Source organism: Sphingobium boeckii (assembly GCF_014199215.1).
Taxonomy (GTDB): Bacteria; Pseudomonadota; Alphaproteobacteria; order Sphingomonadales; family Sphingomonadaceae; genus Sphingobium_A; species Sphingobium_A boeckii.
On sequence record NZ_JACIJC010000001.1, the window covers coordinates 930,075 to 987,745 of the forward strand.

General features: G+C 59.5%; 46 protein-coding genes and 2 pseudogenes (2 of these 48 cut by a window edge). 30 read left to right on the plus strand and 18 right to left on the minus strand.

The window, feature by feature from the left end; translation table 11 throughout:
- The 9 genes from FHS49_RS04495 to FHS49_RS19570 form a co-directional block, all read left to right on the plus strand.
- Positions 1 to 670 carry the 3' portion of a TonB-dependent receptor gene (locus tag FHS49_RS04495; protein WP_184015627.1) on the plus strand. It extends 1,742 nt beyond the left edge of the window, so 670 of the gene's 2,412 nt are visible here — the last part of the coding sequence; its start codon lies off the left edge, out of view; its stop codon occupies positions 668 to 670.
- Positions 671 to 680: 10 nt separating this feature from the next.
- Positions 681 to 2,243, plus strand: a complete 1,563-nt coding sequence (locus tag FHS49_RS04500; RefSeq protein ID WP_184015629.1) for a metallophosphoesterase family protein — start codon at positions 681 to 683, stop codon at positions 2,241 to 2,243.
- A gap of 68 nt (positions 2,244 to 2,311) precedes the next feature.
- A complete protein-coding gene (locus FHS49_RS04505) occupies positions 2,312 to 3,805 on the plus strand; it encodes a metallophosphoesterase family protein (protein WP_184015631.1) in 1,494 nt (497 codons plus the stop codon).
- Position 3,806: 1 nt separating this feature from the next.
- Positions 3,807 to 5,009, plus strand: a complete 1,203-nt coding sequence (locus tag FHS49_RS04510) for a mandelate racemase/muconate lactonizing enzyme family protein (protein ID WP_184015633.1) — start codon at positions 3,807 to 3,809, stop codon at positions 5,007 to 5,009.
- 6 nt (positions 5,010 to 5,015) lie between these two features.
- Entirely contained in the window at positions 5,016 to 5,231 is a 216-nt protein-coding gene (locus tag FHS49_RS04515) for a hypothetical protein (RefSeq protein ID WP_184015635.1), read from the plus strand.
- An 11-nt stretch (positions 5,232 to 5,242) separates the two neighbouring features.
- A complete protein-coding gene (locus tag FHS49_RS04520; RefSeq protein ID WP_184015637.1) occupies positions 5,243 to 5,641 on the plus strand; it encodes a PPC domain-containing protein in 399 nt (132 codons plus the stop codon).
- Positions 5,642 to 5,690: 49 nt separating this feature from the next.
- Complete coding sequence (locus FHS49_RS04525; protein WP_184015639.1) at positions 5,691 to 6,359, plus strand: hypothetical protein; 669 nt, start codon at positions 5,691 to 5,693, stop codon at positions 6,357 to 6,359.
- Positions 6,360 to 6,562: 203 nt separating this feature from the next.
- Positions 6,563 to 7,108, plus strand: coding sequence for a hypothetical protein (locus FHS49_RS04530; protein WP_184015641.1), 546 nt, complete (start codon positions 6,563 to 6,565; stop codon positions 7,106 to 7,108).
- Between the two features lie 431 nt (positions 7,109 to 7,539).
- Positions 7,540 to 8,412, plus strand: a complete 873-nt coding sequence (locus FHS49_RS19570; RefSeq protein WP_246350272.1) for a PEPxxWA-CTERM sorting domain-containing protein — start codon at positions 7,540 to 7,542, stop codon at positions 8,410 to 8,412.
- Between the two features lie 40 nt (positions 8,413 to 8,452).
- Here the strand turns inward: FHS49_RS19570 and FHS49_RS04540 are convergent, their stop codons facing one another.
- From FHS49_RS04540 to FHS49_RS04545, 3 genes and pseudogenes are all read right to left on the minus strand, one after another.
- Positions 8,453 to 10,069: a serine/threonine-protein kinase gene (locus tag FHS49_RS04540; protein ID WP_246350273.1), complete on the minus strand. Its 1,617-nt coding sequence runs from the start codon at positions 10,067 to 10,069 to the stop codon at positions 8,453 to 8,455.
- Positions 10,070 to 10,834, minus strand: a pseudogene (locus FHS49_RS19990) (serine/threonine-protein kinase); the annotation flags it as partial. It lies immediately after the preceding gene.
- A complete protein-coding gene (locus FHS49_RS04545) occupies positions 10,831 to 11,331 on the minus strand; it encodes an ECF-type sigma factor (RefSeq protein WP_184015645.1) in 501 nt (166 codons plus the stop codon). The gene FHS49_RS04545 and the pseudogene FHS49_RS19990, both read right to left, overlap by 4 nt.
- Before the next feature lie 663 nt (positions 11,332 to 11,994).
- Here FHS49_RS04545 and FHS49_RS04550 point away from each other — a divergent pair.
- From FHS49_RS04550 to FHS49_RS04560, 3 genes are all read left to right on the plus strand, one after another.
- A complete protein-coding gene (locus tag FHS49_RS04550) occupies positions 11,995 to 12,426 on the plus strand; it encodes a BLUF domain-containing protein (RefSeq protein ID WP_184015647.1) in 432 nt (143 codons plus the stop codon).
- 336 nt (positions 12,427 to 12,762) lie between these two features.
- Complete coding sequence (locus tag FHS49_RS04555; protein WP_184015649.1) at positions 12,763 to 12,957, plus strand: hypothetical protein; 195 nt, start codon at positions 12,763 to 12,765, stop codon at positions 12,955 to 12,957.
- Between the two features lie 770 nt (positions 12,958 to 13,727).
- Entirely contained in the window at positions 13,728 to 14,834 is a 1,107-nt protein-coding gene (locus FHS49_RS04560; protein WP_184015651.1) for an MBL fold metallo-hydrolase, read from the plus strand.
- A 268-nt stretch (positions 14,835 to 15,102) separates the two neighbouring features.
- Here FHS49_RS04560 and FHS49_RS04565 read toward each other — a convergent pair whose 3' ends face one another.
- The 3 genes from FHS49_RS04565 to FHS49_RS04575 all read right to left on the minus strand — a co-directional run bounded on the left by FHS49_RS04565 (position 15,103) and on the right by FHS49_RS04575 (position 17,953).
- Positions 15,103 to 15,687 (minus strand): YdeI/OmpD-associated family protein, encoded by a 585-nt coding sequence (locus tag FHS49_RS04565; RefSeq protein WP_184015653.1) that lies wholly within the window; start codon positions 15,685 to 15,687, stop codon positions 15,103 to 15,105.
- A 279-nt stretch (positions 15,688 to 15,966) separates the two neighbouring features.
- Positions 15,967 to 16,599 carry a tyrosine-type recombinase/integrase gene (locus tag FHS49_RS04570; RefSeq protein WP_184015655.1) on the minus strand — a complete coding sequence of 211 codons (633 nt, stop codon included), beginning with the start codon at positions 16,597 to 16,599 and terminating at the stop codon, positions 15,967 to 15,969.
- A gap of 481 nt (positions 16,600 to 17,080) precedes the next feature.
- Positions 17,081 to 17,953 (minus strand): LytTR family DNA-binding domain-containing protein, encoded by an 873-nt coding sequence (locus FHS49_RS04575; RefSeq protein ID WP_184015657.1) that lies wholly within the window; start codon positions 17,951 to 17,953, stop codon positions 17,081 to 17,083.
- A 279-nt stretch (positions 17,954 to 18,232) separates the two neighbouring features.
- Here FHS49_RS04575 and FHS49_RS04580 point away from each other — a divergent pair, with 279 nt between their 5' ends.
- The 9 genes from FHS49_RS04580 to FHS49_RS04620 all read left to right on the plus strand — a co-directional run bounded on the left by FHS49_RS04580 (position 18,233) and on the right by FHS49_RS04620 (position 29,023).
- Entirely contained in the window at positions 18,233 to 20,407 is a 2,175-nt protein-coding gene (locus FHS49_RS04580) for a TonB-dependent receptor (protein WP_184015659.1), read from the plus strand.
- 12 nt (positions 20,408 to 20,419) lie between these two features.
- The gene (locus tag FHS49_RS04585) at positions 20,420 to 21,877 is read left to right on the plus strand and encodes an FAD-dependent oxidoreductase (protein ID WP_184015661.1); all 1,458 of its coding nucleotides are present in this window, start codon (positions 20,420 to 20,422) and stop codon (positions 21,875 to 21,877) included.
- A 170-nt stretch (positions 21,878 to 22,047) separates the two neighbouring features.
- Positions 22,048 to 22,443 carry a c-type cytochrome gene (locus tag FHS49_RS04590; protein WP_184015663.1) on the plus strand — a complete coding sequence of 132 codons (396 nt, stop codon included), beginning with the start codon at positions 22,048 to 22,050 and terminating at the stop codon, positions 22,441 to 22,443.
- On the plus strand, positions 22,443 to 23,378 hold the full coding sequence (locus tag FHS49_RS04595; RefSeq protein WP_184015665.1) for a formylglycine-generating enzyme family protein: 936 nt from the start codon (positions 22,443 to 22,445) through the stop codon (positions 23,376 to 23,378). The genes FHS49_RS04590 and FHS49_RS04595 overlap by 1 nt, the downstream gene beginning before the upstream one ends.
- 4 nt (positions 23,379 to 23,382) lie before the next feature.
- The gene (locus FHS49_RS04600) at positions 23,383 to 24,744 is read left to right on the plus strand and encodes an MFS transporter (protein WP_184015667.1); all 1,362 of its coding nucleotides are present in this window, start codon (positions 23,383 to 23,385) and stop codon (positions 24,742 to 24,744) included.
- Positions 24,741 to 26,918 carry a molybdopterin cofactor-binding domain-containing protein gene (locus FHS49_RS04605; protein ID WP_184015669.1) on the plus strand — a complete coding sequence of 726 codons (2,178 nt, stop codon included), beginning with the start codon at positions 24,741 to 24,743 and terminating at the stop codon, positions 26,916 to 26,918. Before FHS49_RS04600 ends, FHS49_RS04605 begins: the two co-directional genes overlap by 4 nt.
- Positions 26,919 to 26,933: 15 nt before the next feature.
- A complete protein-coding gene (locus FHS49_RS04610; RefSeq protein WP_184015671.1) occupies positions 26,934 to 27,401 on the plus strand; it encodes a (2Fe-2S)-binding protein in 468 nt (155 codons plus the stop codon).
- A 147-nt stretch (positions 27,402 to 27,548) separates the two neighbouring features.
- On the plus strand, positions 27,549 to 27,869 hold the full coding sequence (locus tag FHS49_RS04615; RefSeq protein ID WP_184015673.1) for a hypothetical protein: 321 nt from the start codon (positions 27,549 to 27,551) through the stop codon (positions 27,867 to 27,869).
- Complete coding sequence (locus FHS49_RS04620) at positions 27,866 to 29,023, plus strand: class I SAM-dependent methyltransferase (protein ID WP_184015675.1); 1,158 nt, start codon at positions 27,866 to 27,868, stop codon at positions 29,021 to 29,023. The genes FHS49_RS04615 and FHS49_RS04620 overlap by 4 nt, the downstream gene beginning before the upstream one ends.
- Before the next feature lie 848 nt (positions 29,024 to 29,871).
- On the opposite strand, the gene FHS49_RS04625 is transcribed toward FHS49_RS04620, so the two are convergent.
- The 3 genes from FHS49_RS04625 to FHS49_RS04635 all read right to left on the minus strand — a co-directional run bounded on the left by FHS49_RS04625 (position 29,872) and on the right by FHS49_RS04635 (position 34,768).
- Complete coding sequence (locus FHS49_RS04625; protein WP_184015677.1) at positions 29,872 to 32,967, minus strand: efflux RND transporter permease subunit; 3,096 nt, start codon at positions 32,965 to 32,967, stop codon at positions 29,872 to 29,874.
- Positions 32,964 to 34,016, minus strand: a complete 1,053-nt coding sequence (locus FHS49_RS04630) for an efflux RND transporter periplasmic adaptor subunit (RefSeq protein WP_221240365.1) — start codon at positions 34,014 to 34,016, stop codon at positions 32,964 to 32,966. Before FHS49_RS04630 ends, FHS49_RS04625 begins: the two co-directional genes overlap by 4 nt.
- 134 nt (positions 34,017 to 34,150) lie before the next feature.
- On the minus strand, positions 34,151 to 34,768 hold the full coding sequence (locus tag FHS49_RS04635) for a TetR/AcrR family transcriptional regulator (protein WP_184015681.1): 618 nt from the start codon (positions 34,766 to 34,768) through the stop codon (positions 34,151 to 34,153).
- 98 nt (positions 34,769 to 34,866) lie between these two features.
- Between FHS49_RS04635 and FHS49_RS04640 the strand changes: the two genes are divergently transcribed.
- Complete coding sequence (locus tag FHS49_RS04640; RefSeq protein ID WP_184015683.1) at positions 34,867 to 36,306, plus strand: efflux transporter outer membrane subunit; 1,440 nt, start codon at positions 34,867 to 34,869, stop codon at positions 36,304 to 36,306.
- Positions 36,307 to 36,458: 152 nt separating this feature from the next.
- Here FHS49_RS04640 and FHS49_RS04645 read toward each other — a convergent pair whose 3' ends face one another.
- The 3 genes from FHS49_RS04645 to FHS49_RS04655 all read right to left on the minus strand — a co-directional run bounded on the left by FHS49_RS04645 (position 36,459) and on the right by FHS49_RS04655 (position 39,775).
- Positions 36,459 to 37,019: a YkgJ family cysteine cluster protein gene (locus FHS49_RS04645; RefSeq protein WP_184015685.1), complete on the minus strand. Its 561-nt coding sequence runs from the start codon at positions 37,017 to 37,019 to the stop codon at positions 36,459 to 36,461.
- 493 nt (positions 37,020 to 37,512) lie between these two features.
- Positions 37,513 to 38,409 (minus strand): hypothetical protein, encoded by an 897-nt coding sequence (locus FHS49_RS04650; RefSeq protein ID WP_184015687.1) that lies wholly within the window; start codon positions 38,407 to 38,409, stop codon positions 37,513 to 37,515.
- A 79-nt stretch (positions 38,410 to 38,488) separates the two neighbouring features.
- On the minus strand, positions 38,489 to 39,775 hold the full coding sequence (locus FHS49_RS04655) for a S8 family serine peptidase (protein ID WP_184015689.1): 1,287 nt from the start codon (positions 39,773 to 39,775) through the stop codon (positions 38,489 to 38,491).
- A gap of 110 nt (positions 39,776 to 39,885) precedes the next feature.
- On the opposite strand from FHS49_RS04655, the gene FHS49_RS04660 reads away from it, so the two are divergent.
- From FHS49_RS04660 to FHS49_RS19995, 3 genes and pseudogenes are all read left to right on the plus strand, one after another.
- Positions 39,886 to 40,374: an RNA polymerase sigma factor gene (locus FHS49_RS04660; protein ID WP_184015691.1), complete on the plus strand. Its 489-nt coding sequence runs from the start codon at positions 39,886 to 39,888 to the stop codon at positions 40,372 to 40,374.
- The gene (locus FHS49_RS04665) at positions 40,371 to 41,063 is read left to right on the plus strand and encodes an anti-sigma factor family protein (RefSeq protein ID WP_184015693.1); all 693 of its coding nucleotides are present in this window, start codon (positions 40,371 to 40,373) and stop codon (positions 41,061 to 41,063) included. Before FHS49_RS04660 ends, FHS49_RS04665 begins: the two co-directional genes overlap by 4 nt.
- 1,699 nt (positions 41,064 to 42,762) lie before the next feature.
- Positions 42,763 to 42,873, plus strand: a pseudogene (locus tag FHS49_RS19995) (PEPxxWA-CTERM sorting domain-containing protein); the annotation flags it as partial.
- 711 nt (positions 42,874 to 43,584) lie between these two features.
- Here FHS49_RS19995 and FHS49_RS04675 read toward each other — a convergent pair.
- From FHS49_RS04675 to FHS49_RS04700, 6 genes are all read right to left on the minus strand, one after another.
- Complete coding sequence (locus FHS49_RS04675; protein WP_281397028.1) at positions 43,585 to 46,794, minus strand: CusA/CzcA family heavy metal efflux RND transporter; 3,210 nt, start codon at positions 46,792 to 46,794, stop codon at positions 43,585 to 43,587.
- Positions 46,784 to 47,926 carry an efflux RND transporter periplasmic adaptor subunit gene (locus FHS49_RS04680; RefSeq protein ID WP_425502664.1) on the minus strand — a complete coding sequence of 381 codons (1,143 nt, stop codon included), beginning with the start codon at positions 47,924 to 47,926 and terminating at the stop codon, positions 46,784 to 46,786. Before FHS49_RS04680 ends, FHS49_RS04675 begins: the two co-directional genes overlap by 11 nt.
- Before the next feature lie 104 nt (positions 47,927 to 48,030).
- Entirely contained in the window at positions 48,031 to 49,311 is a 1,281-nt protein-coding gene (locus FHS49_RS04685) for a TolC family protein (protein WP_184015697.1), read from the minus strand.
- A gap of 57 nt (positions 49,312 to 49,368) precedes the next feature.
- A complete protein-coding gene (locus FHS49_RS04690; RefSeq protein WP_184015699.1) occupies positions 49,369 to 49,809 on the minus strand; it encodes a hypothetical protein in 441 nt (146 codons plus the stop codon).
- Between the two features lie 393 nt (positions 49,810 to 50,202).
- Complete coding sequence (locus FHS49_RS04695; protein WP_184015701.1) at positions 50,203 to 50,901, minus strand: HpcH/HpaI aldolase family protein; 699 nt, start codon at positions 50,899 to 50,901, stop codon at positions 50,203 to 50,205.
- Positions 50,902 to 51,129: 228 nt separating this feature from the next.
- Positions 51,130 to 51,489, minus strand: a complete 360-nt coding sequence (locus FHS49_RS04700) for a hypothetical protein (RefSeq protein ID WP_184015702.1) — start codon at positions 51,487 to 51,489, stop codon at positions 51,130 to 51,132.
- A gap of 202 nt (positions 51,490 to 51,691) precedes the next feature.
- On the opposite strand from FHS49_RS04700, the gene FHS49_RS04705 reads away from it, so the two are divergent.
- The 5 genes from FHS49_RS04705 to FHS49_RS04725 form a co-directional block, all read left to right on the plus strand.
- Complete coding sequence (locus FHS49_RS04705) at positions 51,692 to 52,924, plus strand: MFS transporter (RefSeq protein ID WP_184015704.1); 1,233 nt, start codon at positions 51,692 to 51,694, stop codon at positions 52,922 to 52,924.
- 138 nt (positions 52,925 to 53,062) lie between these two features.
- A complete protein-coding gene (locus FHS49_RS04710) occupies positions 53,063 to 53,953 on the plus strand; it encodes an AraC family transcriptional regulator (protein WP_184015706.1) in 891 nt (296 codons plus the stop codon).
- A gap of 445 nt (positions 53,954 to 54,398) precedes the next feature.
- Positions 54,399 to 55,076, plus strand: coding sequence for an RraA family protein (locus FHS49_RS04715; protein ID WP_184015708.1), 678 nt, complete (start codon positions 54,399 to 54,401; stop codon positions 55,074 to 55,076).
- 25 nt (positions 55,077 to 55,101) lie between these two features.
- On the plus strand, positions 55,102 to 57,294 hold the full coding sequence (locus FHS49_RS04720) for a TonB-dependent receptor (RefSeq protein WP_246350279.1): 2,193 nt from the start codon (positions 55,102 to 55,104) through the stop codon (positions 57,292 to 57,294).
- An 83-nt stretch (positions 57,295 to 57,377) separates the two neighbouring features.
- Positions 57,378 to 57,671 carry the 5' portion of a carbon-nitrogen hydrolase family protein gene (locus FHS49_RS04725; protein WP_281397031.1) on the plus strand. 513 nt of this gene lie beyond the right edge of the window, so only the first 294 of its 807 coding nucleotides appear in the window; the start codon lies at positions 57,378 to 57,380; its stop codon lies off the right edge, out of view.

The window sequence follows — 57,671 nt, forward strand, 5'->3', positions numbered from 1 at the left end:
CTGGGAAGTGGGCGTGAAGAGTCAGTTCCTTGACCGGAAAATCACGCTGAATGCAGCTCTCTACTGGACCGAAGTTACCGATTATCAGGCTGGGGTTACGGATTATATCGGCAATACCAATTCTACCATCCGTTATATTTCGAACATTCCCGGCGTCCGCTCGCGCGGTGTCGAGGTTGACCTGGCCGTGGCACCTACGCGCAATCTCCGCCTCACCGCGTCGGCCGCCTATAACGATGCGGTCTACAAGGATTACACCAACGCGCAGGTCGCACCGGAGAGCCGCAATCTCACCCAGGTTCAAGATCTGAGCGGGGTCCAACTCGCGAATGCGCCGAAATTCATTTACAGCCTCGCGGCAGACTTCACCCAGCCGCTCAGCCTGATTACGCCGGATGACGAGGCCTATCTCCGGTTCGACTTCAATCACCGGTCGTCCAACGATACCAGTGGCAGCAACTCCATCTACACCCGCATTTCCCCCTACGGGCTGGCCAATGCGCGCGTCGGGCTGCGTTTCCAGAATCAGCGTTACGATTTGGCGCTGTGGGTCACCAACGTGTTCGACAAGGAATATTTCGATTCCCTCAGCGCTTCGAACCAGGGCCTGATCACCGGCGGCCTTGGTAGCGAACGCCAGTTCGGTGCCACATTACGCGCGCAATTCTAAGGAAGCCGGCATGTACAACAGACGGACTATATTGCGCGGCGGCGGAGTGGCGGGATTGGGCGGAGTGTTGCTGGGGGGCGTCTCATGGTCGCGCGCCGCTGCGGCCGAGACCAAGGCGGTGCGGGCAATTCTCCCGTCTGCCACCCATGATACGCTGGCGGTAAAGGTGCTGCTCGAGAGGCCGCCGTCTGAGGCGCCTATCCTGACCATTGATGGCCGCGCGGTCGCGGCGCGGCAGATGGATCAGGACGGTTATGCCTGGGGCTTCGTGCAGGATGGGCTCAAGGGCGGCACGTCGCACGAATTGACGCTGAGCGACGAATTCGGCGGTTCGTTGCGGACCCCTTGGCGCCTGAAGACACTGCCTCCGATCGATTCCACGCCCGAGCACTTCCGCGTGCTGTTCTTCACCTGCGCAGGCGGGGATGAGGGCGGTAAGCCCTATGGCTACCTCTCCGTCGCCGATCGGCAGGCACTGTTGGACCGGGCATTGTCGTTCAAGCCGGATCTCGCTGTCGCGAATGGCGATCATATCTATTGGGATCTGTGGACCGCACTCAAATACCGCCGCGACCCGGCAACGCGGGCAGCGACCGAGGAACAGTATCGCAAGATCGCCTGGATAAACGAGGATATTGCGTTCGATTCCGACACCAATCGGAAGTCGCTCAACACCGTCATCGGCCGCCAGATCGCTTCGATCTATGAGGACCGCTTCGCCTCGGTTCCGTTGGTGTTCGTCACGGACGATCACGACTATTTCGAAAACGACAATGCGGGGCCTTGGGGCTACACCTTCCCGCCGCGGCCGTTCATCTTCGGGCTGCAACAGCGCACCGCGGCAATGGCCTATCCATTCGCTCTGGGCCGGCCGGACCTCGGCGACCCGTACAAGTCGGGTACGGTTGAGGCGGTCAAGATCGGCAAGCTGCTGGAAATCGACCTGTTCGATTGCCGGCGCGGCTGGTCGATCGGGCAGGATGCCCGCATCCTGTTCCCTGAAGCCGAGGCATGGCTCACCGGCCGGCTGCGTACATCGCAAGCAAAGCAACTGATCCATGCGCCGTCCAATCCGTTCGGCTGGAGCGCGGGCAAACTTGGTGAATGGTATGCAGACGGTCCTTCGGACACGAGCAGTTTCCAGAACGACAAGGGCTATTGGCAGCAGGGCTGGTTCGACCAGCACCAGCGACTCGCCAAGGCGCTCAGCGCCCAGAAGGAACGCGCCGCGGTGAGCATCTCTGGCGACATGCACGCCAGCTCGATCGCGAGCATCAGCCGCAGTGCCGATCTCGACCTGTCGGCCAATGCGATCCAGGCCATCCTGCCCGGCACGATCGGGACCGGAACGCCGGGTTTTCCAAGCACAGTACGCGGCGTCCCGCCGTTCCATGCGGCCGCGCTGGAGATCAAGGACATCGCCAAGATGGAGGAGCGCAACGGCTTTTCGATCGTGGACGTCTTTCCGGACCGGATCGAAGTCCGCCAGTTCCGCTGGCGTCCGCCCGAGCCGGTCGAGGCGATTGCAACCCTGCAGCCAAGCGACACTTACACCATCCGCCGCACGTCCTGAGGAGAGGGTCTATGTACAACAGAAGAACGGTTTTGCGCGGGGCAGGGACGGTCGGGCTGGGTGGTGTAATGCTGGGCGGCGTTTCCTGGTCACGCGCGAGTGCGGCCGAAACGCGGACGGTGCGGGCGCTGCTGCCATCGGCCACGCACGACACTCTGGCGGTAAAGGTCTTGCTCGACGCGCCGCCCTCGGCCGCTCCGGTGCTAACCATTAATGGCCGGCAGGTCAGGGCCAGGCAGATGGATCAGGACGGCTATGCTTGGGGCTTCGTGCAGGACGGGCTGAGAGGTGGCACTGCGCATGAGCTGACGCTGGCCGACGAGCATGGCGCAGTGTTGCGGGCACCGTGGCAACTGAAGACGCTACCTGGTCTGGACGAGCAACCGGAAAGCTTTCGGGTTCTTTTCTTTACCTGCGCGGGCGGCGACGAGGCGGCGAGTGCTCTGTCGATCGACGCGCGGCGTAAATTGTTCGACCGCGCGTTGAGCTTCTCGCCCGATCTGGCAGTTGCCAACGGCGATCACATCTACTGGGATCTCAATACCGCGCTCAAGATCCGCGGGGATCCAGCGAGCCGGGCTGAGAAGGCGGAACGCTATCGCAAGATCGCATGGATCGATCAGGACACCGCTTTCGATTCAGAAACCAACCGGCGCTCGCTTAACACCGTGATCGGCCGGCAGATCGCGAGCATCTACGAAGACCGGTTCGCCTCTGTGCCGCTGCATTTCATCAGCGACGATCACGACTATTTCGAAAACGACAATGGCGGCACCTGGGGCTACACCTTTCCGCCACGCCCGTTCACGCTCGGACTGCAACGCCGCACTGCCGCGATGGCCTATCCCTTCGCGCTCGGCCGTCCACAGCTCCCCGGCGGGGCATTGACTTCAGAAGCGGTCGAGACCGTCAGGATCGGCAAGCTGGCCGAACTGGCCTTGTTCGATTGCCGCCGGGGATGGGATACCAAAACCGGTTATGGCGTGCTGTTCCCGGAAGCGGAGCGCTTCCTGATCAATCGCCTGAAGCAATCGGATGCGAGCCACTACATTCATGTGCCGTCCAACCCTATCGGCTGGACCGCAGGCAAGCTGGGCGAATGGTATGAGGACCGGCCCCCGGTGGGCACGCCCGGCAGTGACAAGGAGTTCTGGCTGCCGGGCTGGTTCGACCAGCACCAGCGCCTGATCAAGGCCTTGAGCGCGCAACGGGGTCGCCCCGCAATCACCATCTCGGGCGATATGCATGCGGTCGGCGCCAAGCGGCTGACAGCAAGCGGCGACCTCGACCTTTCGGCCAATCCGGTCGAGGCGATCTTGGCCGGTACGGTCGGTACTGGGACGGGCTGGCCAAGCGGAGGCCGCGGCATGTTCCCGAGCACGCCGGGCAAGCTCATTGGCACCGATGTCGTCGAGACCTATGAGAAAAATGGTTTTACTCTGCTAGACGTGACGCCGGAGCGGATCGAAGTCCGCCAGTTCAGCTGGCGCGCGCCCGAACCGGTCGAGGCGATTGCCTCGCTCCAGCCCTTCGCCAGCTATACCATCGCACGCAGGGGCTGACATGCTGCGCAGGAACGCACTGAAATCGCTCGCCATCGCGCCGCTTGGCCTATGGGCCGGCAACGCAATGGCGGCGGCCCCCGCCGCGCTCGGCAAAAGAGTGATCGACCGGCTCGAACTGTTCGAGCTCAAGGTTAATCACCGCGGCAATTGGCTGATCGTACGCCTGCGCACCGCGGACGGGCTGACCGGGCTCGGCGATGCAAGCCATGCCGGGGACAGTGCGGAGACGGTGCGTTATCTGCGGCAATTCCTGGACGTGTTGAAAGGCCGCAGCGTGTTCAGCGCAGAGCCGTTCCGGCAGGCGGCTGCAGCGACGGTAGCGCAGGGCGGCGACCCTGCAGCGGTCGCGGCGAGCGCGCTGGAGCAGGCCTTGTGGGACCTTGCGGGCAAGGCGGTTGGCCTGCCGGTCTATGAGCTGTTCGGCGGCAAGCTGCGCGACAAGATCCCGCTCTATGCCAATATCAACCGCTCAGCGAAACCGCGCACGCCGGAAGGTTTCGCAGCGATGGCCAGCGCGGCGATTGCTGATGGCTTCACAGCGATCAAGATGGCGCCATTCGATGCGATTGCGATGGACGAGAAGGACCCGGCAACCATCGCGCGGCTGACCAATGAGGGGATCGCCTGCGCACAAGCCGTGCGCGATGCGATCGGCTTGCAGAACGATCTGCTGATCGACGCGCATAGCCGTTTCAATCTGACTGACGGGCTGGCGCTGGCGGAGCGATTCAAGCCGCTGAACCTCTATTGGCTGGAGGAAGTAACGCCGCCAGAGCCACTCGACATGCTGGCCGAGATCAACCGAGCCGCAACCATGCCGACGGCGGGCGGGGAGTCGATCACCAGCATCGAGGATTTTTACGCCTATATCAAAGCCGGTGCGGTCGATATCGCGATGCCGGACATCAAATTCTGCGGCGGGCTGACGGGCCTCAGGAAAGTGGCCGGTATCGCCGAGGGAGCGGGGCTGCCTGTCTCGCCGCATGGACCGGCAAGCCCGGTGGGCAACGCTGCCGCCGCGCATGTCGTGGCGACCTTGCCCAATTTCACCGTGCTTGAGTTCGCCTATGGCGAGGTGCCCTGGCGTGCAGATGTGCTGAACCCGCCAGAACAGATTGAAAATGGCGAGCTGGTGTTGACTGGCAAACCCGGCTTTGGAATCGAATTGAACGAAAAGACGGTTGCCCGGTATGCCGTTTAAGGCCTGATGCTCAACTATGGCAATTGCATCCTGGCGCAGCGTCTGCTTGCCGAACCGCGAGGCCAGATCTACGTCACCTATGGCGCCAAACATCTTCCGGGCGTCTTCGCGATTTTGAGGGCAACAGATCCGCGCTGGCGGGTCTCATCGATCAAAAGGATGCGAACCATCGACAGTTCGGAGAGTTATGACTCCCGGCTACCCGGCATCCCTAACGCATGAAAGGATCGGCCATGATCAAATCCCTGACCGTCAGTATGGCAATGCTCGCGCTCGTAGCACCCGCTCTCGCGCAGGACGGCATCCGCATTGTGGCGGTACAGTTCGCCCGCGGTGCCAGTTCGGCCGCGATGAAGGGCAGCATCAAGGGCGATGAAGCGGTCGATTACACCGTGCGTGTGCGGGCCGGCCAGACGCTTACCGTCCGCCTGACGACCGGCAACAGGTCTGGCTATTTCAATGTGACCGCGCCGGGCGCCGACGTGGCCATCTTCAACGGCTCGATCTCCGGAAAGCGTTTTTCTGTCACCATCCCCTCGACCGGAACCTATGTCGTGCGGGTCTATCTGATGCGGAATGCAGCGCGCCGGAATGACACGGCCAACTATACCCTCAACGTCGCTATCCTTTGACGGATTGCCGGGGCAAGGGGCCAAGCGCTATCATGTTTCAGGGGACATTATGAACTTCGTCCAGTGGCTTAATTCGCTCGACGAGTTGCTCTACGAGTTGATGAGCTGGCTCGTCTTCTTTCCCGTGACTTTGTGCCGAATATTGCGTCATCCTCTCGCGACGATGCGCTATGCCGAGGACCAGCTGCTGCTTGAACCGGAAAAGCAGTATAGAAGCACGGTCAGCCCGCCGATCATGCTGATCCTCACTATTGTCCTTGTTCAGGGCATCGGCCTGGCGGTGGATGGGACAAGCCCGATCGTTGCCAGTCATCGCGGCCTGGCGGGCCTCGTCAATGACAATACGACGCTGCTTCTGCTACGCCTTGTGCTGTTCGGTACCTTTGCCCTCGTGCTCGCCACGCGGAAAGTGAACAGGAGCAGCGTTGATCTCGACCGCGATACCTTGAAGCCTGCCTTCTACGCGCAATGCTATGCCATTTCGCCTTTCACGCTGCTGATAAGTGGCGGCCTCAGCGCTCTCTTGCATCATCATGATCTCGTGCAGGTCGCCGGCCTCCTCTCGATGGTGACAGCATGCCTGTTTTACGGCATCGTTCAGATCCGCTGGTTCAGCGCGGAACTGAACCAGCCGGTCATCCGCTCCTTCCTCGATGCGACGATCGGTATGGTGGTCAGTATTGCGATCACGATCACGCTAGGCTTGCTCTTCGCATGATCACCGCGCCGACACCGGTGACGGATGCTGGCGCCAGCGTGAGGCAGTTCGGACGCCTCACAGATAGACGAGTTGTGTTTGGGTCGAACAGTCCTGCCGATAGCACTTCTCGACGTTTTCATAGTAATTGAGCAATGTCTGCCCTCCGTAACGGAAGCACTTCGACCCCTCTTTTCCGTCCCGCGGCAATTTTCGACGCCCCAGTGCGGAAGATCCGCTTTTCTAGCAGCTATGGACTCTTTCGCCGTTTAGCGCGCGTCGAGTCGATCACGCTGGCGACGTCCAGCGCTCAGGAATTGGAACCAGCCTTAATCAACAAAACCCGGATCGACGCCTTTCGAAAGTTCGATCAGCATCGCTACGTCAACCCTTTCCGATACGATACCGAGCGAGACGTTTTCGAAGAAATGGAGCAATTGCGCGGCACATCGCGCCTGACGAAGGCTTATAAGGCGGCGCTGGACGCGCTGGATGAACAGCTTCGCGACGTTTTGCGGATTCGTAAGGAAAATGAAGACGGTGAAAGTGCCTCAAGAGAGCGGCGCATGTCATACATCTTCAGTTTTCTGGGCTTCACCGGTATCACCGGCCTTATCCTGTCCACGGATGACTTTTTACGACGGCATGCCCCTTGGCTGGGAAAGGCCTTGCCGCACGCAGAGGGCGTCACACTGGCGCTCATCTACTGGCTTGTGCCCGCGGCTCTCATCTTGATCATTATCCGTCTGTTTGGACCGGCTCGGCGATAGCCATTGCCATATGCTGCCATTGGTAACGGCCAGAGCGTTCCAAGGGCAACGTGAATCGCTGGCATTGCGATGAATGCTGATTGAGGCATTCCGCATGTCGCCGTCCTTGGGGGCGAGCTGCAGGTCGATCTCGATGCTCCGCACCCCGCTGCGCGGCTGCGCTTCTAGGGGCGTCTTCACATAGTCGAGGTTCTTCGCCATGCTGGTCAGACCCCCGGGATGTTCATCCTCCGATTAGGCGCATTGGGCGGGCGACATGGACCGCGCGAACAAAGCTTGTCCCGCATGGGGGACATTTTTATCTTTTTTTAACCCCGTCTGATCCGTTTTCACATCTTTTGTCGCTGTAGGGATTGGACCAGTTCATCCCGCGTCCGATTCCAACTCATACGCCGTTGGGTGGTAAGATTGGTCGGCACGGCGGGCGGTTCATGGCCATTGGCACGACAAAGGACAACGGGGCTATGACAAACAGGACACGCAATTTCACGCGAGTGATGATGCTCGTGATATCGATGACTTTCGCAAGCGCCGCGCATGCGGGGTTTTTCGTGCGGCCTTATTTGACCTATGGTGGCGAGGTCATTGATGGCCTTGAGGCCAATGGGGCGACAGAAGCCACGCAGAGCTTCACGAGCGACCTTCAGACGACCGTCGATTTGAGTAGCGGGACGGTTAAGAGCTATCTCAACCTCAGCGGCACCGGCAGCAACGGCCAGGCAACCGGCATTTTCGGCGACAGCCTGACCTTTTACGGCGGCGAGGGAACAACGGCCGATTTTTCATTCGATTTCGACGGCATCATCCGTTCTCCCGCATCGGATCCTTCCTTGAACTCGCTTCAACAGATCGGCGTATACGCCAATCTTTTCGTGTTCGATTCCGCGACCGGCGCCACCTATAACAATTTCACCAGCCTTGGGGGCGCGTTGATAGCGCAATCGCTGTTTCTCGATTTCTCGGATCCCGAAACCGCGCTGGACGAATTCGTATCGCGCACGCTTTCCGGCAGCGTGGCCATTACGGGCATCCAAACCCTGGACGTCTTCGCCAGCCTTTCGATTTTTGCATCGTTGAATGACAATCCGGTCAATATCGAGATGGATTTCATGAACACCGGCACGTTTGGTGTGGACGTGGCGCCCGGCGTAGCGGTGACGTCCGAATCCGGCGTGTTTCTGGCCGATACGCTCACGCCGCCCGTACCGGAACCCGCTACCTGGGCGATGATGATCGTTGGATTTGGGCTGGTTGGCAGCGCGATGCGCCGTCGCCAAAGCGCCATGTCTGTACGCTATATATGATATGCGGGAGCCCGGCCGGCCAGCCGCCGGGTTCCCAATTCTAACCGCGCAGCGGTTTGAAACGTGTGGTCGCGGCGCCCTGGACACACAGTCCGACATTTCCGCGCAAAGCGGGTAAATAAGCTTTATGGAATTCGAGCAACTTGCCGCTCGCTTCAATGCGCGTGAAACGCTTTTCCGCGCTGATCCAGGATTCACAGGTCAAGCTGCGGTTGCCCGCTTTACGGGCGATGTCGCCCAGGATCAGCTCGTTATAAGCAAGGTCAATCCCGATGCCCTTCCAGCGGACAAGATACGCTTTGGCATTTTCCACGACGGTCCGCTGCGCCGCAATGGCCTCGGCGAAATGACCGCGGTTGGCCAAATCCTGCGCCAATGCCTCCCCGATGTCGCGGCTCAGAACCAGTGCGGAATCATCCTGGTCGTCGATAAACAGCAAACGACGCACCAGACTATCAGCTTCAGCGATAAGGGCCGACGAGCGCGCCTGCTGCTTGGCCTCGGCTGCTGCCGCAAACCCCATATAAGCGCTCCACCCGGCGATATAGAGCATTTGTGGATCGTTTTTTTCTTTCTGTTCGATTGCCTTGAAGCCTGCCAGGGCGCTCAGGAAATAGGCAGTGCCGTGATCCCTGGTGCCAGAAACGTAGTCCGCAATGCCCCGATAATAAGCGATGTAAGCGCGGTCCGTCTGATCAGCGGTCTCGGGCCTATTGGCGGGCCATTGACCAATTTCGGCACTTGCCAAGGACGCGATGCGCCTCAGCGCATTGGGCCGCTCCTCCAGATCGAGCAGCTCAAACTGCGCCCGTCGCAGCACGCGCCGGGCGTCCATCCATTCCGCGCCACGCAGGTTTTTGGGAACATTGTTGAGCGTGCGGGACGCGCGGTTAAGAGACGCTTCTGCGCCCGGTGCATTCTTATCCGCATGAAGCTGGACAACGGCCCTGTGCGATAGGGCGCGGACATATGCGCCCGCCACCGCACTATCCGCGCCATGTGCGGTCACGATAGCATCCAGCTGGGCTTCGGCGGCCGTCAGGCTTTCTTTTGCTTGCCGCGCATAACCAAGGTTACGATAATTCCCCACACCCTGTATTTCCGCCAGTTTGATCAGCCCATTGGCGGTTTCCAGGCGTAAGGCGCGATCTGCATCATTGGTCTTGGCCAGCCTGTTCAGATGCTGTTGCGCCTCTGCTGCAAGCGCGGCGCGGGCCTGGGTATTGCCCGGTATCCTTTCCAGCCGTCCGTTCAGATCGAACAATAGATATCCCGCCAGCGAACGCAATTCCGTAAAGCGCTGCACCTCTGCGGCCCGCGCGCGTTCCGCCGAGAGATAAGAGGATAAGGATATGACGAATGCGCCGGCCAATAGTGCTGCAGCAGCGGCGGCCGCGATCAGCGCCTTGCGATGACGGGCAATGAACCGGCCTGCGATATAGGAGCGGCCGCCTTGCCGGGCCTGTACCGCAAATCCGCCGCGAAACGCGCGTATATCATCCGCCATAGCATCGACGGTCTGATATCGATCTGCCGGATCGGTGGCGCTGGCCCGCGCGATGATCGCACGGAGATCGGCGTTGTTGTCTCCGGCCGGCAGCATGACCCCGAGCAGGCGGCCCAATGAATAGACATCGGCCAGCGTGGTCGGCGCCATACTTTTCATGCGTTCTGGCGCCGCAAAGCCGGGGGTCAGGCTCAGGCCACCCAGTGAGCCTTGCGCCGTAGTCAAGCCATCGGATGGTGCGGGCTTTCGCGCAATGCCGAAATCGATCAGCTTTGCACTGCCGCCCTGTGTGACCAGAATGTTGGACGGTGTGATATCCCGGTGAACGATGAGACTGCGATGGGCAAAAGCAACGGCCGAACAAATGTCCAGAAAGAGCTGCAGGCGATCGTCGATCGAAAGCGCTTCGCGTTTGATCCATTCGAGCAAGGGAAGCCCATCGACATATTCCATGATGATGAAAGGATGACCGCCGGGTGTCTCGCCTCCATCGAACAGTCGCGCGATATGGGGATGGGACAGTTTGGCAAGTGTTTGCCGCTCGTTCTGAAACCGCTCGATCAGGGCATCGGACAGGGCACCGGGACGGATGATCTTGATTGCCACATCATGCTCGAAATCGCCGGCAGCGCGCTCGCCGTGAAAGACCGATCCCATGCCGCCTTGGCCGATCAGGCCGGTGATCCGATAGGCACCGATCCGGTCCGGCATCTCTTCCTCGACGTCGGCGGCCCCTGCGGCTCCGGTACGAAATGCCAGCCCTGCCGATGTTTGCGATGCAAGCAGCGCGATCGTTCGCCGGCGTAATACCGGGTCCATGTCGTCCTGCGCATTGATCCACGCCAAACGTGCGTCGGACGCTTGTTCCAAAGCGCGGTCGAGAAACAGGAGGAACTCCACGTCCCCCTGTTTCATGCCGAGGCTTGCTCCAGCGCATCAAACAGCCAGAGACGCGCGGCTTCCCAGCGCCGCTTCACGGTGGATTCGGAGATATCGAGCACGATCGCGATATCCTTGATCGCCATCCCGCCGAAATAGCGCATTTCTACGATATGCGCGCGTTCCGCATCGATTTGCGCCAGTCGATCCATCGCAGCGACGAGATCTTCAACATCCATCTGAACGGCGTCGGGAATGTTGGTGAGCAGTTCCACCTTGTGGTGGGATCGCTTGTTGCTCCGCTTCGCTCTTACGTGATCAATCAGTGCGTTGCGCATCATGCGAGACGCCAGAGCCAGAAAATGCGCGCGATCGGCTATGCTCAGTATATCTTGTCCGACAAGTTTCAGAATAATTTCGTGCACAAGATCGCCAGACGAAAGCGAAACGTCGTTTTCGGCGCGCAGCATTGCCGCTGCGGCGCGACAAAGATCGGGATAAAAAAACTCGATCAAAATGTCGCGCGCATCCATGGAGCCGCCGCGCCAAGCGCTCAAAAGATCAGCAATTTTGCTTATGATGTCCCCCCGAATCTCACCAGCGCTCGTTAGAATAAGGCGGGTCAACCGATTGACAAGTGCATTAAATTCATTCGCTTGTCTGTCTTAATTCGAAACAGATCGGAAAGAAGTTGCCCGTCAGCCTGCGCAAGCTGTCAAACGGAGCCGCGCGATTTTTTGCTACCTCTGGACCATTTTACGCGATTTTAACGCTTGGGCTCATGACGAGAGCTTCGGTCCCGTGAATGGGGGGCCAGGCGCGAAGCCGCCGGGGATTGCGACCCTCCGGCGGCTTCGGTAGTTTCAAAGGAAGATGCCGATCCTTAATTGCCGTTCAACGACCAAATTTGCTTCCCCAACAGCCGACCTTCAGCTTTCTTTCTACCGCACGAATAAAGCTGCCATCTCGCATGCTGCCTGACGAATGACCGATGGCATGGTGTATTCGCCAAGTTGGTGATGGTGTGTCAACGACGATCTTTACGGCAGCATGTCGGCAGCAAGTGGGTAAGTTCATTTAGCATGCCAAACTATTGCCATGAAGGCGTATGAGGCCATATCGCCCCCGATCATGCCGCGAGCAGGTGGACGACCGAGGGCCCATGGAATGCTCCCGCTTGCAGACGGGGCTGAGTCATGACCGATCACGCTAACATCCAGCACGCTTTGTCGCTGCGACGCATTCTCTATTGCAGCGTTGGGACGGTGCCCGCCGAAACGGCCGATCTCACTGGTATTCTCATTCAATCCAAACACAACAACGCCATTAACGGTGTCTCCGGCATATTATGGTCAGACGGTCTGAAGTTTATCCAGGTGTTCGAAGGTCCGATGGAGAGCGTAGGCGTTACGTGGGATCGCATTCGTACAGATCCCAGACATTGCGAAATCAATGTCATCCAGGACTCTCCCGTCGAGAAGCGAGAGTTCGGCTATTGGACGATGGTGCATAGGCAGCACGGAGAGCCAACCGACCATCACGATTGGCACGTGCAGCAGCTGCTAAGTGAAGCTCCGCCCGCAGTGGCTGCTCCGTTCCTAGCAATGCTAGGCCTGCCCGATCAATAGCCAGAGTTTGTAGAGCTTCTTTGTGATGCGTGTTATCGTTGCGGCATGTTGACTGCGATGGAGTGCGCCGCGAAGGCGGCCGAGTTGGAGGCCCGCGCCTTAGCGTGCCAAACGGCGGCAGGCCGAGAGGCTTGCGATCAAATATCCCTCGGCTGGCGTAGCGTTGAGCGCATGGCTCTTCATCAAGAAAATTGGCAAGCGCGTCATGAGCCAATTTGACTGTTTGAAAGTCACATTCTCGCGGGCATATATCGCGCCGATTTTCGACGGCGGCGAAACGAATGTAACTTTCCGAGCTCCCGAGTGGTTGACGTTCGAACCATTGAGAGAAAATCCATGTCGAACGATCGCATTGTGAGCGTTGGATTTCTAAAGGGCAAAGACCTCGAAATACTCGGCTCCAACTTCGACAGGCATTTCCCTGTCGAATATGATGACATTTTTGCCGATCTAATTGGTCAGCTCGATAACATCGAGGCCAGCCCGTTGGGAAAAGGCGTCGTACTGAAACCCGCAATCAATCGCAGTTGATTGATCGCTAGCCTCCTCTCATTCCGCCGGGCGATTGGCGCGGAACCGGTTGATGTGCCCGCATTTCATACTCTTCCGCCAATTTCCAGTGCGTGCGTGCGGCGCATGGATCGGTAGAATTTTCCGCCGCCTTGCGTTCTTGCTCCGCTCGGGACTCAAAATACTCTTGGTCGTTCCTATCCGACATAGGCACCTCCATATGCTGCCCCCAGCTCTGGATTCGCGTTAAAATAATACGATTGTCGTCCAGACTCAACATTCTCTGCCGATCGGATGTCCAGCATTGGCCGCAGCATCTGAACGATGCACCGATTACACTAATGAGGATGCCAAGTCCGGCGAGCGCCGCGATCCCGCTTCATGAGGATCGAGCAGTGCACGCAATTTGCATACCTGTGATCCCCATCGCGCCACAAACCCCGTGTGTCGCGCCGGTGCTCTATAAGCCAGCACAGTCTTATGCGTATCCCCACGATGCGTTTCTAACACAGGGCTCGGCTTGCTGCATGGTATAGAGTCACCATACAACGCCTCGCTCTGTACATCATGCAAGCAGACCGTCGGGCTGATGGCGAACCGCTAGGGGCGGAAGCGACCCCTTTTTGCCGTTCGGCAGCGAAATTGTCACTTCCACAAGCGGACATTTTTCAGCTGGGGTGGAGTGCTCGCTCAACGCCGCAGGGCGGCGCAGGCGGTGATTTCGCTTCCAACGAGACCATTGGCACTTTGCTTGGCTGCGCCTAGCATCTTTATCGGCAAGGAGTCGGCGCATGAATACGCTGCACGGAAGTCAAACGCCGATCGTTGGGCGTCGAACGGCCTTGGGGCTGATTGCGATTGGCCTATCAGCGCTCGCTTTGCCGGCACGTGCTCGCAACATCACTGTCCCGCAAGTCGATGCGCTGACGCTGCAGGTTTTGATCGACAACGCGACTTTTGGGCCATTCCTATCAGACGTTTCCTTGCCCGGCGTGTCGGTCGTGCGCCACACCGGCGATGCCGGGAAGCCAGTCATGTCTCGCGCGGCGCTGCATGCCGAGTTTGGATTGTCGATTCTCGCCACCTCACAAATGGATCGGACGACGGCCAAAGTGATCGTCGATTTTGGATATACCCCTGAAGCGGTGCGCAACAATCTCTCGCTACTGGGTATCGATGTGTCTGATGTAGATGCCGCCGTTCTCAGCCATGGCCACCTTGATCATTATGGCGGGTTTTCCGGTTTCTACAGGGAAAACCCTTCTCGCCGAATACCGCTTTATGTCGGCGGCGAAGAGACTTTTTGTGAGCGGCTTGCAATGATCGGGACGCCGCCACCGCTCATGGGCAGCCTTGATCGTGAAGCGCTGGCAAGGGCAGGCTTCGACGTTCGAATCGCTTCTACGCCACAGATTATCAAGGGCCAGGCCTTCACATCCGGCACGATACCGCTGTCCAGCTTTGAACGCGCAGCCATCCCGACGCAGATGCGGCCTGGCAAGGGATGCAATTTAGCAGGATTGGCGCCTGCAAAGCGCGATGTCACCCAGTTGCCAGATGATGGAGAACACGAACTCGCGACCTGCTATGCCGTGAAGGGCCTCGGGCTTGTGGTGATCGCATCATGCAGCCACCGCGGCGTTATTAATTCCGTCCGCCAGGCGCAGAAGATCTCAGGAATTGATAACGTCCACGCCGTGATCGGCGGCTTTCATCTCGTGCGCCCTCGTACGGAAGAGGAGGCCAGGCGCACGGTTGCCGAATTTGCGGCGATCGATCCGGCCTATATCATTCCGATGCATTGCACGGGTGATACCTTCATATCCGCAGCCATGCGCGTCATGCCGCAGAAGATCATCCGATCTTACATTGGCACCGAATTCGTATTTAAGGCGTAGCGCCACCCGAAACGCAAATCTCCCGCTTTCAAAATTCAAAATGTGCCTGATTGCGACCCTTTGCGGGCATTCAAAGGGTCATTTTTGCTGCCTAGGAGCCGACTGTCTGCTATTCCGGCGGGTGTCGACCCATCTACGCCATTTCTTGGTTGGCCCATGAACGGCGACTTCTTTCAGAAGCCACCGTTTGCGTGCGAGGAATGGGCGATGAGCAACGCGCCCATCACAACGTTGGTCTGGCTCCGGAAACCCATAAGCTGCCGTTACTTCAGCCGTGGATCGTTTCGCCGCGTCCTAGCATATCCACAAAGTCGGCGATCTTCCGGGCCCTAGTTTCCACCTTTTTCACCGCGCCGATACGGTAGAGGATTGCGTAGCGGTTGGCCCCCTTCAAGGTCGCAAAGAAGGCGGCTGCCTTCATGTTGTCAGCAAGCGCTGCGGCCAGGTCAGGGGGCACCTCGGCTGTACTGGCTGGCCCATAGGCCGCATCCCAGCGCCCGTCCGCCTTGGCCGCTTCGACCTGAGCGAGACCGGCGGCTCCCATCCGCCCCTCAGCGATAAGCTCGCTCGCACGGGTGCGATTGACCTCCGACCATTTGCTGCGCGGCTTGCGCGGAGTGAAGCGGATCAGCCAATAATGGCTATCATATTTGTCGAGTTGACCATCGATCCAACCATGGCACAGCGCCGCATCGATGGCTTCGCTCTTCGAAATTGTAGGCTCCGGCGCGCCTTTCTTGGCCAGCTTTAGCCACAGTCCTGGTGCGTTTGTATTCTGAGCCTCGAGCCATATCTCGAACGTCGCAGTTTCAGCGAAGGCTATGATGGACAGGCCGGCACGTATTTCATTCATGCAAAGCTCCTCCTTCACCGTTCTATTTTATCGGATCGCGCCTTCGATCGACAAGGCACGAACGTCCACCTGGCAGAAGTCGACGTTTAGTAGCATGGCCGGAATGGCAGCTCAGCCCCAGCTGCCGCATTCCGTCGTCAACCCTTTGTCGCCATTCAGAGAGTAATTTTCGCTCCCCAAGAGCGGACCGGCTGCTTACCCATAATGGATGCGCAAAATGGCGCATTGCAGTCGCTTGGTCTGCTCTGGCTCCCCGCAACGGCGAGGAGCCAGCCGATTTCAGATTTCGGTGCCTTCTGCCAATGTTAAAGCATCCTCCACATCGACCCCGAGATATCGGACCGTACTTTCGATCTTCGTGTGCCCGAGAAGGATCTGGACGGCACGAAGGTTCCCAGTCGCCTTGTAGATGATCGATGCCTTCGTTCTTCTCAGCGAATGGGTTCCGTAATCTTCGCTGGGCAAACCAATTCCCGTGACCCACTCATCGACCAGACGGGCATATTGTCTGGTGCTTATGTGGGCAGAATGGTCTGTGCGGCTCGGAAATGCGTAATCTTCCAGTGAGCCCCCGCGCAATTCGAGCCATTTGAGGAGGCTAGCGCGAGCATCGTCCATCAGCTCAAACTGAACTGGCCTGCCAGTTTTTTGCTGAACGACGGTGGCTCGGGTCCGGATCTTTCGATCACAAACAATGTCGCTGATCCGGATTTTCACCAGGTCGCAACCGCGCAGCTTGCTATCGATGGCCAGATCGAAGAGCGCCCGATCTCGAAGCCGCCGATTTTGATCAAGAAAGAAACGCACTGCCCAAATTTGACGAGGTTTGAGCGCTCGCTTCGCACCAACCCTACGTCCCGCGTTCCACGATACTCGTTCCCGAGCAGCGGGATCAAATTCTGATAATCCCATGACACTTCTCCTGCGGCCATGATGGCCACGGGAAGAACGCACCAAAGGAACGCCGACCATTGTCGGTCAATCAGTGGCCAATTTTGGTTCCCCAGGTGCGGACGGTCCGGTCCGAAGCTTAACCGCCTGATCATTTCCCTCACAGAAGCTCCTCGTCAGAATGGCCCTGAGAGAAGCGGTCATGAACTTCACAAAGTGGACCCTGGGCAGCGGATGTTTGCTGCGCGGCGACAGAAGGCAAAATGCCCATCACTTAGATGGATATCATTTCCGGCGGCCAAGGGTTGACCAGCGTTATCCCACTTCATCTGATCCACCCTGATACAGGGGGACCATTACCGATCAACGACGGAAAATAGTCCAGCAGGCCGGTATCTGCACCCAACTGCCTATGTCGCGCGCACAGCGCCGCTTTTGTAGCCGCTATTGATCCCCGACCGGGTGGGGGCGGCCACGCGCCGTTCCTTCACGAAGGATTAGACTATAATAGTCCGGCTTCGACAGCGGCCAGGCGATTTCTGCGGCTCACTGGAATGCGCCTGCCATTGTGCAGAACAAGTATGGGGCCGCTGACCGTCCGTTCAGTGCGCTCGATGGCCCTGCGGGCGACCCAATAGGAGCGGTGGACGCGGGCACCGGTCTCTTTGCCCTCCAGCTCGCCGATCGCATCCGAAATCCGGTATAAGATCAAGTCCTCGCCCTTTTCTCCGATCACGCGAAGATAGTGTTCTTCGGCGACGAGTGCCCAAAGCGCGCCTATCGGCTTCTTGATACGCATGGCGAAGGCTGGAGGCGATAAAGCGGGGTGGATAATGCCTTCGCTGCCGATCGACGAAGGTTGAAGGGCAGGTTGCATGTGCGTTCTGCGATAGCCGAACCGCTGAAGGCCGTGGTAATGAACCAGTGCCAGATTGATAAGCAGCCACATCAAAATATTCACGGTTTGTCGGGGCGCGACTGCGCCGAGCGAGGTCGAAGGGGCCGGACGCCACAGATCTTCCAAGACGAAGGCGCTCTGGAAGCGAAGCACGTAGACATGCTTTCCCAGTTCGAGCAGCGGCGTCGCCAAGATGGCACCGGCGATGAGCACCACCCAAAGCGGCGGCTGCCACGGTTTCAGAAGGATACGCGCGCCTCGCGTAGTGAACTCGTAGACTACGAGGGTAAGCAGACTGGCACCGATCCAGAAAACCATCGCGCTCTCGATCGGCCAGCCGCTGGTCCGCCCGGCGTTGAGCCAGCCGAGCGGCAATGCGATGGCCTCCATGATCGCGAAAACGACCAGGAACGACTTTACGTCCTCTGGTGAGAACAAGGTATCTCGAAGCCTCGATTCGAATGTCAAATACCGCATGTTCAGCCCCTTCCATAAGGTGCCGCGCCGGAGCGACCGCGCTGCAGGTTTCCTGTCGCGCAACATAAACGGTAGTCCCGCCATTCATGCTGCGCCAGCGGTATCTACTGACTATCCGCGCAATGAATATCGCCATCCAAGAAGATGGGTCTTCTAGCGCCTCTGCTTAGTCTGCAGCCATCATGTCGCGACGAACCGCTCGGCAGGGAGCGCGAGCGCGTTGCAAACTGATTAGGGGGCATGATGACGATAAAACATATTCTTTACGCTGGGACCGCGATGTTGGCCGTAGTGCCGGCCAACGCCCAAACGCTTGTAGCGTCAAACGACACCTTGGCTGTTGCCGCCACCGAAGAAGCGGCGCCTGGCGATATCGTCGTAACAGCACGCAAGCGCGAGGAGACGCTGCAAGAAGTGCCGTTGACGATCAACGTGCTCTCACAGGCTCAGATCGAGCGGCAGGCCATTTCCAATCTCGCCGACATTGCAAAAAACACACCCGGCCTGACGTTCGCTGATGGCATCTCGCAAGGCGATCCCCGCCTTTCGATCCGAGGCCAGTCGAACATTCGTGCCGCAAGTCAGCCTACTGTCGGCGTGTTCATAGACGGCATCGACATCCCTTTCCTCTCAGGCCTGAACACCGAGAGCCTCGACATATCAAGAATTGAAGTGGTCAAGGGTCCGCAGAGCGCGCTCTTCGGCCGCGGCGTCGAGGCTGGCGCGATCAACTACATCAGCCGCCGTCCCGAGTTCGAGACCAACGGTTATATGCAAGGCGAAGTAGGCACGGATGAACTCTATGATATCCGCGGCAGAATAAATCTGCCCGTCAGCGACACTTTCGCGGTGTCCGCTTCGGGCCGCTACAAGAATTTCGACGGATTTTACAGCAATAAGCTTACTGGTCGAAGCACGATCGGCGGCGGTGAAGTGAAGACCGGCGCCTTCGCGGCGCGCTACAAACCCGATGACAGATTGGAAGTCTATCTTCGGACTTCCTATTCGGACGAATATCTTGAACAGCAAGCGCGCGTTTCGGTCGATTCCAACACCAAGACAGGCCCTGGCGCTGCTCAAGTCTGGTATGTTGGCGCGCTTAAGGCCGACCCTGACCAGATCTTCGCCAATTCCGATAATTATGGCGGCTTCCGGCGCGAAGTCTACACCGCAAGCCTGATCGTCGATTATGATATCGGTCCGGTCACTTTCTCTTCGATCAGCGGCTACAACCATACAAACCGGCTGATCGATATCGATGCCGACTATATGGGGACCAACTCGACCCAGCTTCCGCTGCACCCGGTATTCCGCAACAACGTCCGTGGTTACAGCGATCTCAGTCTCGATAGCTACAGTCAGGAAGCGCGCGTTTCATCATCGGAGCCCGGCCCATTTCAGTGGCTTGCTGGCGTATACCTCCAGAGCCAGAAGAACGAGTCGGTAGGGGGCAGCATCTATGGCACCGACCGCACGCCGGCAACGTCAGTCCTACGGCCGCTGGACGAGAAGATCGATACGGTCGCCGTCTTCGGATCGGCTTCCTACCAATTGGGTGACCTGCGGCTTTCAGGCGAAGTGCGCTACAATCGTGACAAGAACCATTCGGTTGTTCCAGGCCTGGTTTTCGATGAGACTTTCGAGAACATCCTGCCACGCTTCACGGCCGAATATAAGCTGAGCAGAAACTTCCGCGTCTATGCCAGCGCAGCAAAGGGCAACAAGCCAGGCGGTTTCAACCTGAGTCCGGGTTCGGGCAATGCGGTCCTGCCGAATGAACTGATCCCCTTCAACGAGGAAGAGACATGGTCCTACGAAGCCGGCTTCAAATCGGAACTCTTTGACGACGTACTCACGTTCAACGCCGCCGCTTTCTACATCGACTGGAAGCAATTGCAGGTCGACGACCAATTGACCACGCCCGGCGGCCTAATCGGATATACCAGCAATGCCGGCAAGGCCGAGGTCACTGGCGGCGAGGTCGAACTCTTCTTCCGCCCGACCCGCGACTTCAACGTCTCCTTGGGCTACGCCTATTCGCCGTCGCGGATCATCGATTATCAGCTCTCGCAGGCGCGCACCGCCGGCATCGTGACGCTCGGACGCAAGCATTTGCCTTTCACGGCCGATCACACCGCGGTGCTCGGCATAAACTATTCGAAGCCAGTTTCGGATGAGTTGACGGTCTTCGGCCAGTGGAACACGCGCTACAGTTCGCGGCAATATGCGACGGTCGCCAATCTTGAATATGTCAACGCTCGCTCCGTGACCGACATCCTGTTCGGCGCGCGCACCGAGACGGTCGACGTAACATTCTATGTCAACAACCTGTTCGACAATCGCACGCCGTCCAGCGCCTCGACCTATCCTGACGTCCAGACTGGTTTGCGATCGTTTCTCGTCAGCGTTGCCGATCCTCGCCAGATCGGTGTCCGCACCCGATTTAACTTCTGACAAGGAGGTCACGTGTATCAAGGATTCTCCCGCCGCGCCCTAATGGGCGCGGGGTTTGCCCTGGCAGCGACGACGGCATTGCCGCGTAGCTTGCTGGCGGCAGAGCAGACCGAGGTCATCATCGTCGGCGGGGGGCTATCCGGCCTCAACGCCGCGATGGTGCTCGCCGAACAGGGCTGCAAGGTGACAGTGCTCGAAGCCTCGACGCGTATTGGAGGCCGCGTATTTACTTCGACGGAAATCGAAGGCAGCCCCGAGCATGGAGCCTCTCAATTGGGCCCATTCTACGCGCGCGTTCTCGACAGGTGCCGTCAGCTTGAGGTGAAGCTCGGTGCGGGGGCCAATCTCTATGCCGATTATGCCTTGTCCGTGGATGGCAAACTCATGAACGCATCGGATTGGGAGAGCTCACCACTCAACAGGACGGTAGGCGCGGAGAGGAGCGTAGTCCCCTCCGCGTTGGGCAGCTATTTTCTGACCAAATACAATCCGTTCGACGCCTTGGACGAGTGGACGACACCGGCGGCGCTCGCGAAGTACGATATCTCCTATGCGGAGTGGCTTCACCAGGTCGGTGCGTCGGATGCAGCGATGGATATGATCGGGCGTGGCCAGGTCGAAGCGAGCTTGTCCGAAGTCGCGGTCCTGACCAATCTTCAGGAGATTGGTCGTCCGACGTTCGAAACGCGCAACAGTCCTACTTCCGCCAACCGCGATGTTTTCGAGCAATACGCCCGGACATCGCAACATGTGATTGGGGGCACATCTCGGCTTTCAGACGCGATGGCGGCAAGCCTCAAGGGTGGAGTGCTGACTGGCAAGAAGGTCGTAGGGATTGATATGACACCGGCCGGAGCCACTGTCACATGTGGCGACGGCACCAGCTACAAAGGCGATTTCGTCATATCGGCGCTGCCATTCAGTCAGCTTCGCAAAATCGCGATCACGCCGAAACTGACCGGAGAGCAAGCGGCGGCCGTGGAAACCATGCCTTACGCCGGGCAAAATCAGGTCTGGCTGCGCGTGAAGGCTCCGTATTGGGAGGATGACGGGATCACCGGTTCGGTCTGGAGCGATGGGCCGACCAGCCTGTTGCGCCAGTCCATCGATTATGACGGAAGCCGTAACAGCGCGACTGTGCTGACCACCGGCGCCAAGGCGGCAGTGCTCGACCGTCTGCCACCGCAGGAGCGCGGCGCGTTCGTCTTGGCGGAATTGGCAAAGATCCGGCCCTCGACCAAGGGCAAGCTCGAAGTGTTGGGCACCTTTTCCTGGAAACAGGATCTCTTTGTCGGTGGCTGCCGCCACACATTCCGGCCAGGCGAGATGAAGCGGTTTCGCCCGGTGATGGCGCAGCCCCATGAACGGATGCACTTCGCCGGAGAGCATACGCGCGTCATCGAGGTGGGCATGGAGGCTGCGATGGAAAGCGGAGAGCGCGCTGCGCTTGAAGTCCTTTCCCGGGCGTGACGCGCGCGGGGCGTAATAGCGGTGCAGCATCGGTCATTCGCGCAGCATGAATGGTGGCTCGGCCAAGTTCGTCCTGAGTGGGCACCGTTGACGCATGATTACATGTCATTCGCGCAACGGGCGTAGCCAGCGCGGCGTCCTTCACCGATCAACCTATTAAGGAGTCGAACATGAATGGTCTGAATCTGACAATTCTGGGCGCGATCGGCCTTGCCGGCGTCACCGCCCTCGGGGCTGGGTTGCCAGGCAAGGCCCGAGCGCAGGCGCAGCCGAACGGCGCTCTTGTCTGGGCCCAGTGCAGCGCCTGTCATTCGCTGGCGGCCGGAGCGCCGCAAAAGCTTGGGCCAAACCTGAACGGCATTATCGGCAAGCGCGCAGGCGCGGTCCCAAAGTACAATTATTCGCCAGCGCTGAAGGCGTCGAACATCGTCTGGACTGAAGCCGCGATGGATCAATGGCTCACCCGGCCTGCGGCGATGGTTCGTGGCAGCAAGATGGCCTTCATCGGCATCTCTGATCCTGCAAAGCGCAAGGCTCTTATCCAATATCTGAAGCGGGGGCAGTGATGCGCAACAGTTTATGGTTCGCCCTTTCGGGCTTCGTAGCATTGGCGGCGGCGACGCCGGCCGCCGCAGACGGAGCGCCAAAGGTTTTCGCCGATTGCAGCGATTGTCCCGAGATGGTCGTGGTGCCCGCCGGCACGTTCAAGATGGGCGCGGAAGGCGGCGAAGAAGGACGACCGGAAGGGCCGATCCGCGATATCGCGATCGCGCGGCCCTTCGCGCTCGGCAGTCATGAGGTCACGGTCGATCAATTCGAACGCTTTGCCACCGAAACCGGTTATCAGGCCGTTGGCGATTGCCGATCATGGGTGGCATCGACCACATCGGTCGAGCTGATACCCGGTTCCGATTTCCATAAGCCCAGTCCCGACACCGAACTTCACGGCACCCTGCCGGTGACGTGCGTCGCGTGGAGCGGCGCCAAGGCCTATGTCGCATGGCTGAGCGCGCGGACGGGCCAAAGCTATCGCCTGCCGACCGAGGCGGAATGGGAATATGCGGCGCGCGCGGGTTCTTCCGCGGCATATCCCTGGGGTGGCAAAGCCGAGGATGGCTGCGCTTACGCCAATCTCTATGATGAGGCGGGTCGTAAGCCGGAACTGACATCACCAGTCGTCGCCTGCAACGATGGCCACATCAAGGCTTCGCCGGTGAAGTCGCTCAAACCGAATGCTTTCGGCCTGTACGACATGATCGGCAATGTCTGGGAATGGACGCAGGACTGCTATGTCGCGCCATATCCCGCGGCAGCGCCGAAAGATGGCAGCGCTTATGAGTTAAGCGGACCCTGTCCACGGCGCTCGGTGCGCGGGGGCAGTTGGATGACCGCGGCTTTCCGCGACCGCGCGGCCTGGCGCGGCCGTGATCCGGAAGAACAGGAAAGCTGGATCTTCGGCTTCCGCATTGCCCGCGATCTCTCTCCGTCGGAAGCGAAATAGGCCTGTGGTCAGCACCAGCCCCGCTGCCGTCTCCGTTCCCGATTCGAAAGGCACCGGCCTTCCGACGTCGATCGTATTGGGTTGGGGCGTTGGCTCGCTCTCGGTCGCAATCCTCTACAACACGACCGGGCTGCTGTTACTGCGTTTCATGGTGGATAATCTGGCGCTCAGCGCTGGCCTCGCCGCCTTGTTGATCGCAGGCTCCAAAATCTATGACGGACTCATCGATCCCCTCGTCGGCATGGTGAGTGACCGCTTCGAAACGCGCATGGGCCGTCGTCGGCCCTGGCTTTTGGCAGGCGGCGTGATTTGCGCGCTTTCGCTGCCTTTGCTGTTCGCACCCCCGACGTTGAGCGATAGCGCCACGATCGTCTGGATGGCTGGAGCGCTGATCGTCTATTCGACCGGATATGCCGTCTTCTGCGTGCCCTATATGGCCATGCCCGCCGAAATGACCGAAGATAGTCATCAGCGCTCGGTCATAATGTCATGGCGGGTCAAAGCGATAGCCATCGGCCAGTTGCTGGCCGGGGCGGCTGGACCGGCGCTCATCGTGGCTTTCGGCGGTGGCCGCGACGGCCATGCGGGAATGAGCATGGTCATGGGGATTTTGGTTTTGCTGGCCGCACTGGTCTGCTTCCGTATGACCCGCAACGCCCGTCGTCTGCCGCGCTCCACGCACAGGCCCGGCTGGCGAGATCAACTCGGCATTCTGCGCAATTCGGATTTCGTCTGGCTGCTGGTTGCCAAACTGCTGCAGTTGACCGGCGTTGCCACTTCATCAGCCGTGATCGCCTTCTTCATGCAGCGCATTCTCAAGCTCAGCGATGCGCATTTGGGCTTCGTATTTGGCGCTTCGACGATTGGAATCATTGTCGGCGCACCGATTTGGACCCGCATTTCCAAGCACCTTGGCAAGCACAAGACCTATCTGCTCGCTGCTGCTGTTCATTCGCTTGCCGGTATTACCTGGATGTTCGCCCAACCAGGTGAATCCCTCTCCATCCTTGTCCTTCGTTCGGCAATACTCGGCGTGGGATCCGCGGGGATGCTGTTGATCGGCCAGTCACTGCTGCCAGATGTCGCCGCAGCGGACGCCGCCAAGAGTGGATTTGCACGGGAAGGCGCATTTGCCGGCCTTTATACGACCATCGAGAAGGTCTCCTATGCCATCGGCATCGCCGCGGTTGGCGCATTCCTTCAACTCAATGGCTATATTCCCGGTGTCGGACCCGAAATTGCTCAACCGGAAAGCGCCATGCGCGCGCTGGTGTGGTCGGTTTCCATCGTGCCTAGCGTTTGCGCCTTGTTGGCCGCGCTGGCGATTCTCCGGGTACGGCCAGAGCTTGGCAGGGCTAGGGCGTGACCGACATTGTGTTCACGCGCAGAGGGTTTATTAAGGCCGGCGCGCTTGGCGTGCTCGTGCTCGGAACCGACATTTCCGGAGCCGTCGCCCAAGCGCCGGGTGCCGCCGTCGAGCTTGGAGCCTATCTCGGTATCGCTGAGGACGGGGCGGTCACCATCGTTTCACCGGCGTCCGAAATGGGCCAAGGGGCGTATGACGCACTGGCGCGCATGGTCGCCGAGGAACTCGAATGTGCTTGGGACAGCGTGAGCGTCCGCGCACCTTGGGCGGACGAACGCTTTCGCAATCCACTCAGCAAGATTCAGCGTACCGTTAATAGCGAGACGATCTCCGGCTATTATAGCCCGCTCCGCAAGGTTGGTGCGGCGGCCCGCGAAATGCTGATCTCCGCGGCTGCGCAACACTGGGGCGTCGACCCTGCCGGCCTTACCGCCACTCAAGGCCGCATCGCTCACGCAGCCTCCGGGCGTTCGATCAGTTATGGCCAACTTGCAGCGGCTGCGGCCGCTTTGCCGGTGCCAAGCGAGCCAAAGCTCAAAGCCGCCAAGGATTTCAAGCTGATCGGCAAAGCGATTCCGCGCAAAGACCTGTCTGCCAAGGTCTTCGGCACTGCCGAATTCGGTGCCGATATCTTCGAGCCGGGAATGCTCACGGCCATGCTGTCGCTGGCACCGCACCCGATGTGCAAGATCACGCACGTCGATTCCGCCAAGGCGCAGACTATGCCGGGCGTGATCAAGATCGTGCCGGTCGATGGCGGCGTCGCGGTGATCGCGGACAATTTCTGGCACGCGCGCAAGGCCTCGGAAGCGATAGTACTCGAATACGAGGCCGCTCCGACCGCCGAGCTTAGTGACGATGTGATCGCCGACCGCTTCAGCAAGGCGCTGATCGAAGTCCCGGGCCAGACATTTCCCGAAACGGATTTCTCGGTTTTTCCGCCAAAGATGATCCAGCCCGATCGGCCCCAAGTGGCCAAAGCGCTGGAAAGCGCGGCTAGCGTCCTCGACATGACATATGACGTCCCGCATCTCGCGCACGCCGCGATGGAACCACTCGTCTGCTCGGCCAAATTGACCCCTGAAGGCCTGCTTGTCCGGGGGCCGTTACAGGCACCCGAAGTGTCTCGCCAGGTTGCGGCAGACATTGCGGCCTTGCCGCTCGACAAGGTGCGTGTCGAGATGACCTTTCTGGGCGGTGCATTCGGTCGCAAATGGGCGACCGATTTTGTACGCATCGCCGTGCAGGCGGCGATCGCTATGCCTGGCCGCATGGTTCGCACGATGTGGACCCGCGAACAGGATTTCACCATGGACCAGTTCCGCCCGGCCTTTCGCGCCCGAATACGGGCAGCACTCTCCGATACCGGCGAGATCGCCGGTATGCACAGCCAGATCACCGGTCCATCGATCTGGCGCTATCAAAAGAAGAAACAGATTCCGGGCATGGCCGACCCGTCGGTCGCGGCGATGTTGATCTACGACCGCTACAAATTCCCCAACAAGTTGATGGAGTTTCACGAAGTCGAATTGGGTATCCCCGCCGGCTATTGGCGCAGCGTTACCCTGTCTCAGGTCGCCTTCTTTGCCGAGAGCGCGATCGATGAGATCGCTGTGGCAACGAAGCAGGATGCTTACACATTGCGCCGTAACCTGCTGTCTGGCCCGGGCCATGGACGGCTTGTGGCGGTTATGGACAAGGCAGCCGCAATGATCGGCTGGGAAAATCCGCGTCAGCCCAACGTCGGCCGCGGCATCGCCATTGCCTATGGTGCGGACAGCTTCTGCGCGATGGCCGCTGAAGTCGAAGTGACCGAGCGTATGTTCAATATTCGGCGGCTCGTCTGCGCTTTCGATTGTGGACGCATCATCGATCCATCAAGCCTGGAGGCGCAGATCAGTGGTGGTATCGTATTCGGCCTGCAGGCAACGCTATGGGGTGAGGTGCCGTTCGCCGATGGCCGACCACAAGTGCAGAATTTCGGCGAGTTTCGGATGCCGCTGATCAGCGACATCCCGCCGATCGACGTGCACCTCGTCGACAGTGATCATCCGCCAGCAGGCGCGGGCGAAGCTTCGACGCCGCTTGTCGCGCCCGCGATATGCAACGCCATCGCGCAGGCGAACGGCACCCGCATTCGCCGGCTCCCTTTGTCAAAATCGTTCGACATCTAGCGCTGGGAACAAGCTATGGCTCAAGAACTCAACGTGAACGGTCGGAACCGGAAGCTCGACGGCGATGGCGACATGCCCTTGCTTTGGGCATTGCGGGACTTGCTGCATCTGACCGGCGCGAAATACGGCTGCGGCATTGGCCTTTGCGGTGCCTGCACCGTGCATGTGAACGGCGAGGCGGTGCGCGCGTGCATGATGCAGCTCGGTGATGTGCCCCCAGGCTCAAGAATTACCACCATCGAAGGATTGGGTACGCCCGACAAGCCGCACCCCCTGCAGACGGCGTGGATCGTCGAGCAAGTCCCGCAATGCGGTTTCTGCCAAACCGGAATGATCATGGCCGCGGCGGCGCTGCTCAAGGAGACGCCCAAGCCCTCGGAAAGCGAAATTGGCGGCGCGATCTCCAACATCTGCCGCTGCGGCACATATTCACGGGTGGTCAAGGCGATCCAGCGCGCTGCTGGGCAATTGTCAAAAGCATGAATCTATTGCGTTGATTGTCAAAATCATGGTGTTCGACATGTATCTCCAGATCAATACAGGTAACTTCGATATGGATGAATGGACATTTTTGCCGCAGTCCAGTGACGCGCTTTGCTGCGTTCGGCCAACCTCGCATGGGCGTGCCCTATGATCCGCCAGTCGCTGCCACGAACGCCCAATCGGCTCGAGGCCATCGAGAACAGCCGCGCACTGGACGAGCAATTTCTCGCGATGATCGTCGGGCTCACTTCCGAAGTCACCGTTTTGCGTGCGCGGCTCGACGCCTGCGAGCGACTTCTGATCAGCGCGGGTGCGCTGGAACGTGGGGCAATTGATCAATTCGACCCGCCGGGTGACGCGCAGGTGGAACGCGATGCGCAGCGCCAGCGCATCCTCGCCAAGGTTTTCAGGCCATTGCGTGAAGCGGCGCAGGGCGATCTCGCAACAAAGAGAGGAGAGTCTGCATGAGCGTTCAAAAACTCGCCGAAAGGCGCGCAGACCTTTGCCACCCGTTGATTGCGGTCCCCAGCCACGATGAGTTAGTCGAGCAATTATTCGTTCGGGACCTCAAACAGTTCGTTAACGGCCCGCTTGAAGGCGTTCAGGCCGAATTGGCTGATGAGGAGGGGCGTTCGCTGGACAAGGCGGGGTCAAACAATGGCGTCGCCGACCTTCGCGCGCGCATGTCCCAGCATCAAAGTTTTCGCACCTGGCTGGCCCTGAAGCGGGAATCACAGCGTCAATTATGGGCGACGGTTGGCGACAGCGTGGAACGTCAGGCACCTCAGCTTGAAGCATTGGCGGAAATTGCCGCGCCGCGCGGCTCGGTCCGGACCAGTGAGAGTTTCGTTCCGCCCGATTATATCCTGCGCGGCGATATCCATCTGATGCCGGGCGGCAACGCCCATGACGATGGCTCGCTCATGCAGGGCGCGGTGATGGATCGCGGCGGGGCTGTATTCATGCTCGGTCGAAATGGCGGGATGCTCAACGATTTGCGCGGCCAGACCGCGATGGCACATGTGCTGACCCGCCGCCCTGACTTCACTCCGGAGCGCATTCTCGATATGGGCTGCGGGATCGGCACCAGCACCGTGCCATCCGCGCAATGTTTTCCCGACGCCGAGGTGCATGGGATCGATGTCGGCGCGTCCATCTTGCGTTATGCCCATGCGCGCGCCGAGCATCTGGGCGCTCCCGTGCATTTTTCGCAGCAAAGCGCGGAGCGCACCGATTTTTCAGATGCCAGCTTCGATCTGGTCTTCAGTTGCGTGCTGTTTCACGAGACGTCTCAAGCAGCAATGTTCAATATTCTTGCGGAAAGTCGGCGCCTTCTTCGCCCAGGGGGTCTCGCCGTCCATCTCGAAGTGCCGCTCCTTCACGATAATTCTGACACTTGGGTCGAACTCAACGGCGAATTGGAGGCCCAGTATAATAATGAGCCAAACTGGCGTGGCGCGCTGACGGCTGACTATATGAAGATGATGGTGGCGGCGGGGTTTGGCGATGTGATGACTGGTTACCAGCCCACGAGCCCGGCGGCGCGGCAGGGGCCGTTTCGCTTTGGGGCCGAAAGCGAGGGCGTTTTTCGTTCATGGTTCGTGGCTTCCGGGACCGCTTAAGCGGCCAGGGACACGGGGTAGGAGCAGGCCCGATTTTTCATCCGGAACTACGACGATCGCTTCGATCTCGATCAGGAAATCGGGCGGCGACGGCGCGGTTCCGTCGGAAAAAGTGTAGGGCACAGGCGCGAATCCGTCCGTTGTGCCGAGCACCGAGCAGACACGCGTCTAGCCTCGGCCCGCGCCGCGTCAGGGCGACATGGATGATCCCTATCGCCGACGACGCAGCGGCCAGTGAAACATCACCTATGTGATCGCCTTTTTCGAACATCGACATCACCAGATAACTCCGGAACGCGCGCCTAGGTATGATGGAGGCATAGGCGAGCGGATTTGGTCGAGAAACAGATCCCGGCGTCGTGTTGATGCGCGAGAGATCGTGGCGGATGCTGGGAATCCGCTTCGGCAGCGCTGACGGCACGCCTGCTGCGGATCGCCTGGCGGAAAGGATCTGAAGGCTACTAGGTGGGATGGTGGCACTTTGTCTTCGGGCATTCGGCGAGGCGTTTCTCCGGCAAATCATAGTTCGGATCGGTTGCCGCCACCGAGGTGCGAGCGATTAGGGCAGCGTAATTGGCAAAAGTTGGGCGAAAGCGCAGATGCTGCTCCCGACCCTGTGTAGCCGCTCAGCAGCAAGATTCGCGCTCTTAGGAGCGGACGTTCCGCTTCTTACTATCGAGCAAAAAGCGCTTCAACGCCCCCCCATTCAAGTCGGCAGTGTAGGCCCCAAGGCTTCAATGATCTGGCAATCGGCAGCAATGCCTCCCTCTCACGAACCATTGACCGCCTTCAGCTCGCGACGCAGCGCAGCAAGATCGGCGTGCTTTCGATCCACTTTGAGCAGATGCTCATTGGGTCGCTCGAGGAGACGATGGGACATGCCCAACGGCATCGGTCACCGGCTTGATCCGAAACCAGATGGCGTAAAGCGCGGGCAAAAACACCAAGGTCAGCGCCGTGCCTCCGATCGTGCCCCCAATCAGCGTGAAGGCCAGTGATCCCCAAAAGACCGATGTTGTGAGCGGAATGAACGCCAGCACGGCCGCCAGCGCCGTCAGGATCACCGGCCTCGCGCGCTGCACCGTCGCCTCGACCACGGCATGATAGGGATCGAGCCCGTCCTTTTCATTCTGGTGGATCTGCCCGACCAGGATCAGCGTGTTGCGCATGATGATCCCGGCCAGCCCGATCAGTCCGAGGATCGCGTTGAACCCGAATGGCTGGTGGAACAGCAACAGGGTCGGTACCACGCCCACCAGAGCGAGCGGGGCGGTGAGCAACGTCATCGCCATCGCGGCCATCGAGCGCAGCTGGAAGATGATGACGATCATCATCAGGATAATCATGATCGGGAAGATGGCGGCAAGCGCGGCATTGGCCTTGCCGGCCTCTTCAAGCGCGGCGGCGGTTTCGATCTTGTAACCAGCCGGCAGGGTCTGTTTCACCGTCTCGAGCCCCTTGATCACTTGTAGCGACACGTCGGGCGGCTGCGTGCCCTCGGCAATGTCGCCGCGAACCGTGATCGTCGTATAACGGTCGCGGCGGCGCAGGATCGGATCCTCCATCCGGATTTCCGCTTTGCCGATCTGGTCGAGCGGCACGCGCTGACCCTGCGCGCCGGTCAGTGTGAATGCATTCAGTCTGGCGGGATCAAGCCGGTCTGGCCCTGCGCTGCGGGCAACCACTTCGACCGAGCGGATGTCCTCGCGCACCTGCGTCACCGGCGCGCCAGTCAGCAGGAATTGCAACTGTTCGGAGGCATCGTGCGATGACAGGCCGATTGCGCGCAGACGGTCCTGATCGAGCACGAAATGAACGGTGGGAACACGCTCGCCCCAATCGGTATTGACCTGACGCATGGACGGATTCTTCAGCATCACGCCGCGCACTCGTTCTGCGATCGCGCGGACCGTGCTCGGGTCCGGTCCCATGACGCGGAAGGCGACCGGGAAGGGGGAATAGGGACCAAATACGATCTGCGATGCGCGGATGCGGGCTTCGGGAACCAGCCCTTGCGCAGCCACCTGCCGCACGCGGCGCTTGAGCGCCTCGCGCGTCTTTTCATTGGGGGTGAGGACCACGATTTTCGCAAATGAGGGATCGGGCAGTTCGGGAGAGATGGCGAGATAGAAACGCGGTGCGCCCTGGCCGATATAGGCCGTGACGATCCTGGCCTCGGGCTGCTTCCTCAGCCACGTCTCGATCTTGGCGGTGGCTGCGCCGGTGGCCTCGATACTGCTGCCATGGGGCATCTGAACCTCGACGAACACTTCAGGGCGGTCAGAGATCGGGAAGAATTGCTGCCGCACGAACCCCATCAGGAATACCGAGACGAACAGAAGCGCTACCACGCCGAATACCACCTTCTTCTTGTGCGCGATGGTCCGGCCAAGCAGCGCGCGAAGTTGGCGATAACGCCGCGTATCGTAAATAGCGGCATGACCGCCAACGACCGGCTTGATATCGGGCAACAGCTTCACGCCGAGATAGGGCGTGAAAATCACTGCCACCACCCAGGATGTCAGCAGGGCGAACCCCACCACCCAGAAGATATTGCCCGCATATTCGCCTGCACCCGATTTGGCGAAGCCCACCGGCATGAGCCCGATCGTGGTGACCAGCGTGCCCGCCAGCATCGGTGCTGCAGTATGCCCCCAGGCGTAGGTTGCGGCCGCGATCCGGTCCAACCCTTCCTCCATTTTGACGACCATCGTCTCGATGATGATGATCGCATCATCGACGAGCAGGCCGAGCGACAGGATAAGAGCGCCCAAGGTGATGCGATCGAAATCGCGTCCAGTGGCCAGCATGATGACGAACACGGCCGCCAATGTCAGCGGCACCGCCATGGCGACCACGATACCGGTGCGCCAACCGAGACTGACCAGACTGACCGCGATAACCACTGCCAAAGCCACGAAGAACTTCAGCATGAATTCGCCGTAAGCTTCTTCGATATTCACCGCCTGATCGGTCACCTTGGAGAAGGACAGGCCGAGCGGCATTTGCGCGGTGATCGCAGACGCCTGCTTGGAGAGATCTTCGCCAAGCTGGAGCCCATTATAACGCTCCTTCATCACGACACCCAGGATCAGCGCGGGTTCGCCCTGATTGCGGATGAGGAAGGTGGCGGGATCTTCATAGCCGCGCTTGACGTCGGCAATGTCAGACAGTTTGAGCGTGCGCCCACCCGATATGATCGGGGTATCCCGGATCTTCTGGAGATCGTCGAACGCGCCATCCAGCCGCACCTGAATTTGCGGTCCGTTGGTATCGATCGAGCCTGCGGGCGTGATCAGATTCTGATCGTTGAGCGCGGAGAAGATATCGCGTGCCGAAAGACCCAGATTGGCGAGGCGTGCATAGGAAAATTCGACGAAAATCCGCTCGGGCCGCTCTCCGATGATATTGACCTTCTTCACGCCGGGAACGTGCAGCAGGCGCTGCCGGATGGTTTCGGCCTCCCGCACCAGCAGCCGCTGGGGCTCGCCCTTGGCCTTGAGCGCATAGAGCGCGAAGGTTACGTCGCCATATTCATCGTTGACGAACGGCCCCTGGACACCGCGTGGTAATTTCGGGGCTTCATCATCGAGCTTCTTGCGCGCCTGATAGAATTCTTCCGGCACATCCTTGGGCGGCGTGGCATCCTTCAGTGTGACCGTGGTGAAGGCCAGACCTGGACGGGTAAAGGTCTCGGTCCGGTCATACCATTTCAGCTCCTGCATCCGTTTTTCCAGCGGCTCGGCAACCTGATCCTGCATCTCCTGCGCGGTCGCGCCGGGCCAGCTGGTGATGACGGTCATCGCCTTGACCGTGAAACTTGGGTCTTCGGCGCGTCCCAGATTGAAGAAGGCGAACAGCCCCGCGACCGATATGGCGATGATCAGGAAGAGCGTGACCGGCCGTTCCCTTACCGCGAGCGCGGAAAGGTTGAACCCGCTCACTGCTGGGCACCCATGCCGGGCGTGAGGCGCACGGCCTGGCCTTCGTGAAGCAGATGCGCGCCCAGCGCCACGAAGCGCTCGCCGGTCCGCAGGCCGCCCCTGATCGCCACCGTCTCCTCGCCGATCGCAGCCAGACGGACCGGCCGCCAGGTGACAGTCGGACGCTTGCCGTTGATGACCCACACACCCGGCCCCTTGCCATTGTCATGGATCGCAGCCAGCGGCGCCTGCGCCAAGGACGTCGCGCCCGGTTGGGCCAGCCTGACAGTCACCGTCGCGCCGAGCGGCGCGCTTGCCGCTGCGCCTTCAAGAACATAACGCGCTTCATAGGTGCGCGTCGCCGGATCGGCGGCATCGGACAATTGGCGCAAGCGTGCAGCCCCAGTAATCCCGCTGCCGAACACTGTCGCACTGGCATGGCTGCCAGCCGCGGGGCGGACCGTTTCGGGCAGATCGATCACGGCTTCTCGTGCGCCCGCGCGCGCGAGTTTCACGACCGTCTGGCCCGCCGCGACCACTTGGCCGGGTTCGGCCAGTGTCTCGACGACGATCCCGTCCGCATCGGCAACGAGGATGGAATAGCCCGCCTCGTTGCGGCTCACGCCTGCCTGGGCCTGCGCCGCGCGCAACTGCGCCCGTGCTGCGTCTGCGGCGGCCTTCGCCTGGTCATAGGCCGAAGCCGAGACCGCGCCGGCCGAAACCAGATCGCGAAAGCGCGCCTCATCCGCCGCTGTCTGCAGGGCGTGCGCGCGCGCCGCCTCAACCGCACCCGCCGAAGCGATGATGGCCAGGCCGAGATCGGTGCGGTCGATGCGCATGAGCGGCTGCCCCCGGTGCACCGCCTGGCCAGTATCGACCAGGCGTTCGACGATTTTTCCCGGCACGCGAAAACCGAGATCGCTCTGCACCTTCGCCGAGACGATGCCCGTGAAATCGCGTCCCTGCACGCCGCCGTCGGTGAGCGTCGCGATGCGGACATAAGGCGGGTCGCTGCGCGGGTCGGCCTCCGCGCTGGAGCAGGCGGAAAGCGCGAGGAGCGAGGCGCCCATCAGGGCCGTGGAGATTGTGGCATTGGCTGAAGCCCGACGCGCGGACGTGATTGGGAACATGGGCGTTCTCCCCTGGAGTTGAACCCCGTTTCGCACCGAGTGACTATATTGTCAACTGGTCACTAGTCACAATTTCAGGGTGCCAGACTTCGCAGGACCAGATTGGAGACCGCCGTCTGGCCATCGGGCAGTACGTCGAGATTGAACTGCAACATGGTGGGCTGCATGAACGGTTGCATCACCTGCATGATGCTGCGGCATGTTTCGTCCAAAGGCGTCTTGCGCTCGAATTCGCCGGACTGCCGCCCCTCCAGCAGAATGGCAGTGAGGATCTCTTCCACGCGTGCGAGATAGGATACGGAAGACGACCATTTCTCATCGCTCGATACCGCAGCGATGTCATAAAGCTTGCGATCAGCAAAAAAGAGTTCGGCGCTATTATCCACTATAGTCTTGAAAAAACGCCTGAATTTGTCAGTGGCGCTGGTTCCATCCGCCAGCGACTCCTCGACCGCAGCCAGGATGGCACCGAGGCACGATGCGCAGATCGCCTCGCCGATCGCCTGTTTGGACTCGAAGAATTTATAGATATAGCCTTTGGAAAATCCGATCGCCTTGGCAAGGTCCGATACGGTGGTTTTCGCATAGCCATAAAGGCTGAAATGCTCTTTGGCGGCATCGACAATCTGGTCGCGCTTATACGTCTCAACGGGGCCACGTATGCCGGTGGTGATGTCTGATATGTCGTTCATGCGCCCATGATACCAATGTGGGATGGGATTGACAACCTGTGACCAATATAGATATAAGTCACACTCATTTTTACCATGTCCATTTCAGGAGGATTGTCATGCGCCTGTCCAGCTTCGCTTTGCCCTCCTTGCTCGCGATCGCATTGTCTGCCTGTGCGGCTGGTCCGGATTATGTCCGGCCCGAGATGTCTCAGCCTTCCGCGTTTTTCGGTGCGCAGCAGGCCTTGGAACGAACAGTTCAATCTCCTCAAATAGAGGCTGCGACGTCGCAATGGTGGGCGAGTTTCGGTGATCCGATGTTGTCGAGCCTGGTCGATTCAGCACTGCAGCAGAATTTGGACATTGCGCAGGCCAAGGCGCGAGTCACGCAGGCGCGCGCATCGCTCGGCACAGCGAATGCCGCGCTGTTGCCGTCCGGATCGTTTTCCGCGCAGGCCACAGCGGCTCGTCAGTCGCTTGAAACGCCTGTGGGGCGCATTGCCCAGTCCAGCCCTGGTTTCGATCGCAATGGGGAGGTTTATGAAGGCAATCTGTCTGCGGGGTGGGAGGCTGATGTTTTTGGTGGCCTCAGGCGCGGACAGGAGGTCGCTCTTGCGAATTACCAGGGTTCGCAGGCGGGCGTCGCTGCCGCCCGGCTCACCGTCGCGGCGCAGGCGGCCGACACTTATATCGTCATTCGGGGCCTTCAGGCTCGGATCGGTGTCGCGACCGCTCAGGTGGATACCCAGAAGCGCCTCGTCGAGATCGTTCGACTTCAATATGCCAAGGGGGTGGCGGCGGAGCTGGAACTGAGACAGGCCGAGGGCGCGCTGTCGCAGGTCGAAGCAAGCGTGCCAACGTTGGAGGACGGGCTCAACGCTGCCATGAACGCTCTCGATGTCTTGCTGGGCGTCCAGCCCGGTGCACATAGAAATATGCTGTCGGTCTCGGCTTCCATTCCCCATGCGCCGGTACTCACGGATATCGGGTCGCCAGCGGATTTGCTACGCCGCCGCCCTGATCTGATGATCGCAGAAAGCCGGTTGATCGCGTCCAATGCGCGGATCGGTCTCGCCATGGCTGAATATTTCCCGAAGTTCTCGCTTGGCGGGTTGTTCGGCACGGCAACCACAAGCGCCGGCAATCTCCTGTCCGGCGGCGCGTCTCAGGCACAGGGCTTTCTCGGCTTGCGCTGGCGGCTATTTGACTTTGGACGCATCGATGCGGAAATCGCGTCGGCCAAGGGTGGCCATGCCGAAGCTCTGGCAGCCTACCGCCAGGCCATCCTGCGCGCATCCGAAGATGTCGAAAACGCCCTGTCGGCGCTAGTCAAGCGTGAAGCACAGGAGGCGACGCTCGGGAAGGGCGAACTGGCCTTTGAGCGTGCCCAATCCGCATCTCTTGCCGCCTATAAGGGCGGCGCAGTTAGCCTGATCGAAGTGTTGGACGCAGACCGCCGCCTTTTGGACACGCGCGATGCGCGCGCGCAGGCAAAGACTGAAACGGCGCGGGCGGCGGTCGCGTCTTTCCGGGCCATAGGCGGTGGGTGGACCGGCTAGCGGTTACGCCACCTTTACAGCGACTGGCTGGCGCTTCGTTAGCGCCTCTCTTCGGGGCCTTCAGCCGTGAAAATCGAATTCCCGAATGCGAACCGTCTCTGGCAAAATCCTGTCCCGGTTCGAAGGTATGCAAGGACAGCGATCGGGCGAAGCTAACCCTTGGTTGCGAAAACGCCGTATCGCTCTCGCCATGCCGCCACCTCATCTCTCAAATGTGGCGGTGCAGCGCCTCCCGATATGACGAGACTGGCAACGCAATCCTCCGGGTGCATCAACATTTTCTTGGTTCCGTCGCTGAACCACACGGGCACCAGCCGATCGCACAGGACGTCGAGAATGGATGATGCCATACCATTTTCGATCGCCTTGCTACCAGGGTGCATGCGGACCATGATCGAGACGCCTTCGAAGCAGTTGCTCGGGTCGCGCACAAAATCGAGCGAAACCAAAATGCCGGACCGGTCCGGACGGGCGTCATCGGGCATTCCCGCAATCCTCCGCCAGGCACAAAACCATGTCCGGCAGATGTGCGGACGCGCGGCGTGAATATTGCAGCCGTGCAAGGCGAGATGAACGCAGGGCCGTCCAGCCGGTTTTTCGAACTCGGGCGTATCCACTGTGAGAACGGTGCAGCACATCGTGCACGCGCCGCAATCGCGATCGCCAAGGACCGGCCCCAGCAGATCAGTTTCCAGGGATTTCTCTGTGGGCATCCAAGCCCGGTGCCTCCGCGTCCCCGAGAATACAAGAGGCACAAGCAAATGATGGCCGCGTCCGCTATCCCATCCGAGGTCGAGACCGCTTCGGACGCCCACCTTTGATAGCCTGTCCCAGGAGCCACGGTCTGCTTTTGAAAGCTGAAACTCAAGGTCGACCGCCTTTTACTGATGGCCCCCCGTGGAATCAGCGCCCCTCTCCAGCCACCGCTTCGGATCGATAAATGAGCGACTAGCCGTGATGCCGGCCTACCTTGCCTGCCGTCCCGACCTCGGCGTTCCCAGTTTCGCGCCATATCCAGCCGTCTGGCATGGTCTCCTCATCAGAAGGAGGCCTGAGATAACGTATGCATTGCCACACCGCAAAAAGGGAAATTTGTCCCAGGAGAGCAATCCGCACGGCGCTGGTGCTCTCAAACCGCCGCAACGCGACGAAATTATGCGCGCGCCGGAGGATGGCGCGCGCATAAACCTGCTCTCGAGAGTTCTCTTATTGGTTCGACCTCGCCTCGCGGCCCGCTGCCCGGGCTTTGGGAGCCTGCGCGTCACCTGCCGGTTCGGTGGCAGCGGCCTTTTCCTGCTGCTTGGCTTGCTCCTTCACATCCGCTTTGCCCATGCCCGAGACGAGCGCATTGCCGGTGCCGGAGAAGTTCGCGGCGGGAAGGGATGCGGTGCGATCGCCGACGCTCATCAGCACTTGCTGAACGACGCCGTTTCCGCTGGTGCGCACATCCTGCACGGTGCCGATCACCCGACCCCGACCATCCAGCACGGCCATGCCGGGTTGAACCGCAAACATGCCCACGCCGTTTGCGGCACCCGATCCGGCCAGCGCTAATTGGCCGAGGTCACCTTGCGCCGAGCCAGCGCCAGTCGCGCTGCCAGACACAGCACCGGATACAGCACCCGCCGAACCCGCGGCACGGGAGACGGCATTTCTGCCGCCGCTCACGGTGTCGCGGGCCTTGTCTGCGGCCTGGCCTGCCGTGCCACGTGCCGCTCCGACCGTCTGTGCGGCCGTATCGCGTACGAAATCGGTGCCCACCGCTTGGGCCGCGACACTGCTTCCAGCCGAACCCGAGGCGCTGCCATTGGTAGAGCCAGAGAGGGTGTTACCGATAATATTGGCGTCTCCGCCAGCATTGCCGTTGGCACTGCGGCTGGCCCGCGTGTCCACCCTGGCCGTTCCAGTGCGGCGATCGACGCTGCGCTCGATCCGGGTTTCGCCCATAGTACTGCCCATGCCGCCGAGTGAGCCGGTGACGCCACCGAGCGTGCCGCCCAGATTGCCGCCAAGACCGCCGCCGCCGCCCAGAAGCTGTGCAGAGGCAGGGACCGCAAGGGCCATGACGCTGAGGATGCTCGTGCCTGTCAGAAAAATCTTCATTTCAAATCTCCCAGATGAACCGCTCGTGGGAGACAACGGAGGCCACTCTGGATTTAATCCCGGCTCTCGCAAAAAAGTGTCAGCGCGTGGCGCATGGGCCGCAGATCAGGCCGCGGCCAAACATCTTGTCTTGGCCCTTGGCGCCGAGATCCTGCGCTTCGGCATCGAGCGCTTTGATCGCCGTGTTGCGGCGCGCGGGAGCCTGCAGTGGATAATGCTGGGCCAGACGGGCAGCAACGAGAGGAACGGCATAAGAGGTGCCTCTCACGCGCGCAGTTTTGCCGCTTAAGGCAGCGACCAGCATATCGGCCCCGGGCGCGGCATAATCGAGATGTGCGGCGCGTCCGGCCTCAGGCAAGGCGCGGCCGCGCCCGTCGATGCCGGTGACGGCGATCACCCCCTGGTAGGATGCAGGATAGACCGGCGGGGCAGCAGGACCGTCATTGCCGACCGCAGCGACGATGATCAGCCCTTTGGCCTGCGCGCTGGCCACGGTCTTGCCAAGCAGCGGATTGGCCGGACCCACAAGGCTGATCGTGGCGATCGGGACGCCGCGCTGGACGAACCAGCCCAGAGCCCGCGCGATGGCCGTCGCATTGCCGCCCGCAACATCATTGCCATAGACGTCGGCCGCCAACAGGGATTTGCCCTGCGCAGCCCCGCGCACCGCCCCCGATCCGATCAATAGCGAAGCGATCGCCGTACCATGCGCACTCGCCGATGGCGCGCCACGGGCAAAGCCCTTGGCCTCGATGGCACCCCTGATCGCCGGATGCGCGGCGACGCCGCCGTCGATCATGCCAATCGCGGGCCTCGCGACCGGACGGCTGCTGGCCGTCTGTACACCGGCCGCAATTACGGTCAGCGCGAGGCCACTTGGCCAATAAAGCGTGTCAGCGCTGATATCCGCTCCCGGCATCTGCTTGCGCAGCGCTTTGATCGCATTACCAAGGGATTGCCCGTTGGGCACCGCGAGCCGCACCAATTCTATGTCGACACCTTCGATCGTTTCGCGCCCGATCGCCGCAAAGCCGGCCCGCGCGGCGTTCGCGACATCGGCCTCACTGGGATCGGTCAGGATCAATACGCCACTCACTGCCGGATTGCGCCGGTCATCAAATTCCACAATTCCGCGATTGGCACGGACCAGCGATTCCAGCCGGTCCATCCTGACATCCGTCAGCCGCCGGCTCACATCTCCGCCGGGCAGGCGGTCGAGATCAGGCAGGGGCAGCCGGTCCAGCGCAGTGCCGATCACCCCACCGGGCGCGACGATCTGTGCCGCCAGCATTGTGGGAACGGCCGTCAGCACGAGCGGCAGTGCGAATCTTGCCCACCGGAGCGGCTTCTTCTTGGTCACACGCATCGTCTCTGTCCAGTTTCACTAAAATGTTTGTGCCTTTTGAAGATATGACGGATTAAACGGCTGGGATCATCCGTTTAATCCTCAATGATCAAAGACTGGACCCCGGCCTGATGGCGTTTGAACGCGATTTGCTGGCCTTGTTGCCGAGGCTTCGGCGTTTTGCTTTGAGCTTGTCGCGCGACGCCGCGGACGGCGATGATCTGTGCCAGGCATCGATCGAGCGCGCGCTGCGATCGAAGGATCAGTGGCAGGTCGGAACGAGATTGGATAGCTGGATGTACCGGATCATGCGCAACCTCTGGATCGACGAAGTCCGCGCCCGCACGCGCCGGGGGCAAACATTCGTCACCGAGGAGGCCGGACTGAGCGTGGGCGATGACGGCGACAAACGCACGGAGATGGCGGCGGAGATCGGCAATGTCGGCCGTGCCATGGAGAAGCTACCCGATGAGCAACGTGAGGTGATCGCGCTCGTTCTGGTCGAAGGCTTTGCCTATAAGGAGGCGGCTGAAATTCTGAACATTCCGATCGGTACACTGACATCGCGGCTGTGCCGCGGGCGGGATGCGCTGATGGCCCATCTGGGAGAGGCTGCATGACGATCGACCCTGAAATGCTGATGGCCTTTGCGGATCACGAACTCGATCCTCTCAGCGCAAATCGCGTCGAAAAGCTGATTGCGGCGGACCCGGCGCTGGCCGCGCAGGTGGCGGCGCACCGTTCCCTGCGAACAAGATTAGAGGGCCATTTCGCGCCGGTGATCGCAGCACCGGTGCCCGACAGGTTGACGGATTTGCTGGATCTTCAGGTCGTACCCTTGGAAGCCGTGTCGAAAGCGCCGGTCTTTTTACCGGCTCGGAGCCTTGTCGCGATGGCAGCCGCTCTCGTGATCGGTCTCATGCTGGGTCAGGTGATTGATCTGGGTACCCCCGCGCTGGTCGGAAGCCGGCAGGGCGAACTGGTCGCGCAGGGAGATTTGGCCAGATCCCTGAACACGCAGCTTGCATCCGCCCAGCCTGCCAGTGCCGCGACGCGCATCGGTCTGACATTTTGGGACCGGTCCGGCCAAATCTGCCGCACGTTCGAAGGCACATCTCTCTCAGGCATAGCGTGTCGTGTCAGTGGTAATTGGCAGCTCAAGCGCGTGATTGCGGGGGAGAAAAAGGCGGGCGAGGGTTATCGTCAGGCCAGTAGTGGCGAATTGATGGACGCCGCCCAAGCCATGATGGCTGATGATCCGTTGGACGCCGCAGGGGAGCGGATGGTCAGAAACAGCGGCTGGCAATGATCGCAAGACGACGACAGCAGATATAGATCAATGGTTGAGAACCATTGGCCAGATATTCGATCCTGGGTGCAGTCCGCGTCTATTGCTGTCGTGCCTGTCTCATCACGATCCGTTCGTTCGGGAGCAGACAGAAAAACTTCAAGACACAACATTTAGCGAGCGGCCATGAAATATGCCGCGGACTGGCACACCGAGCGGACGCAGATCTCAGCCCGTAGAGCTGTCACCATGTCCATCATATCGCCCACCTAATGGCTGCCACGAGATCCCAAATGTCGCTGGGCGTAAATCGCCCATATTGTCGTCAAAAGGATCACTGCAGGAACGCCCGCGCCGTCATGCCATTGCCCGAGGAAAAAAGCCGACGCTGCGATTGTAAACGCGACCACCAAGAAAAACCAAACCGGCGGACGCTGTGTCATAATTGCCATCCTCTGAGCGGATCTGCAAAAACATAGCCCAAAACCAGGTTTCTGCAACAATCGTATTTAACCTTTCATTCAAAACGCCAGGCGCGTTCGCCAGCAGCTGGGATGCAAATGGATCGGCCGGCCAGGCCCGCCTTTGACCACAGGGCTACAAACCGGACGCATGAATGCACCGCAAACGGCAAGATCGGCTTAGCGACAGGTGAAACAGAAAAGCGCGAACTTGGTACATCCATTTGTGTTTTCACGCTCAAACTGATGAGAGTTCGAAAATGCACTTTTTTTCGAGGAAAGTTGAAGTTTGTTCAAACGTTGCGCCATCGGTGGTTCAATGTCGGTGACCGGAAAAATAGGCAGGGAGGCAGTGCGAATGACGGTTGATCGCTACGGAGAGGGGAGAGAGACCTTCGGGCGTGGCTGCTCAGCCAGCGCGATACTCGCTCGCGAGCAGCGGGATCGAATTCTGATAATCCCATGACACTTCTCCTACGACCATGATGGCCGCAGAAGGAACGCACCAAAAGAAGGCTGATTAATGTGGGACGTTCGTCGAGCCTTTAGAAGCACCTAACAGCGGACGGAGATTTAACTCAGATAAACGGCGCGACTTCCGTTCTGAATCTTTTCATAACGGAAGGGGGGATGCCAGCCACTGCGACCGCACTCGGGACACGAATGGCCGAATCCCGCCCGAGTTGCGTGCTGTTTCGGAACAAAAAGGACGAAAAAACAAAGATTAACAAAGTTTTGAATTGCGGCGAATCTGCTTGAGCTGGGCCTGAGACAGGAGTCGCAGGCGTGTTCGAGAGACAGTGCGACAGTTCAGGAGTTCTGCCATGAAAACACTACGTTCAATCGTTACGATAGCTTGTGCGACAACGATATTATTGGTGGGAGCTCCTGCCACCGCGGCCATCAAGCTCGTGGATGCCAGTTGCTCATTGGCCACTGGATGTGAGTTCGATGGCAATATTGCCCCTAATACCGTGCTTGAGACCCAGATTGCTTATAATGATGCGAAAAGCCCCGACATCGTTTTGAACTACCTGGGGAAAAGCGATTCTGGCTTTGGTGCCGTTACCGGTGGATCAATCGGTTCGGGAGAATGGACAGCGAGCGGCTTTGTCATTGATTATATCGCCGTGAAATCCGGAAACCAGTTTATGCTTTATTCTGCCGCAGGCGATAACGGTTTTTATACCACGGACGGCCTGCAGAACGGCAAGAATAAAGGTTTGCCGGCACTTTCTCACATCGCGTTCTTCGGTCGTGCGGGCGCAGTGCCGGAGCCGGCTACTTGGGCCATGATGCTCGTCGGCTTTGGTGCCGTCGGGGGCGCGATGCGCTCCAAAAGCCGCAAGCGGGCGCCATCCTTCGTCTAAAGAACCATATCGTGCGAGAATATGAAGCCGCCGGTTCCCTCCGGCGGCTTCTTTGTGTGCACGAGCCTTGCTGAGTTCGGTCGGCGAGTTAGCTGGCGGGGATAGGGGTGACGGTTCAGCACCTTTGCTCGGCGGGAAACCAGACTCAAAAATCGGTTTATCCGCTCTCCAAAATTGACGAGCGCGACCTCCGCATTATGCGCAAGCTGCAATTGCGTGTCAGTTCTTGGTCGCGTCGTTCGGCGCCTCAGCCGTGCTGATCATGCTCACCGAACTTACATTGATGTCGCAATATTGCGGATTGGCCGTCTGCCCGAGCCAGCCCGTCTAGGCTATTCGCTTTGCTTTTTCAGCCGTCTCCGCCAGCATCGTTTCATATTCGTCGGCCCCGTAAATTTCCTTCGTGGCATCACGCAGTTTCTTATTGTCATCCTTCCACCCTAGCGTTTTGGCGAACGAGGCGTCGGTACCGAGCGCCGTAAAAGCGAGTCAGCAGGAATCGATCGCGAGCGCGCAATTGAGCCTTGCGGCCGACGCTCAGGGCCAAGGGGCGATGTCCTGCGATTCGATCCCACAAATAACCCGCAGGTTGCCCGACCATCGGTCATGCTCCATTCCCTTCTAGAGGAAAATTTGTACTGCGGCGGCAAGCCAAACCCAAGGCCATTAGTCGCGTTGAAGCCGCTTACCATTATCGGAATTGTCTGAGAGTCATAAGATCTCCTGGGTGGCTGGCTGGAGCTGGGGATTGCTGGGAGGGGCAGGCGCTCGCCCGTGTGCGAGACGGTAGAGCGCAGGCAGGATCAGCAAGGTCAGCAGGGTCGAGGAGATGACCCCGCCGATTACCACCGTTGCCAACGGCCGTTGCACTTCCGCGCCCGCGCCGACATTGAACGCCATCGGCACGAAGCCCAGGCTGGCGACGAGCGCCGTCATCAGTACCGGCCGCAATCGCGTCAACGCGCCTTCTCGTATCGCATCATCCAGCGGCCTGCCCTCCGCACTGAGTGTGCGAATGAAGCTTAGCATGACCACGCCGTTCAGCACTGCGACGCCCGAAAGAGCGATGAACCCGATCCCGGCGGAGATCGACAGCGGCAGGCCACGAAGCAACAAAGCTGCGACGCCGCCTGTCAATGCGAGCGGCACGCCAGAGAAGACGATCGCAGCATCTTTTGCCGAACGGAACAGCCAGTAGAGGAGGCCGAAGATCATCAGCATTGCGGCGGGCACAACCAGCTGAAACCGCTTGGCGGCCGAGATCAGCTGCTCGAATGTCCCGCCATAGCTGATCCAATAGCCAGGCGGCACTTCGACCTCGGCATCGACCTTCTGACGCAACTCCTCGATAAACGAGCCCAGATCGCGACCGCGGACATTGGCGGTCACGACGACGCGCCTCTTGCCGTCCTCGCGGCTGATCTGATTGGGGCCGATCACGACCTCGACCCTGGCGACGTCCTGTATGGGCACAAAACCACGCGGCCCATCATCGGTTGCTGCCAGCGGTACGCGCAGGCGGCCGATCTCCTCGACCTTTTCGCGAATATCTTCTGGCAGCCTTACGACCACGGGAAAGCGCCGGTCGCCCTCGAACATCTGGCCAGCCTCCTTGCCACCGATCGATATCGCAACGACATCCTGGATATCGCCAATGTTGAGGCCGAGCCGCGCAAGGGCGGCTCGATCGGGGGTGATCTGGAGCACGGGGAGACCGGTCACCTGTTCGACACCGACATCGACAGCGCCATCGACGCCGCTGACAATTTTTTCGATCGCCTGCCCGACGCCGAGCAACAAATCGAGATCATCGCCGAACACCTTGATGGCTACATCTGCGCGGACGCCCGACAAAAGTTCGTTGAACCGCATCTGGATGGGCTGGGTGAATTCGTAGTTATTGCCCGGAATCGTCAGGGCTGCGGCATGCATCTGCCGCACCAGCTCGGCGCGGGGTTTGCGCGGATCGGGCCAGTCCTTGCGATCCTTCAGCATGATGAAGGTATCCGCGACCGATGGTGGCATGGGATCAGTGGCGACCTCCGCGGTTCCGATTTTCGAGGCGATCCGCTCCACCTCTGGAAACTGCTTCATACGGGCTTCCAGTATGCGCTGCATCTGGATTGCCTGGCTGAGACTTGTGCCGGGAATGCGGAGCGCGTGCATTGCGATATCACCTTCGTCGAGATTGGGGACGAACTCGGACCCCATCCGCGTGGCTGCAAATCCTGCCAGGGCGATGATCGCGACGGCACCGACGACGAACGCGACGCGCAGGCGCAACGCTGTTGCAAGTGCAGGCTCATAAGCGCGCCTTGCCCAGCTCATCGGCCGGCTTTCCTTCTCCTCGACCTTGCCGTTGACAAACAATGCGATCGCTGCGGGCACGAAAGTGAGCGAGAGGATCAGGGCTGCCGTCAGCGCCATGACGACCGTGATTGCCATCGGGTGGAACATCTTCCCCTCGACGCCCGTCAGCGCAAAGATCGGGACATAGACGAGTGCGATGATCATCACCCCGAACAGCGAAGGGCGAATAACCTCCGAGGTGGCCGAGGCCGCCAGCGAGAAACGCTCCTCCCGGTCGAGCAACCGGCCATAGCGGTGCTGCGCCTCTCCAAAGCGGCGAAGACAATTTTCGACAATGATCGCGGCGCCATCGACGATGAGCCCGAAATCGAGCGCGCCCAGGCTCATGAGATTGCCCGAGACACCCGCCTGGACCATGCCGGTGATTGTCATCAGCATCGTGATCGGAATGACCGCAGCCGTGATCAGGGCCGCTCGGACGTTCCCGAGCAGCAGGAACAGCACGACGATGACCAGCAATGCGCCTTCGAGCAGGTTCTTCTCGACTGTCCAGATCGCACGTTCGACTAGATCGGTCCGGTCGTAGATCGCAACGGCCCGGACACCCGTCGGCAGCGCGCGCGCCGCCACTTCGAGCCGCTCTGCCGCCGCACGTGCAACGATGCGGCTATTCTCGCCGGCAAGCATGAAGACGGTGCCGAGCACCACCTCCTGACCGTTTTCCGTCGCGGCACCAGTGCGGAGCTCTTCTCCCATGCCGACATCGGCGATATCGGCAACGCGGATCGGTACACCGCCCCGATTGGTGACGATGATGGACTTCAGATCGTCGATCCCAGCAGCCTGGCCGGGCACGCGGACCAGATATTGCTCACCATAGCGTTCGACATAGCCTGCACCGACATTGGCGTTGTTGCGGTCCAGCGCAGCCACGACATCGTTGAGGGTGAGCCCATAGGCAGACAGCCGCTCGGGCAGCGGCGTCACATGATATTGCCGCTCGAACCCTCCGATCGAATTTACTTCGGTGACGCCGGGCGTGTTGCGCAGTTGCGGGCGGATCACCCAATCCTGCAAGGTGCGCAGATCTTCAGGGCTGTAGGCGCCGCCATCGGGCTTGCGCGCGCCCGGTTTCGCTTCAAGCGTGTACATGAAGATTTCGCCGAGGCCGGTCGCGATCGGTCCCATCTCGGGCTCAACGCCCGCCGGTAATTGCGACCGCGCCGTCTGCAGCCTTTCATTGACGAGCTGTCGCGCGAAATAGATGTCGGTCCCGTCGGCAAACACCGCGGTGACCTGGGAGAGGCCATAACGCGAGACCGAGCGGGTATATTGCAATCCTGGCAGGCCTGCGATCGCGGTCTCCACCGGGAATGTGACCCGCTGTTCTGCCTCAAGTGGCGAGAAACCGGCCGCCTCGCTGTTGATCTGAACCTGGACATTGGTGATGTCGGGCGTTGCGTCGATCGGGAGCCGCTGAAAGCTCCAGATGCCGATCGCGCACAACAATGCGATGGTAGCAAGTATGGCCCAGCGGAGCCGTATCGCGCCGGCGACGACGCGTTCGAGCAGCGCGGGCCGCCCGATTGTCATTCCATCCTCAATGGTCATGGCTGGCCCCCGACTTGTCGATGTCGGCCCGGATCAGGAAAGCGCCATCGGTCACATATTCGGTGCCGGGTTCCAGTCCGCCCAGGACCTCGGTCCATTCGGGCGTGCGCCGCCCGATCGTGAGCATCCGGACCTCATAAGTATTGCCGACCTTGGCGTAGACCACCTCGAAATCACGGAAGCGCTGAATCGCTTTGGTGCGCACCGCCAGCGGGACCTGCGCCTCTGCCACAGCGAATGAGCCCTCAAGGCCCATTCCGGGGCGGAAGTTCTGCGCTGCGGATGCCGGCAAATGGACATGCGCCATCAACGTCTGGCTGGCGAGATCGGCGGTTGGTAAGATCGCCTCGACATCGCCCGTCAGTCGCGCTTCGCCCGAAAGGCTGCGCAGCATCACTTTCTGCCCGACCCGGATCCGTTCTGCATCGCGCGGATAGACGAAGAATTCGGCATGAAGCTTGGTCGGGTCGGCGATCACGAACAACGCGCGATCGCCGGTCACGTCGCCGATATTGGCGTTTTTCTCGACAATGATGCCGCTGATTGGTGCCGGCACTGCATAGGTTTGCAGCGAGTGGCTGGATTCGACACGCAGCAGCGTCTGCCCCTTGCGCACGACCTGGCCGAGCTGACCTGTCATCCACATGATCTGTCCAGGCAACCTTGCGCGAACATCCGCCTTGCCCTCCGGGGTAATCTCCACCCGACCTGAAATGTCGACAAGCTCGGCAACTGATGCTGCGCCTGCGCGCTCGGATTTGACGCCGCCCGTCCGTGCCGCATCGGCGTTTATGGTGGTCCGCCCTTCATAAGAGGAATACGCCCAATTGTGCGTACGACCGCCCTCGACCGCACGAACCTTCACGTCGAACGAATGCGGTTCCTTGACCACCCCGCCGCCGCGCAGGAAGTCCTCCTGGGGCGTGAAGGCAAACCGATCGACCTTGCCGCCGAGCCGGGTAAGCTCGACGACAAGCTGCACCTCGGACGGCGCGACCGGGTTGTGGCCGCGATAGGCATAGATGTGGAACTCGGGGTCCACTCCGTCTTCGAAGATGGTCACTTCGACCGCGAAATCGCCGTCGCGCAACATGCGTCCATGATGCGGTCCGCGCTCATATTCGGTGGCCACAGATGAGGCTTGTTCCTCACTCTGGTTGGTCGTTGGGGCTCCACCGCACGCGGCAAGCAAGGTGCAAGCGAGCATAATGCCCGCGAAACGATAGAGAGGGGGCATCAGCGGTTCTCCGCACTGGCGATGAGGGAAGCGTGGCGACCGGTCAGCCGGTCAAGGCGCACGCCGTCGAGATGGTAACGGCGAAAGAGTTCGACGCGCCGCGTGCGGGCGTCGATCACGGCTTGCTGGGCCTGAGCCACTTCCAGGAAAGTGAAGGCGGTGCCGCCCCGGTTGAACCCGTCGCGCACCAACACGACCGCGCGCTCGGCGCTGGGCAACAGCTCGCGGTCGATCCTGCCGATCTCGCTGGCGATCGCGGCCCGCTGCGCCACCAGGCGGTCGATTTCGCGCTTGCGCTCGACCCGCATCACAGCGAGTTCGGCTTCCGCCGCCAGCCGCTCTGCCTGGGCGCGCTCGACGTTGCCACGATTGGCCTGACGACCGCCGAGCGGGATCGAGCCGCCGACCACCAGCGCCACTTCATTACCCTGCCCGAAATGCCGGACTCCCGCGCGCACAGTGGGATCGGCGACGCTATTGGCCTCGACCAGGCGGATACGTGCATCGGCCGCTTCGCGTTCCGCCTCGATCAGCGCCAGATCGACAATGCTGGCGTCGCCGGTCGATTCTGCGGACACGGCCAGAAACGCGCTCCCGTTCACCCGGAAATCGGGTCCGCCGCCCCAAAATGCCGCCAGGCTCGCCCGTGCGATCCGCGCCGTCTCAATCGCCTGATCCAGCGCGATACGCGACTGCGCCACCGATGTGCGCGCGCGTTCGCCAGCAAATAGCGGGTCAAGCGCGCGCCCGACACGGCGGGTCACCTCGCGCTCAAGGCGCTCGGCGACGGCAAGGCGCTCCTTTGCGACTGGAACCGCCGCTTCAGCGGAGAGCATATCGACCCAGGCGGACTGAACCTGCGCCAGCAGATCGAGCATGCGAAGCCGACCGCGCTGCTGGGCCACCTCAAGCTCCGAGCGCGCGGCGCCGATGCGTGCTTCGCGCTTGCCGCCACGTTCCCAGGTTCGTTCATACCATGCGGTGGTCTGGGATCGATCGACTGGCGAGTATGGACCGGTGCCTGCGAAATCCTCGGCATCAACGCCGATCAAGTCGCGGGGGCGGACATCGGCTTGCCGGATGGAGGCTTCCGCTGCCTGCTGTTGCGCTGCCCGTACCGCGATGGACGGGTCAACGCTGGCAACGCGCGACAACGCATCGGTCAAGGTCAGATCCTGCGCGGCGGCTGGATGCGTAACGAACAGGAGAGCAGACGCGCAGCCGACAGCTAACGCGGAAAATAGGCGCGGGCGAACACGCGCATGGTCATGGTAAGGCATGAATTTTGGGTCTCGCGAGCAGGCGTGGAAAAGTCCCACGCCCGTCACGGGCGCGGGTCAGGCGCTGATCGTCAGATGCTTTGGCGGCCGGTCGTGACCCGATATTCGAAAGCTGGGCGGAGGCCGATCGGGCGACAGCGACGGCGCGTCGCCCAATAAGCTAATCGCCGCCATGTCGGCGGATGCGAGGACGATCAGGCCCGAACCGGTATCGCCATGGTGATGATGGCCGCCAGCGAGACGGTCGGATGATTCGGGTTCATTTTGATCTTCATGTCCGGCGTCCGGCGAATGGTGATCCTCCTCGCGCTCCACATCATGGGCGTCAGCGAGCGAAATATCGCTGAAGATCAGATGCTCATGAACGGGCGAAGCGCCGGGCGCATGCTGGATGCGGTCCATCGTGCTTGAGAAGGACGTGCCGGCAAATGCCAGTGTCAACGCGATGCAGAGCATAGCGCACACCTTATTCACCGGAATTAATCTCAAAAGCTGCATCGCGCATGCCTATCTCTGACTTTACGCCATGGCAAGGAATTGCCTGAGTTTGGCGCAGGTCGCACCTAGGTCCGCTATTAGACGACAGCCTCGACCCTTCCAAGACATTCAGCCGCCGACTTTCAAACCCTGGGAGCGGACGGTCCGGTATTGCGGCGGCTCCCGATCAATTGTAGACATTGATAGGCAAATCTAGTGTTCGGGAAGCGGACGTTCATTCATGCCGTCGATGTTTCCACGGACTAGGTGGCAACGGGTGATCACCAATTTTAGGTTAGCGTCTGCCGCAATCTTGAACTTTCCATAACAGGGTGATGGCTGAACCCGGGCGCGCAGAGATACTTCTTAGGATTTATGTGGGCATGCCATTGGTAACGGCTATTGCCCAAGGCCTCACCCAGGTACTGCGAAGGCAGACATAATGGCGCTGACGTCGTCAGCCACAGCGGTGATCGAGAAGCCCTGTCGGCTCCGCGTCTCGCTTGCGGCCCGCGTTGGGGTATAGATGCCGCACGGCTTGCCCGCCTCGCGGCAGGCCGCAAGAATGCCAGCCAGACTCCCTTCGAGGTCGCCATTTTTACCCAACGAAAGACCGAGATCGCCCGGACCGATGAAGATGAAATCCACCCCGGCCACGGCAGCGATGCCACGGGCATTGTGGACACCAGCGGCGGTCTCGATCATTACCCCGAGGAGCGTTGTAGCTCCGCTCGCCGCGTACTGAAAGCCTCTCGCCTGCAGGCGGACGCCGCCAGCGGAGCGATGACCGATCGGTGGGAAGTTGGCATGGGCGACCGCCTGTACGGCTTCGTCCGGCGTTTCCACCATGGGCACGATCACTCCGGCTCCTCCTGTGTCGAGCCCTCGGGAAATCTCGATCGCGCTATTATCGGCTACCCGAAGCAGAACGGGGCGCGGAGCAGCAGCCTTTACGGCGGTATAGGCAGACATTCGATCCCACAGTCCATGCTGAAGGTCCAGCACCGCGGCGTCGGCGGTCCCGCGCATTGCCACCTCGACAACGCCCGGACTCCCAAGGGTGAACCACGCCAGCTTGATCAGGCTGGTAAGGTCTAGCTGAGGGTTTGGCATCGTACAATCCAATATCGAGTTGCAGAGGGTATCCCGGCTGCCGCGGCAGCCGGGACGTAACATTGTTTTTCGGAATAGCAATATTGTCCTATTGGAAATTCTCCGTCTCTACCCTCGGCAGGACGAAATATATCGGAAACCGTGGTCCGATTCGATTTCTCAAAGACCGCGCAAAACGCCCGATGAGATAAGGGCTATCCCACCGTCCGACAAACATAATCCACCTATTCAACCTGCGGTGCAATACTCCTCGATACGCGCGATTCGGGCATCTCGCAACTTAACGATTAGGCAAACGTGCTGGTCCTTCGCTTTCGACCCGCAATTTAATTTGGCTTCGACCACATATTGTTGAAGGAAGCCATCACTCAATTCTTCTAAACGAACCGATCTCGCATCAGCATGTTTGAACTGGCCTACATGCAGATCGAACTCCGCCCTGATTTGCTCAATGGATTTATCGATTGCGTCGACATTGTCCCAAAAGACGCAGTCATCGGTCGCCACATCTATAAGGAATTTGGCGCTTTTTTGCCGGTACATCCGCAAAAGCCCATCGCCAATGTCTTTGACGCTCATCGCATTCATCGATTTTCTCCTTATGTCCAAGCGCTATGAGGTTGATAGGAACTCCACTAAATTCGCGCATGAGCTAGTTATCCAATTAGATAAATTGCTATCCGAGCGGATACTATCCTGTTACGTGTTCCGGTCAACGAGATTGATTGATCCGAACCGCGTCGAACGAGGCACTCGGGCCCGCGCTTGATTCAGGCTGTAAGGAGGCTCTATGCAGAAAGACGAATTCTTGGCTCCGCGTGTGCGCTGGATAATGTTGCTCGCCCTGCTCGCGCCGGCCAATTTTCTGTTGGCAGTGGATCGCGCGCTGGTGACGGTTTCCGCGCCTTTGCTGCAGGCCAAATTCGATCTCAGCCTTTCTCAGTTGGGCATGACCTTTTCGGTGTTCTACTTGGCTTATGCGGCGATGCAGGTGCCCGCCGGAATGATCGTGGACCGCTTCGGTCCACGTTTGTCGCTTTTTGTCGCGATCATTGTCTGGTCGGCAAGCACCTTAGTCACGCCGTTCGCTGGGAGCTTTATCGTCCTGCTGGTCGTGCGCGCCATCCTTGGACTGGGCCAAGCGCCGGATTGGCCCGCATCGGTCGTGGCATCGCGCCGGCTGTTCGATGCCAAGGACCGCCCGGTCGCAAACTCGGTGCTGCTCTGCGCCCTTTATGGCGGACCGGTCATTGGTGCTCCGCTGGCGGGCCTTCTGCTCAAGTCGATTAGCCTTGAGGGCGTATTCGTTCTATTTGGTGTTCTGGGTTTTGCCTTCGCACTCCTCTGGTGGCTATTCTATAGAGATGCGTCCACACCTTCGCCATCGACTTCACGCGCGACGCTATTGGCCACCAGCAAGGCAGGGTTCAGCGGGTACTATTGGCTGATCGTCCCCGCATATGCTTGCATGGGATCCGTACTCGGCTTCTATATGGCCTGGTTCCCGACTTACCTGATGAAGGTGCGGGGACTGGATATCGACACGATGGGCATTTACCTCGGGATTAACGCTGGAGCGCTTTGTGTGTCAGCTCTCGTTGCCGGGCGCGTATTGCTTGCGCTGTCGAAGTTCGTCGAGGATGGGATCGCTCTCCGCATTGCAACGGCGGTTTGCGCTTTGGCAATCGCTGGTGTGGCAACATTTTCCATACCTTTGGTCGGGTCGGCCGCCGTGGGTTTGGCCATCTCTTGTGTGGCCGTGGCAGGGGTCGGGTTCGCTCAAGTTGCAGCCTGGAGCACCATCCAAGATCTCGCAGGGGAAAAGACCGCTCGCTTCACCGGTTTTGTTTCATTGGGTGGCAATTTCGGGGGCGCGATCGTTCCTTTGGGATCGGCGGCCATGATCGAGCGGTTTGGCAACTGGGACAGCAGCTTTTGGATGCTCGGAGCGGCGAGCGTGATAGGTGCCACCTTCTGGCTGATTGTGGGACTGAAACACCGCCGCGTGGATGCAATCGTCTGACGGGATTGGGCTTTCTTGCGGGTCAGATGCGGCACCGTACCAATTTCAAGTAGCGACGATCGGAAGGAAAAGAAGTGACAACCGCACCTACTGAATGCAGGTAACGCAGTGATGTCATCCGCGAACAGAACGAACTACATGGAATATATCCGCGGCTCCCATATTAGCGACCGGCCGCGGGAACATCGTCGTTCTGAAGGGAGGTTTCCGTTCGAGATGCTGCTGGTGGATATGGATGCAGTCGATATTTGCGTTCCAGACCTCCCGGAGCTTTTGTTGTCCGTGCCGCTCAGGATATCTGAAGGCGCAGCCTGGCGTTGGGAGATGGAGGGCGTAAGCCGGGAAGAGCCATTCCGCCTTGAGCAACTGATGGTCCTTCCGCCGCACACGGTAAGTCGGTGGAACGCAACCGGCCGCCGTAGCCAGCTTTTTCTTATCGTTCCCCCAGCGACGGTCGTCCGAACTGTCGGCAGCGCGTGCCCGATGGACCTCCATGTTGCTTTCTCGCCCCTGACCACGATTGGATGGGAAGACCCGCTTCTCAGAATATTGCTCACCGAGGTATGGGACAGGCTTGGCGGCAATTGTGTGATGGACCGGCTGTTTATCGATGGTGCCGTGATTTCAATCCTGTCCAGGCTTCTGCAGCGAGCCGGTACTTTCAACCAGAACGTCAGGAGCATTGCGCTTCATCCCAGCAAGCTCAAACGTGTCCTTTCCTACATCGAAAGCCATCTGACCTCGTCCATAGAAATCGTGACATTAGCCAACATTGCCGGCATCTCGCCTCGCCATTTCGGTCGCGTGTTTTGGCGAGAGACCGGGGAAACTCCTCACAATTACGTCATGATGCGCAGGGTCGAGCGGGCCAAGTCGCTTATTGTCAGTCAGCAGGGTTCGCTTGAGGAGATTGCCAAGACCTGCGGCTTTGCCGACCAGAGTCATTTTACGCGGTCTATGAAGAAGGCCATGAACATCACACCTGATCGGTGGAGACGTCTCCTGACGACGCACGCCGAACCTAGTTGAACGTCCTCCGCCTGGGCAGATTCTGCGCTTTGTCTCCCGCCTCGTTTCATAGCGCCCTGTCGTGGCGAGGGTCGGTAGCCTAACCTTGAATGAACGCGACATTCGCGTCTTCAGTGCGACCCCACCCCTCCCAAAACCATGCGAATTACGCGCAGGCCCTCAGGACATGATCAGGACGCTTCGTCACTGCTTCGCGCGACAGGCTCTTGCCCACGCGCTGTTCATCCGCATTCGCTGCGCATCTTCTGAAAACATGAATCGGCCGTTTTGAAGAAACGGGACGACTTTTGAACATATCCGCCATGACGATGCGGGCTTATGCCAGAAAAGATCGACAACTGTCATAAACGCGTCATATGAGAAACTCTATTGGTGAAAAATTACCGGCAAACATTATTATAAGAAATAGACAAAAGTAATACAACGGCAGAGACAAGAGGTGTTGATGTATACTGTTAATCCAATGCCAGATCCGGTGGACCAGATCATTATATCGGGTCTATTGGAAACGGATACAGGCAGTATTGGCCATTTCATAGATTCTGGCGTAATGGATCCAGGTATTCGTGGTTACATGCCCGGTGCAAAGATCTGTGGTGTCGCCATAACTGTTCGGGTAACCGTCCCTGACTCCGTCATGGGTCATTATGCTTTAAAGCTGGCGCGGCCTGGCGACGTCCTAGTCGTCGATCGGGGGCAGGACCAGAGGACTGCTTGCTTCGGTGGATCCAGCATTCTCGGTGTTCGCCGTGCGGGTATTGCTGGCCTCATTATGGACGGCGTCGGCAACGACATCGCCGAGGCCAATGCCGCAGGCGTGCCAATTTGGTGCCGGGGCGTGACGCCATTGACGACAAAATATCGCAACCTTGGCGGTGCCATCAACGTACCAGTCAGTTGCGGTGGCATCGCCGTTCAACCCGGGGACATAATATTTGCCGATGACAATGGTGTTCTGGCCATTCCGCGCAATGAAATAGCAGAACTTCTTATCAAAGCCAAAAAATTCAGCGAACACGAAGAGTCTTCCCGAAAATTCTTTATGGATAATCCGAATAAGTCACTTCCAGAATTATCCGGGGCCGCGAAAATAGTCGAAGATTATCTTTCAGAAGCTCGGTAAATCTACACATGATAAGGGATATAACATGGAAATGCGGTCTCATTATTGTTTAAAAAGCTTAAATACAAGGCTCGCCTATCTGCAAGGTGTTTCAGCTGTCGCGATGGCACTGTTTATTGTTCAACCGGGGCAGGCCCAAGCCCAGACTGCTTACAATGAGATCGTTACGCCAGACGACGGCGAGATAACCGTGACTGCACGCCGCCGGAATGAATCACTGCAACAGGTTCCACTGTCCGTCTCGGCCTTCACTGGCGATCAACTCGTGGCGCAAGGTGTCACCACCCTTAAGGATCTAAACCAGTCGATCCCCGGGCTGCAATATTCCGACCGCGGCAACCTGCAGACGGAAATTACCATTCGAGGCATTGGCGGGGACTCCCGCAACATCGGCATCGAAAGTGGAGTCGGAATGTACATCGACGGTGTGTATGTCGCGCGTACGTCGGGTTATAATGCTGACATTTCCGATGTGCAGCAGGTCGAAGTTTTGCGCGGGCCGCAAGGCACGCTTTTCGGTAAGAATACTATCGGCGGCGTTATCAACATCGTCACCAAAAAGCCGACCGAAACGACGGAAGGCTTTATCTCTGCCAGCTATGGCAACTACAACGCTTTCCGAACCCAGGCGAGCCTGTCTGGCCAAATTGCAAACAATCTGTTCGGCAAGGTCACCGTCGCGACTTGGGACCGGGATGGCTATATTTACAACCCCCTGCGCGACGAGGACCTCAACAACGAAGACCGTCGTGGCGGCCGAGCCCAGCTCAGATGGCTCCCCAGCGAAGCGCTGGAGATCAATCTAAGCGCTGATTTCACCCGCGATCGCAAAAGGACCGTGCTAAACCAGATCAGCACGCCCGAGGGAGCGGCCGCCCCTTATTTCACCGGCGATCGCTTCACCGTGCCGGCAGATCAAAGAAACTTAGACAATCGTGACATGTGGGGCACTAGCCTGACGGTTGACTACACGCTCGACAGCGGGGCGGTTCTGTCTTCGATCAGTGCCGTGCGGGATATTAAACTTTTAATCTACAGCGATGCTGATCAACTCCCTATCGACTTGGTGCACTCAGGCCCTTTCACGGATATCTCGGAAATGTACTCGCAGGAGTTGCGCTTCGTTTCTCCCACCACCGGTCCCTTGAAATATGTCGCCGGCCTCTACTATTTCGATCAGAAATCGGCCGGTGAGCGCACGCTTTCAGCTAACCTTCCTGCCCATTTCGAAGTGTTCAACGATGCCCATGCGCGAACGAAGAGTTACGCCGCCTATGTTAACGCCGACTATACGATTGCGCCCCCGCTGACATTCACCGCTGGCATAAGATACACCAGCGAGCGAAAAACGGGAGATTTTTTCCAGACCCGTCCGAGCTTGAATTACGATCTGCAGGACTTCCGTTTGAAGAATTCTAACGTCTCATGGACCGGCAGCGTCCGCTATGAATTGAGCCGAAACCTCACCACCTATTTCTCGATTTCGCGCGGATTCAAATCTGGCGGCTTCAACATGGATTCGATCGGTGCCGCCGGATTGATCGAGGATGATCTGACGTTCCGCCCTGAAAAGGTCACGCAGTATGAGTTGGGACTGAAGGGAAGGACGAGCGACAACCTATTGCGGTTCAGCGCGGCCCTCTTCGACTTGGAGTATAAGAACAAGCAAGTTGCCCAGTATGTATCGACCACGTTGCAGCCAGTGCCTACGGTACAGGTGACGAACGCTGGACAGGCTCGCGTCCGCGGTGCCGAGTTGGAGCTGACGCTTAAGCCAGTGGAAGGACTGACGCTGTCCGGCAATGCCTCGTACTTGGATGCCACGTACACTTCGTTCCCGCGGGCCGCACTCATTGACGGTGCCTATCTAAACTATACCGGCAACAACATCGAGCGGACGCCGGAATGGACTGCGAACGGAATGGTCGAGTATCGGCATGAGCTTACATCTGGCCAGATCGTCGGTATGGGCGGAGTGAGCTATATCGGCCGCACGGCCCTGCAGGCCGACAATGATCCTAGGCTGATTGAACAGGGCTATACCCTGTTCAATTCGCGCCTCGGCTATGAGGCGAGCGGCGGCATAAGTGTTTACCTTTGGGTGAAAAATATCACCAATAAGGACTATCGCGTGTTTTCACGATATTTCGCTGGTATATCGAACACTGTTTACGGAGAGCCGCGCACTTACGGAATTGACGCAAGGTATAAGTTCTAATCTCTGGAACCGTCAACCGGACAATTTATTCAATGAAATTCGGGCCAGTAAGGCTCGGTGCCACATTTTAAGCAGAGGTTCTCATGCGCATATCCGCGGTACAGATGAATGCGACTGACTCTTACGTCGATAATTTAAATACCATGAAATCATTGACGGAACTTGCCGTATCGTGTGACCGTCCCGACCTTATTGTTTTTCCGGAATTCTGTACGTTCATATCGACCAGCCCTGAAAAGATGAGAAATCACGCGGAATTGATCGAAACAGGTACGACGTCTATTGCCATCTCAGATCTTGCAAGGCGTCATTCTGTAAATATACACTTAGGTAGCATTGTAGAGTTACGCGACAACAAACTTTATAATACATCGGTT

Bases quoted from the DNA above. Each gene is read 5' to 3' on its own strand.
- FHS49_RS04720 (WP_246350279.1), top strand. From the start codon at position 55,102: ATGGAAATGCGGTCTCATTATTGTTTAAAAAGCTTAAATACAAGGCTC.
- FHS49_RS04710 (WP_184015706.1), top strand. From the start codon at position 53,063: ATGGAATATATCCGCGGCTCCCATATTAGCGACCGGCCGCGGGAACAT.
- FHS49_RS04655 (WP_184015689.1), bottom strand. From the start codon at position 39,775: ATGCGTGTGACCAAGAAGAAGCCGCTCCGGTGGGCAAGATTCGCACTG.
- FHS49_RS04665 (WP_184015693.1), top strand. From the start codon at position 40,371: ATGACGATCGACCCTGAAATGCTGATGGCCTTTGCGGATCACGAACTC.
- FHS49_RS04500 (WP_184015629.1), top strand. From the start codon at position 681: ATGTACAACAGACGGACTATATTGCGCGGCGGCGGAGTGGCGGGATTG.
- FHS49_RS04590 (WP_184015663.1), top strand. From the start codon at position 22,048: ATGAATGGTCTGAATCTGACAATTCTGGGCGCGATCGGCCTTGCCGGC.
- FHS49_RS04715 (WP_184015708.1), top strand. From the start codon at position 54,399: ATGTATACTGTTAATCCAATGCCAGATCCGGTGGACCAGATCATTATA.
- FHS49_RS04570 (WP_184015655.1), bottom strand. From the start codon at position 16,599: ATGGGATTATCAGAATTTGATCCCGCTGCTCGGGAACGAGTATCGTGG.
- FHS49_RS04510 (WP_184015633.1), top strand. From the start codon at position 3,807: ATGCTGCGCAGGAACGCACTGAAATCGCTCGCCATCGCGCCGCTTGGC.
- FHS49_RS04540 (WP_246350273.1), bottom strand. From the start codon at position 10,069: ATGGCGCCGACCACGCTGGCCGATGTCTATTCATTGGGCCGCCTGCTC.
- FHS49_RS04705 (WP_184015704.1), top strand. From the start codon at position 51,692: ATGCAGAAAGACGAATTCTTGGCTCCGCGTGTGCGCTGGATAATGTTG.
- FHS49_RS04630 (WP_221240365.1), bottom strand. From the start codon at position 34,016: ATGGGCGCCTCGCTCCTCGCGCTTTCCGCCTGCTCCAGCGCGGAGGCC.
- FHS49_RS04645 (WP_184015685.1), bottom strand. From the start codon at position 37,019: ATGCCCACAGAGAAATCCCTGGAAACTGATCTGCTGGGGCCGGTCCTT.
- FHS49_RS04615 (WP_184015673.1), top strand. From the start codon at position 27,549: ATGATCCGCCAGTCGCTGCCACGAACGCCCAATCGGCTCGAGGCCATC.
- FHS49_RS04515 (WP_184015635.1), top strand. From the start codon at position 5,016: ATGCTCAACTATGGCAATTGCATCCTGGCGCAGCGTCTGCTTGCCGAA.
- FHS49_RS04690 (WP_184015699.1), bottom strand. From the start codon at position 49,809: ATGCAGCTTTTGAGATTAATTCCGGTGAATAAGGTGTGCGCTATGCTC.
- FHS49_RS04580 (WP_184015659.1), top strand. From the start codon at position 18,233: ATGTTGGCCGTAGTGCCGGCCAACGCCCAAACGCTTGTAGCGTCAAAC.
- FHS49_RS04525 (WP_184015639.1), top strand. From the start codon at position 5,691: ATGAACTTCGTCCAGTGGCTTAATTCGCTCGACGAGTTGCTCTACGAG.
- FHS49_RS04545 (WP_184015645.1), bottom strand. From the start codon at position 11,331: ATGGATGCGCGCGACATTTTGATCGAGTTTTTTTATCCCGATCTTTGT.
- FHS49_RS04575 (WP_184015657.1), bottom strand. From the start codon at position 17,953: ATGCGGTATTTGACATTCGAATCGAGGCTTCGAGATACCTTGTTCTCA.
- FHS49_RS04700 (WP_184015702.1), bottom strand. From the start codon at position 51,489: ATGAATGCGATGAGCGTCAAAGACATTGGCGATGGGCTTTTGCGGATG.
- FHS49_RS04550 (WP_184015647.1), top strand. From the start codon at position 11,995: ATGACCGATCACGCTAACATCCAGCACGCTTTGTCGCTGCGACGCATT.
- FHS49_RS04610 (WP_184015671.1), top strand. From the start codon at position 26,934: ATGGCTCAAGAACTCAACGTGAACGGTCGGAACCGGAAGCTCGACGGC.
- FHS49_RS04640 (WP_184015683.1), top strand. From the start codon at position 34,867: ATGCGCCTGTCCAGCTTCGCTTTGCCCTCCTTGCTCGCGATCGCATTG.
- FHS49_RS04595 (WP_184015665.1), top strand. From the start codon at position 22,443: ATGCGCAACAGTTTATGGTTCGCCCTTTCGGGCTTCGTAGCATTGGCG.
- FHS49_RS04620 (WP_184015675.1), top strand. From the start codon at position 27,866: ATGAGCGTTCAAAAACTCGCCGAAAGGCGCGCAGACCTTTGCCACCCG.
- FHS49_RS04505 (WP_184015631.1), top strand. From the start codon at position 2,312: ATGCTGGGCGGCGTTTCCTGGTCACGCGCGAGTGCGGCCGAAACGCGG.
- FHS49_RS04635 (WP_184015681.1), bottom strand. From the start codon at position 34,768: ATGAACGACATATCAGACATCACCACCGGCATACGTGGCCCCGTTGAG.
- FHS49_RS04695 (WP_184015701.1), bottom strand. From the start codon at position 50,901: ATGCCAAACCCTCAGCTAGACCTTACCAGCCTGATCAAGCTGGCGTGG.
- FHS49_RS04555 (WP_184015649.1), top strand. From the start codon at position 12,763: ATGTCGAACGATCGCATTGTGAGCGTTGGATTTCTAAAGGGCAAAGAC.
- FHS49_RS04560 (WP_184015651.1), top strand. From the start codon at position 13,728: ATGAATACGCTGCACGGAAGTCAAACGCCGATCGTTGGGCGTCGAACG.
- FHS49_RS04660 (WP_184015691.1), top strand. From the start codon at position 39,886: ATGGCGTTTGAACGCGATTTGCTGGCCTTGTTGCCGAGGCTTCGGCGT.
- FHS49_RS04685 (WP_184015697.1), bottom strand. From the start codon at position 49,311: ATGCCTTACCATGACCATGCGCGTGTTCGCCCGCGCCTATTTTCCGCG.
- FHS49_RS04520 (WP_184015637.1), top strand. From the start codon at position 5,243: ATGATCAAATCCCTGACCGTCAGTATGGCAATGCTCGCGCTCGTAGCA.
- FHS49_RS19570 (WP_246350272.1), top strand. From the start codon at position 7,540: ATGGCCATTGGCACGACAAAGGACAACGGGGCTATGACAAACAGGACA.
- FHS49_RS04565 (WP_184015653.1), bottom strand. From the start codon at position 15,687: ATGAATGAAATACGTGCCGGCCTGTCCATCATAGCCTTCGCTGAAACT.
- FHS49_RS04650 (WP_184015687.1), bottom strand. From the start codon at position 38,409: ATGAAGATTTTTCTGACAGGCACGAGCATCCTCAGCGTCATGGCCCTT.
- FHS49_RS04675 (WP_281397028.1), bottom strand. From the start codon at position 46,794: ATGACCATTGAGGATGGAATGACAATCGGGCGGCCCGCGCTGCTCGAA.